The following is a 57,671-nucleotide window of genomic DNA, read 5'->3' as shown; positions in this document are numbered from 1 at the left end:
CGTTTGAAACAGAGTACGCGTGTACTCATGCTGTAACAATTCTTCATCCCATTCCTTAAATATTTCCACAATCTCCCCCTGAACCATGACGGCAACGCGGTCACAAAACTGACGAGTAGATGGGAGATCGTGAGTGATAAATAGGTAGGACAACTGACGTTCCACCTGCATTTTCTTGAGCATGTCCAGTACAGAAGACTGCGTTGTCGTATCCAGATTGGCGATCGATTCATCGAACAAGATAATATTTGGCTCCACCGCCAAAGCTCGGGCAATACATACCCGCTGCTTTTGTCCGCCACTCAGCTGAGCTGGGTACTTTTCCAGACTGTCAGCCTCTAATCCTACCGATTCCAATAGAGACAGACAAATATCCAGCGCCTGCGCTTTTCGCTCAGGGAAATAGTTGTGGATTGGCTCCATTAAAATATCTCGAATGGTCATACGGGGATGTAGCGAGGAGGACGAATCCTGTGCAACCAACTGGATTCGCTTGTACAGCTGAACATCCTTCATCTTTCCGGTGTGAATGGGCTGTTCATCCAGCCAAATCTCTCCTGAGGTCAACGACTCCAGCCCCAGAATACATTGTGCCAGCGTGCTTTTGCCACTTCCACTTTCTCCAACCAGTCCAAGACATTCTCCTTGTCGTATCTCCAGACTCACCTTCTTCACGGCCTGTTCGCTATCTTGCGTGCTGAACCAACCTTTTCTCCGTTTGCGGACAGGGTATGCTTTGGTCACATTCTTCAATTCCAGCATCACTGGTGCATCCTTCCTTCCGGGCTCATCTCCAACACTCGATCTGCTATGCGACTCATACCCTGGCGATCATGTGAGATCAACAATATGGTGAGATCAAAGTCTTCTCTCAACTGTTGCAGCAATGCCAAGACCTTGTCGCGGTTGATCACATCCAGCGCCGTAGTAGGCTCGTCGGCAATAAAGAGGCGAGGACCGGAGCTTAGCATGGCAGCCAGCAGCACCCTTTGACACATGCCTCCACTTAGTTCAAAAGGATATGACGACAAAGTATGCTCAGGATCTGCAAACCCTACCTTGCAGAGCAGAGAGCGCAAATAGGCCTCCCGCACTGGAGTAGCGCCTCCTCTGGCTATTTCAGAGGCACGGCTCAGCACCTGCCGCATCCGTGACAGCACGCTCAGTGGATGGACTTGCTGTGATGCAGTGTGGGATGGGGTAGCATCAGCGTGCCCCAGCTCCATCTGGTCTTGCGGCATCCAACGCCGCCCGTGCAGTCTAAGCGTGTCCATCAGCTGGGCGCGGACAGTCCGGATCGGATTCAACCCGCTCAGCGATTGTTGAATCAGCAGGGCAATATCCTCTCGGCGCAGCCTTTGCCAGCGCCGTTCCTGGAACGGGAGAATGTCTTCCCCGTTATAGTAGATACGCCCATGCGTAACACCGATACCTGGCTCCAGCATGCCTGCGATTGCGTGAGCGGTCAGGCTCTTGCCGCATCCGCTCGGTCCGGTCAGGGCCACAATCTCCCCTGAATATATGGAAAAGCTCACATCACGCAGCAGTGGTTTGCTCCCACTTCTGCTTGCTCCTGCGCCTGTGCGGCAGATTTCCAAATGTTCCACGTGTAACAACGGTTTTCGACCTGCCACTTGTTCTATCGTATCCTTGCCCCCAAGGGCTGTTTGATCCTCCACTATTTGGCCGCCTCCTTTTCCGAAAAGCGGTCGCCCAAAAGCTGGCAGGCAAGTACGAATAGCATAATCGCCAAGCCTGGGAAAATCATGACATGCGGAGCCACCTGAAAATATGAGGTGGCATCATGCAGCATCACGCCCCACTCTGGCTTGGGCGGCTGTACCCCCAGTCCAAGAAAGGACAGCCCAGCGATCATCAGCACCACGCGTCCGATATCCCATACCGCATAAACCAACAATTGCGGCAACGCTTGTGGCAATACATAACGGCTCAGTATACGTACGTGTGAATTGCCGGATAAACGGGCATACCGAACGTAGTCCTCCTGACAGGCTTTTTGAACCAGACTACGGATATATCGGACATAGCCCGCCCACCGTACCGCAATAATGGCAAGGGTCATGTTAACAAAACCCGGACCCAAAATACCGACAATCGCCACCGTTAAAATAATATCAGGAAAAGCCAGTACCCCGTCGATTCCTCGCATAACCAGCTGGTCCACGCGTCCGCGCACATAACCAATAAGCAACCCTATAGGCAGACTGAAGCACAACGTAGCTACAGTAATCGCACATGCGATTAGCACGCTCATCCGAATCCCGTAAATGAGCCGTGACAGCACATCCCGACCCAGATGATCCGTACCGAAAGGGTATTTCCGACTAGGTGGTGCCAGGCGGTTCAAAAGATCCACTTGAAGAGGATCATGAGGAGCGACCCATGGAGCCAATAACCCAAGCAGCACGATCAGACCAAACAGTACGCCTCCTGCCAGCAAGCTTCCTTTAAAGGGAAGCCGTATCTTTTTCATTTTCAGCTTCCTCCTTAACGCAAACGCAGCCTCGGATCTATCGCCGTCTGGACCACATCCACCAAACACTGAACTCCTACAATTAAAAATACGGCAAAAATAACATACCCCTGAATCACCGGATAATCTCGCTGTGTAATCGCATCTATAAAATACTTGCCCAACCCCGGCCATGAAAAAATGGTCTCTACAATCACATTACCTGCCAGCATAAATGATAGATTGGTACCTAGCAGTGTAATTATAGGCAGAACCGCATGCCTAAATATCTCAAAAAACAGGATATGCAAACGTGAAAAGCCTCGAGCCTTCGCTGCTTTCACAAAATTCCGGTCACCCAGCTCCAGCATTTGAGCGCGCAGTACGCGTGCTTGCACAGCTCCCAAACCTGCGCCAAGAGTCAGCGCTGGGAGCACTAGATGTGTCCAGCCCTCCCTTCCCATGGATGGGAGCCAGCCCAAGCGAACGGAGAATAGATAGATCAACAGAAAACCAAACCAAAAAGAGGGGATCGACGATCCCAGCAGGGCGAACAGCCTGCCCAGACGATCCAGTGGACCGCTGATTTTTAGCGAGGCAGCCAGCCCCAGCCCCAGCGTAAGCACCGTCATGACGGCGAAGCCCGCAGCAGCTAGCTCCACAGTAGCAGGAAGTCTGTTCCACAGTTCGGCTAGCACCGACTCCTTGGATACATACGAAGTGCCCCAATGCCCTGTGAACACATCCCGCAGCCAGTTCACATATTGAATATGAAGCGGTTCGTTTAAGCCCAGTTCCTTTCGTAGCGTCGTCAACGCCTCCTCAGAGGCAGGGATATTATGCGCGGTGAGCAAAATGGTAGCAGGGTCTCCAGGGGCCAGCCGCATCAGTACAAAAGTCAGCGTGGATACAACGAATACAATAATGAGTAGCTGCGCCACACGTTCCAGTATAAAACGAATCATAGGATACGCAGCTCGTTATTCCGCAATATCGGATTGCGCTGTAATGTAGTAATACTCGATCGGATGGGGTGTAAAACCCTCCACCCCTTTTTTCACACCAAACACATTATCAGGATGCACAATGAACGACTGTGGCAAATCCGTATTGATGATATCCAGCGCTTGTAGTGTCACAGCATTACGCTGCGCTGTATCCTTCGCCAGCTTCAAGCTGTTAAGAATACTCTCTAGCGGTTTGGAACTATAACGGCTTACATTGGCTTCGCTTTTCGAAGAATAAAACATGTCCATAAAATATTGCGGCTCTCCTGTATGAGCAGTAAGCATACTGTACATAGCAAAATCCCAATCGTTTTTGGTCAACGCCTCGTCAATATTTTCCACCTTGCGAATCTTGACCTGGATTCCCTCTTTCAGCAATTGGCTTTGGATGACCTCAGCCATCACAGAGAGCTCCGGACGCTGAGGGAAAGTCAGCAGCGTAACCTCGAACGGCTTGCCTTGCTTAGTCCATGTCCCTTGGGCGTCCTTCTGCCAGCCATCCTTCGTCAACAGTTGCTCTGCCGTTCCGTCCAGCGCTTTACGCTCAACTTTACCGAAGGGAAGAATGCTCGGGAACGGGCTGCTTGCCTCCGTACCGAAGCCCCTCATGACGGCGCTCACAATCGATACGCGTGGAATCAGGCTGTCCACCACCTTACGGTTCGCCGCATCCTTGAATACTGGCGATTCCATATTGTACACGATCATATGGGTGCGCAAGGACGGAGCCGACAGCACTTGTAGCCTGTCGTTCTTTTTCAGTACCTCTGCGTTATCAACCGGAATATCCGTCGCTACGTCCACCTCACCGGATTGCAGTGCCATCAGGCGCGAATTCCCGTCCGTAATGAACTTCATCGTCGCTTCAGCCAATCGTGCCTTCTCGCCCCAGTATCCGTCATAACGCTCTACGACCAACGATTGGTCCTTGTTGAATGCTTTGACTTTAAAGGCGCCTGTCATCGCTGGGTAACTCTGTTCATCTTTCATCGATGCCACATCCAGTACAATCGTCGATGGATCAGCTAGATTAGACACCAACGCCGCATTCGGCTGGTTTGTCGTGATCTTCAAGGCCAGCGGGCCGCTTACATCAATGGACTTCACATTCAGTAAATCCTTCGCCAGATGGCTTTTCTCAATAGAGCGTAACAAAGACGCTTTTACACTTGCTGCATCCATACTTTTTCCATTATGAAAAGTGACTTTATCCTGCAAGCTGAACGTCCAAACTGTAGGGCTATCCTGCTTCCACTCCTTTGCCAGCCAAGCCACAGGCTCCAGCTTTTCATTCAAACGTACCAGTGTCTCACCTGCACCGGATCGCATCACATCCCAGCTATTATCTCCATGCGGGTCAACGCCTGACGGTTTCCATGTATACGCCATTACCAGCTTTTTATCTGTCGCTGTTTGTTGTGCTGACGCGTTTTCACCCTTGCCGGAGCTATCCGACGTCCTATTGCTGGCACATCCCGAAAGAGCCATAACTGCCAGCAGCAGCATCACCCCTGTACATATCAACCATGAACGCCTGCTACGATTGCTTATCATTCGATGAATCCCCCTCTATCTTGTAAAATCGCATAAACCTAACGCAAAACGCGAAAAAAGCATTCCAGACCACTTAATTAGCAGTCAGAAATGCCTTCAATATAAAATGTCAGAACTCACCTCGAAGCCAACTCCAAAAACATAGAAGGGATCAGATCGGTTTCAGACATTCCGTATGCAGCACGCCTAACCACCTCCCCAGCATCCCGTGGGTCTGACAGTGATGTCAAAACAGGCAGGTCTCCTGACTCCAGGCGTATCTTTCAGGCCTTCCCGGTTCTTCACAATTCCAGTGGCTGTTCTGAAAGCTCCAGCAGTATCCTGCTGATGCCTGTATACAGTGGCGGGCCCGTGTCGGAATCAACCGAACTTCCCTTTTAAGTGAACATGCTCAACAACTATGTACATCGTCTCTACGAAACCCCATACATAGAGTTGTCCGGCTCACACCTGTTTTCTTCCTTTATTTCTTTTCATTACGATCTTATTTTGTTGTCACAGGCTTGTCAATAAAGGCTGCACAATAATTTAAATTTGAACGATAAGGTAGAAACAAGACATAACCTCCAATTGCGTGCACGCAATTGAAGTGTTAAAATTAGGTATAGAGTAAACCACCGTGTCCGTATACTAAAAAGAGTCTTCGCCGCGCCAACGGCAAAGACTCTTAGGACTTGAAAGGCTGTGGATCACCACCACGGTGCGCTGCATAACTAAATGTCAATGCAAACGAAACCCACCGTTAGGGGCCAACCTAATTACGCGGTGGGTTTTCGCTTGTTCCGAAATTTTCGACGTAGCCAGCGATAAAGTTTACGAATACTAAACGCCAGGCTTAGTAACGTAACCATCCAACGCAACACATCGTAGCACGACACAAGGTTGACCATCGGCTTCACCCCCTTTCGGGAAGCTGCACCGTGGTCCGAAAACATCCACCACTATTCAAAATCCATAAGGTAAATTATACCATGATATCGCCCGCTACTCTAGCAAATTCTTCTAGTAAGTAAACTGGGAAACGCACCAAATTAGAGCTACCCATTTCATTCCGCAGTTTATCTATATATCCCCAGACAGCAAGGGGATCTACTATCTGGATAACCCCATGCCAAACAGCCGGAAAAGAGGCATACGTCCTCTCTCCGGCTATCTTTATTTATTTCTAATCATCAAACCTTCTGTGGAACCTCCTGAACCGTCACGCTTTTGACCGATTCCCCTTGTTTTCTCGTCAAAACGATGTTCAAGACAATCGCTGTAATCGAGCCCGAAACAATACCATTTTGCAACAACATTTTGGCAAAGCTCGGCAGCTGGTCGAACATTTGTGGCAGAACGGCAGAACCTAGGCCCACAGCAATACTGCATGCTGCGATCAGCAGATTGCTTTCCTTTCGCAGATCCACTTCTGACAAAATAGACATGCCTGATGCAGCGACCGAGCCAAACATGACGATCATCGCCCCGCCCAGCACAGCGTTAGGAATCACTGTCGTTAAAGCAGCCAGCTTAGGCAGCAAACCGAGAACAACCATGATACCGCCCGCAGCAAAAATAACGTTCCGCGATTTGACGCGTGTGAGCGAGATCAGACCCACATTTTGCGAGAAGGCTGTATAAGGAAACGCGTTAAAAATACCCCCAAGCATAATCGCAAGTCCTTCCGAACGAAGTCCATTGACGATCTGCTTTTGCTCTACCTTTTGATCAATCGCCTTGCCTACTGCCAGATAAACACCCGTAGACTCGACCATGCTGACAATATTGACGATAATCATCGTACAAACTGCCATCATGCTAAACTCTGGCTTACCAAAATAAAACGGCTGCGCGACACTCACCCATGAGGCCTCCGCCACGGGGGCAAAATGCACCATTCCCATTCCATAAGCAACCACCGTACCCGCGAACAGACCAATAAGCACGGAAATCGAGCGCAAAAAGCCTTTTGCCAACCGATTCACAAGCAGGATAACCAGTAGTGTAACTAACGCCAGCAGCAAATTGCGTGGCTGTCCAAAGTCCGAACTGCCCTGGCCCCCTGCTACATTGTTCATCGCCACCGGAATAAGGGATAGACCGATAATTGTAACGACCGAACCCGTAACGACCGTCGGGAAAAAGCGTAGCAGCTTGCCATACAGCGGTGCCGCAAGCACCACGAATATACCAGACAAAATAATGGCACCGTACGCTGTCGCCAAATTTGAGGTCGAAGCAATCGCGATGATAGGCCCTACTGCCGTGAACGTACAGCCTAAAATGACAGGCAGTCTACTACCGAAAAAGCGTGTGCCCATAATTTGTAATAACGTAGCAATCCCGCAAGTGAACAGATCGGCAGCCACCAAATAAGCCATCTGGGCTGGAGTTAGGTGCAATGCTCCCCCTACAATTAGAGGTACAGCAATGGCTCCAGCGTACATCGCCATGACATGCTGGAAGCCCAGTGCGAATAACTTTTGTTTACTTAACATCCCACATTCTCCTTAACAGGAGCAATTACTGCGCCAGCTTCCTCTATAAAATGGACCTCGCCTGGTGCCATGGAAGCGATACGCGCAAGAGAACGTACGGCGATGCCTCTTTGCTCCAACAGTCCACGGCCTTCCTGGAAGCTCTTCTCAATCACACAGCCAACCCCGGCCAGCTCCGCTCCTGCTTCCTTTACAATATCCGTAAGTCCGACCAATGCTGCACCAGTTGCCAAAAAATCATCTACGATCAGCACATGGTCGCTGGCATCGAGATATTTTTGGGAGATACTCACCTGATAGGTTTCCTGCCGAGTGAACGAATGAACCTCTGCGAAGTATACCTGCTCATTCAGCGTGATGGCCTTCTTTTTCTTCGCATAAATGAACGGGACCCCCAAGGCAATAGCAGTAGCCATTGCAAATTGAATACCACTAGCTTCAATGGTAAGCACCTTGGTGATCGGAGCACTGCCGAACAGGCGTGCAAACTCCTTACCAATCTCTAATGCTAATGCTGTATCTACCTGATGATTCAAAAATGAATCTACCTTTAATACGGTGTCAGATAAAATCTGTCCTTCTTGACGAATACGTTCCTCCAAAACTTTCATTATGCGAGTATCGCTCCTTCTGTACTTTAAAATAGTGAGGATTTTGCAAAATCCTGAACAGTAAAACCTGCCAAAACCAAAAAAGGACAGGCTCCCTTGAGTTGTTTCTCAAGTGAAGCCTGTCCTTGGGGTTATAATCCCTGACGGATTGGCGCACAAATAAATGCCCGCATTCATCCGAAGCCGATGCGCTATCACTCATAGTCGGACGATTACAGTGGTCATCCGGTAGAAACTTTTGGGCCATATCCCCAATATTATACGAGTCATATGAAATTGATATCTTGTATACTACACCCTCTGGCGGACGGTTTCAAGATTATTTTTCATACAGACAGCGGCTTTTGGAGAACCTTCCACAATTGGAATATCGTAAAATCACATCGACCTTTGTTGAAGGTATATATATAGTAGAAAACAGATGTTAAAAAACAAAAATACATACAAAACAACACTTAATTTTAATTATTATTTCAAATACAAAAATAAAACCACAAAATAGACTTCCGTTTCTGTTGACTACAAAGAAAAACGGAAGTAGTATGGAGTTAGTTAAGAAAACAAAAGGCAGACTTTCAGGCTGCCCGTATTTTATCCATGCAAGGAGATTGGATATGAATAATTACCTTGCTGTTGATATTGGAGCTTCAAGCGGTAGGCTCGTAGGGACAACTCTGCAAGGTGACCAGCTACACTTACAAGAGCTTCACCGTTTCAACAACTCCTTTACCGAAAAGGACGGGCACGATTACTGGAATATCGAGGAACTATTGAATGAGATTATTCAAGGCTTGCAAAAAGCTAAGCAGAAGGGGATTCATTCCTGTACGCTCGGCATTGATACATGGGCTGTAGATTACGTGCTGCTTGATCAGAAAGGTAACCGCATTCATGAGGTATACGCTTACCGGGATGCACGTACCCTCCACGCACCCGACAGGCTGCACCAGCTCATCAGTCGAGAGGCTGTGTATGAGAAAACAGGCATTCAGGAACTAAACTTTAATACCCTGTATCAACTGTTTGTCCATGATCGGGAACAGCTTGCCCAGGCGGATAAAATATTGATGGTCCCTGATTATCTGTACTATCGCCTGACAGGCATCATGACCAATGAAATCACGAATGCGTCCACGATGCAGCTTCTCAACGTGAACACCCGAGAGTTTGATGAAGACCTGCTGTCCCTGCTCCAACTGCGGCGCAATCAGTTTTCAGAGCTTGCCGAGCCTGGGCGGGTTCTGGGTTCTCTTTTGCCGGAGCTTGTTCAAAAATACGATCTTCCGGACTGTCAGATCATTCTTGCGCCTACTCACGATACTGCATCGGCCGTTGCAGGTGTTCCGTCACAGCGGGAAGAATCTTGGGCTTATATTAGCAGCGGCACGTGGTCACTACTGGGAATGGAACGATCCGAAGCCTTGAATACGAAGGCAGCCATGCAGGCGAACTACACGAATGAGTGGGGCGCTTACGGTACGTACCGTTTTCTGAAAAATATTATGGGATTGTGGATGATTCAGGAGGTCAGAAGAGAAGGGGGCTGTGCACATAGCTTTGCCGAATTGGCCCAACTGGCCTCAGCAGAAGCACCGTTTGTCAGTCTTGTCCTCTGTAACCATTCATCCTTCTTAAACCCGGATAGTATGACCCTTGAAATCCAGCGATTCTGTGAAGAAACAGGCCAGCCCATCCCCAGGACGCCGGGCTCACTCGCCCGCTGTATTTTTGACAGTCTGGCCTTAAGCTACCGCGATGCCTTACACGAACTGCAACGTTTAACAGACGAAACGATTACCAGATTGCACATTGTCGGCGGAGGCGCTAACAACGAATTACTATGTCAGCTAACAGCCGATCTCTTGGGAATTGAGGTTCAGGCAGGTCCTTCCGAATCTACGGCCATCGGCAATATTGTCGTGCAATTAATTAGCTCTGGTGTTCTTGAGAATCTCAAGGCTGCGGGCCGAACCATCGCCCGCTCCTTTCCGACTCGGCTATATGAGCCACAATCGGTGGAAGGCGTGCAAGAACTTTTGGATCGCTGGGAGCAGCTTAAGATACAAGCAACATCCTCTATTCACATATCTCAATAAAGGAGTAAAGCCATGAACGAAGCCATTGAAGCCAGTTATAACGAAGCGAAAAAGCTGTATGCCCGCCACGGTATTCAAGTGGACGACATTTTACGGAAGCTTTCACAAATCAAAATATCACTGCACTGCTGGCAGGGAGATGATGTTCAGGGATTCCTGTTCAAAGACAAACAGCTTAGCGGGGGGATTGCCGTAACGGGCAGCTACCCGGGCAGAGCCGGCACGCCGCATGAGTTGCGTCAGGATTTAGAAAAAGCCTTATCACTCATTCCGGGTAAACACAAGGTCAATCTGCACGCCATCTATGCGGACACCACAGAACAAGTGGATCTGGATCAACTGGAGCCACGCCATTTTCAGAACTGGGTAGACTGGGCCAAACAGCAAGGACTTGGGCTTGATTTTAATCCAACCCTGTTCTCCCATCCTAAAGCGGAAGACGGCTTCACAATGAGTCACAAGGATTCGGAAATCCGTGATTTCTGGATCACACACTGCAAAAAATCACGCAGGATTGCCGAGTATTTTGGCAAAGAACTCGGTCAGCCCTGTGTCACAAACCACTGGATGCCGGACGGCTATAAAGATACTCCGGTTGATCGGTTGGCTCCAAGAGAACGTCTGCGTGATGCGCTGGACGACATTTTCAGCGAGGAAATCAGCGAGGAATACAACATCGATGCGGTTGAAAGCAAGCTGTTTGGCATTGGCTCGGAAAGCTATGTCGTGGGCTCACATGAATTCTATATGGGTTACGCCCTGACACGCGGTAAATCTATCTGTCTCGATGCGGGTCACTTCCATCCAACCGAAGTCATTTCGAACAAACTGTCCTCTGTGCTGATGTTCACCGATCAATTATTGCTCCATGTCAGCAGACCCGTTCGCTGGGACAGTGATCATGTCGTGACAATGGACGACGAATTGCTGGACATTGCCCGTGAGCTGGTTCGCGGTGAATTGCTTTCCCGAACCCATATCGGTCTCGACTTCTTTGATGGCAGTATCAACCATGTGGCAGCATGGGTCATCGGAACACGCAACACGATTAAAGCGCTGCTTCGCGCTATGCTCGAACCGATTGAAGCATTAAAGCAGGCGGAAGAGGAACGAGACTTCACCACTCGTCTTGCTCTAGTCGAAGAGTTCAAATCGTATCCGTTTGGTGCGATATGGGATTACTATTGCGCTCAAAACAGCGTTCCCGTTCGTGAGGAATGGCTGGCCGAAGTTAAAAACTATGAACAACAAGTACTGTTGAAACGATAACTGCTGAAACGGTAACTACTGCACTGATAATGCTTATATTCATATCATCCAAAGGGAGTGATCATCCATGACTACTGTGCTGGAGAATCAAAAAGAACGCAAATCGGGACTGGATATCCCATTTGTTCGCGAGATGGCGGAAATTACACAAAACATGTGGAAATTCGGCTGGGATGAACGCAATGGAGGTAATGTAAGCTATATTCTGGATGAAGCTGAGGTTGCAAAATATATAGATATTCATCAGGTCATTCGGACGATTAAACCTGCTTTCCCGGTGAATGAACTGGCTGGTAAGTATTTTATCGTCACCGGATCAGGAAAATATTTTAAAAACGTAATTGCAGATCCAGAAGCAAACTTAGGGGTCCTTCGTGTCTCCCAGGATGGCGAACAGTTGGAAGTCTTGTGGGGCCTCAAACATGGCGCAGTGCCTACCAGTGAGTTACCTTCCCATTTTATGAGCCACATTGAGCGCTTGAAGGTCGATCCTAACCATCGCGTGGTGATTCATAATCATGCCACCCATGTTATTGCCATGACCTTCATTCATAGTCTGGACGAAAACCAATTCACCAAAACGCTGTGGGAAATGTGTACCGAATGTATTGTCGTCTTTCCAGACGGTATCGGTGTAATCCCTTGGATGGTACCGGGTTCCAGCGAAATCGGCCGCGAAACTGCAAAAAAAATGAAGGATCATCACGCTGTATTATGGCCTCATCATGGCATTTTCGGAACGGGCAGCTCCATTGATGAAGCGTTTGGTCTCATTGAGACGATTGAAAAAGCGGCGCAAATTTACATGCTCATTGCTCACCATGATATCCAGCAACGGATTACAGATCAGGAATTGGCCGATCTAGCCAAAGCCTTCAACGTTACTCCAAAAGAAGGAATCTTGAACGTATAAATATAGGCTAATCCCCATCTCATAATACAGAACTTAAAAGGCTCCACGGGTCATCTCAAACCGGCCATGGAGCCTTTGGCATACGCAGTTTTAATTATATAACCCTCAATTCCAATGAATTAACTTGTAATTATGCTTTCCTTTATATACAATAAAATCAAAATTCCCTTATCTCCACCAAAGGAGAGGTGACAAGTTATGAAAAGAGCAAAAAATGAAGATCACTTCGACATCGTGGAAGACCATTATTTCACAGCTACCGAATTGGAAAAGTCCAGCGCCATTTGGCCTGTCAGACTGGGTATGGATATTTCGAAAACAAGCTGCCATGTCGGTCCCAAGGCTGTTCCTTATTTTTATTTGATTTTTGTGCTTGAAGGTCAGGCTGAGTTTATTTATAAGCAACAGAAGTACCGTGTCCAAAAGTCTGATTTATTCTGTTTTTTTCCGCATGTTGCCCATGAATATTACACCGATCACCAACACCCTTTGCAAAAGGTATGGATTGCCTTTGAGGGACCCAAATCCCTCGCGCTACTGGAGCGGATCGGAATTAATCCCTCCACGCCATTTATGGCTAACGCCGTGAGTGAGGAAATCCTCGAACTTATCTCTAACCTGTTTTCCATCGTACACGACAACAACAGACAGGGCAGCGATCTGGCCCGCTTGATTATACTGCACCAGATCTTCGAGGAGTTGTCCCGCAACACATCTGACGTACTGCGCAACTTTGTATGCTCTGATTATTGGCTCCAGCAGGGGAAAGACTACATTGAAATGCATTATTGTGACCGTGTTACGGTTGAGCAAATTGCCGAGCATGTAGGTGTGGATCGTGCCCACTTTTCACGTAAGTTCCATTCCACCTTCCTCATCTCTCCCGCCAAGTATTTGCAAAACCTTAAGATTAACGAAGCCAAAAGATTACTGGAGCAGACAACTTACAATTTGTCGATCATAGCCCAGTCCATCGGCTATACCGATATGTCCACCTTTTCCAAAGCATTTAAGAAAACAGCAGGGATTCCACCGCGTGAGTATCGCTTCCGACATCAGTCCCGGCAAGAGATTCGTACCGTCAATGCCTAGCTGGAATCCAGTAACGTTCAAGAGAGCCGCCGTATACGGTGGCTCTCTTTTTTTATGACCTGATCCTAATTAGTACTTGGTTCTGAGACCTTTCAACGTTATAATAAGCATCAAACCAACAGGAAAGGTACGTGAAATCCATGCTGCGATTCAATGCGATACGTACGGGCTATCTGCTGGGCATCTCACTGGTACTTGCCGCAATTATTTATTTTTTCGCCTCCAATTGGGGCGGACTGGATCGGACAGTCAAAATTGTACTGGCTGCTGCGCTTATTGTTCTGTTCTATGGCTTGTCTTTTGTATTTGCACGGATACGTGCTGTTCCCGGCCAACAAGCTTTTCTGTCTAATATGTTTTTGGTGGCTGGCTGTATAGCCTTTGGCGTTTCTGTGGCATTGCTCGGTCAAATTTACAATTCCCATGCGGACAGCTACGGATTGTTTTTCATTTGGTCGGTACCGGCTCTGCTACTTAGTTGGATCACTCGCTACAATCCTTTTTATATGCTGTCGTATGTACTGATTCATCTTGGTTTGTGGTTTTATTTTTACCCTACGATGCAAAGCCCGTCTTATAGCGAGCTGGAATCGTTGTCCATTGCCGGAATGTTCGCACTGGTCAATCTGGTGCTGTTTCTATTGACGTTCCTTCATCGTATACACTCTGCTCCACTACAATATATGAGCTTTACTGTTTTTCATATAGCCATGTTAGCGATGACTAATTCTTTTGCATTTGATGGCTATGGCCTGGTCATGAATATACCGTATATCGCTGTGATCGCTTTAGGATTTTATATATTTATCAAGGTACGGCTGAATAAAACACTACTGACCTTGAATGCATTGGCGCTCTCAGCGTTTGCTGTCTTTAAATTTATAGAGCTAGCAGAGGCTTACTACTCATCTCTGTTTTTTGTTTTTGGTTTGATTTTTGTGGCGCTGCTGCTGACCGGTAACGTGTGGTTTTTCCGTTATTTGAATCGTTTGGGGAAAACACCACCGGAAACAGGGGAGATATTCAATGGGGAAAACGGGGATATCGCGAAAACCGATGTGGAAACAACCGTTCCCGAGGAACGTGGCAGTGAATGGATCAGCAAAACCGTATCCCGTGTAATCAAAGTGGTTGGAGTGCTGATCGGAAGTATATCTCTCATCGGATTGATTATGATTAGCACGAATGTAAACCACACCGAATATGTACTGTTGGTTGTGTCATTGCTACTTATGATTTTGATGATTGTCATACCGGAATCCAAGCTGGATTCGGTCATACGTTATACCCTGCTGACCATCAGCTATATTACAGGCTTGGCGGCCATTCTATGGTCAGATCAGTCGCTGCTTTCGGTATTATTTCTGATCGTTTCCATCGCTGGATGGTTTCGCTCCAAGGGGAAAAGGCAGTTGTTTTTTGCCTACACCTTTGTAAACCTGAATCTGGCGACCATTTTATTTCAGCAGTATCAGGAGTGGGATGGTTGGAACTGGACCTATAAGTTCATCATCTTCTCTCTTTTCATCGTCAATGCCGTGTTATATGGGGTAAGTTACTTTATATCCAAGACGGAGTTAAAAGAACATCTGCGGAATAGCTCATTATTTTTCAGCTTGCTGTTCCTGTTTTGGGCGACGTTTTTCGAGGATGTCGTTCCACACTCTTATATGTTCATTAACATTTTTTATTTTGTTATCGTTACCGGGATGGTCTTTGCCTTTGCCCGTGTGAAACAAAAATCGGAGGCCATCATGAGTGTTGTCTTCTGGTTTATTTTTATCGGCTTCAAATACTATGATTTATTGTGGACGCTACTGTATAAATCTTTTACGCTGGCGTTACTGGGGATCATTGCGCTCGGAATTACCTGGTGGGCGGATCGGCGAATGGCCCATAGCGGCAAAGCAGCATTCGATGCCGATCACCGCAGCTTTAGCTTTATGCGCTTAAGCCCGTTACTCATTGCCATTGTCATCGTGCTACAGCTGGGGATCATCGGGTATCAGACGGTGAGAAGCGAAACCCTGCTCGCCACAGGGGCTTCCATTAAGCTCAAACTGGCTCCTATAGACCCGCGCTCCCTGCTACAAGGCGATTATGTGGCACTGAATTACGACATATCTACCCCTCCTTCCAAGACCCCTCTTCAGGAGGAAGAATGGAGCCGAGGCAAGGTCAAAGTCGTTCTCACACCAGATAACCAAGGAGTATACGTCGCAGACCGCCTCTATCAAGATGGCGAAAAACTTGCCAGTCATGAGGTCATTCTAAATGGACAGTGGTATGGTTCTCGTATTGTGTACGGTATTGAGAATTATTTCATCCCTGAGGGAACAGGACGTACTGTAGAACAGAACGCACATTTTGCCCATATTCGGGTGAGCCGCAATGGAGACGCACTGCTGGAACGTTTGGCAGAAAGCTGACCAGATCGACGCAGGTACTAAACAAAGCAGGCTGAACCAAGCCCCTCCATTACTGGAGCACAACTTGGTTCAGCCTGCTTGTTCTTTTTCGGGCCATCGAGTTACCTCTTATAGATAACCTTTATCCCTACGCTACGCTTATCCTCGTTTATACATCTCTCGTCCATGAAGCTATTTCCTCAATATCCTGCGGCTGAGTCCGGCAACAACCGCCAATCAGACGAGCTCCCGCTTCATACCATTGGCGGGCACTTTGTCCGAACGTCTCTGTACAAGTGCTGCCATGCCATGTCTTGGTGACCGGGTCATATTCCTCCCCCAGATTGGGATATACCACCACAGGCTTATCCGTGTGGCTGCGTATTTCGTGAATAAGCGATGGAACGAAATTCGGCAAAGTGCAATTGACCCCTACAGCTGCCACTTGCTCATGCCCATTCAGCCACTCAGCACATGCAGCGGCAGACTCACCATTGCTGATATGCTGCCCATCCTTTGCGCTAAAGCTGATCCAGGCATACGTACCAGGGAATTCCTTCAGCAATCGGGCGATGGCCTTGGCTTCAACCAGACAGGGTATCGTTTCACAAGCTAAAATATCTGCACCCGCCTCAATCAGAGCTTTCATACGCGGCCTGTGAAACTCCACAAGCTGTTCCTCGCTCAGCTTGTAATCGCCGCGATACTCTGATCCATCTGCCAAAAACGCCCCGTAAGGGCCGACGGAGGCCGCAACTAGCGGCTTGGGACGATGTCGCTGACTTGCAGTAGCCGTCACGTCAGCCCAAAACTCATCTCGTGCCTGCACAGCAATCCGCACCGATAATTGAATCAGTTCCAGCGCCTCAGCTTCGCTTAAGCCTCGTTTAACATAGCCTTCAACGGTAGCCTGATAGCTCGCAGTAATCGCACAGTCTGCCCCAGCCTCAAAATAATCCCTATGTACACGCTTGATCGACTCCGGATGCTCATGAAGGATTTTAGCTGACCATAAGCTATCGTTCAGATCATGTCCATGACGCTCCAGCTCGGTCGCCATTGCGCCATCCAGCACGATCAGCTGAAATTCGTTCAGTATATGTTGTATCGGATTCATGCGGCCCCTCCTGCTCGTCTTTTCTATTTAACCCACTAATCAAGTAGGGTTTAATGATTTACATTATAGCACGGATGTTGATGAGCATTCACAAAGCCAAGAAATAATCATTTTGTGAAGTGAAGACGCCCCCTCTCGTTTCATTTGCTATCTGATGTAACGTATAAATTTTTTAAATTAGTTTCATAAGTTAAATTAATTAGATATTGTTCTTTTTTTCACAAAGTCATTTTACTATAAAGGTGCAAACCAACACTTTGGCCAAAAGATCAGGGCATTGCATCGTCACATTCTGCATCGTCATATATGTGAAAAAAGGTACAAGAGAGGGTTTTATTTATGTCTTTACTAGAAATGATTACCGCGACCTTAACAGATAACAAAATTGTCAGCTCTATCGCTTCCACCGTTTTTATTATTCTTCTTGGTTTCTTTTGCCGCAAAAAGGGGATTTTTAACGCAGCAGTAGGAAAGATGTTATCCAAGGTTGTTCTAACCGTCGCTCTACCAGCACTAGCCTTTAATTCTTTCATGCAGGATATTAATCCTACAATGTTAAAACAAGGAATGAATGTTTTAATATGGGGAGTTCTAATTTATATTATTCTCATCTTTATTTCTAAACCGTTCTTCCTCAGCTACAACAAGGATAAACAGGATGTTTTGCGGGTGTTAACCATTTTCGGTTCTACTACTTTCTTCGGAATTCCAATTGTAGGAGCCATTTATGGTCCTACCGGAGTGATGTACAGTTCCATTTTTAATATAGGGTACCGCATTTTCTTATACTCCTACGGCTATATCAAAATGAGCGGCTTAAAAATGGAGCTTAAAAATCTCAAAACCATGTTTATGAATCCCATTGTTATCGCCACGTTTCTAGGCTTGTTTGTTTGGTTGTTTCAAGGTTATTTGCCACAGATGAGTGTAGCTACAGAGGATGGGGCCATTCAGCAGTTCGCCTTTCTAAGAATTGATCAAACGGCTGTCTGGCTGTTCAAGCCCATGACCTACCTTGCTGGGCTAGCTTCTCCATTAGCCTGGTTATCGATTGGCTCGACATTGGGGGAGATCAGCTTCAAGTCGGCAGCTACGGATAAGACCTCTTGGTATTACAGCATCGTTAAGGTTTGGCTTGTACCTATTGTTAACATCGTCTTGCTGGCCTTGTTGACTGTATCTCATATTCTGTCAGTTGATTCTGTCGCTTTAGCTACTATTGTCATCATGATGGCTACTCCTACAGCTACCGTAGCCGCAGCCTATGCCATCAGTTTTGATAAGGAAGCCATATTGACTTCCAATGCATCACTTCTATCAACTATCACTTCTGTCGTCATGATTCCAGTGTGGATCATTACGCTCAATGTCATTGATAAAATTGGAATTTTCTAAATCAGGGGGTAAACAACATGTTAAAAATCATTTGCTATGGTGTCCGTTCTTATGAGAAACCCTATTTCGAGGATCTCAATAAATATAACTTCCAACTAACGCTGGTAGAAGAGTTGTTAACCACCAGCAATGCAGAATTGGCGCAGCATCACGATGCCGTTTTGCTAAGAGGAAACTGTGCTGCCAATCGGGAAAATATCACAAAATTCAATGAATACGGCATTCAATATATTTTCACCAGAACAGTCGGAATCAACCACATTGATTTGGATGCCTGTAGCGAATTCGGAATGAAGGTGGCACGCGTGCCATCCTACTCTCCGAATGCCATCGCTGAGCTCTCCTTAACTTTGGCTATGATGCTGTTCCGCCACACCGCTTATATGACTACCAAAAGCTCTTTCAAAAATTTTATTGTGGATGAGCATACATTCAGCAAAGAGATCCATAACTGTAAAGTTGGGATTATCGGGGTTGGACGCATTGGTCTGACAGAGGCCAAATTGTTTAAAGGATTAGGAGCTTCTGTTATCGGCTATGATGTGTACCAATCCGACGCAGCCAAGGAAGTCATTCCATTCACAACCTTGGATGAGCTACTGGCAGAGAGCGATATTGTTAGTGTGCATGTTCCTTATCTGCCGGGACAGAACGACCAAATGATTAATGCTGGCTTTTTAGCAAAAATGAAAAAGGGATCTATCCTCATCAATACCTCACGTGGAGAATTACAAGATAATCAAGCCATTCTAGACGCTTTACTCAGTAATCATTTGGAGGGATTTGGGACAGATGTCTTCCCTAAAGAGGAAGAACTATTTTTCAAAGCGTTTGAACCATGGCAAATGCTCCCGGACCCAACGATCCAGAAACTTGTGGAGCTGTATCCAAGAGTTTTGGTAACGCCTCATGCTGGCTCGAATACCGTTACGGCGTTATCCAACATGATTGAAACTAGCTACGACAACTTCCATGATATCGTTACAACTCATTCTTCGGATAACCTGGTCCCACTTCCTGTCCTCTCTATGAAATAATTAGGAAGCTCGGTACTCTTGTTGAACAAAAAAAGAACCGCTATTTCCATATTACAATGGAAATGGCGGTTCTTTTATATCAGGATTCAACTGATAGAGCATTAGCGGTCTGCCAACCTTATGGTATTCTATCGATTCAACGAGAAAGCCATCGTCCACCAGGAACTGAATATATTTTTTGACCGTGATACGGGACAAGTCCACTTCTCTAGCTAACGTTTCAACTGAGAAGGGGCCGTCCAGCTCTTGAATACTCTTCAGTATTGTGGTCATGGTCAGTTTGGACAAATTTTTAGACAGGTTTTTCGATACATTATGCGGTGGATGTTCAACAGGTTTTTTCTTTTCCACACCCGTATGCTCTTCTTTATTAAAATAATGGTCAATAACAGCTTGATTAATTCCGTTCCCTTCCTCCATCACTGTGGCCAGACGCTGGATTTTCTCAACAGCCAGTCTAAAGCGTTCAAATGTAAAGGGTTTAATTAAATAGTCTGCAACACCATAAAAAACAGCTTCCTTCACCGTCTGAATATCTTTTGCAGCCGTAATTAAAATAACTGAAGCATGATATTGATGCTCCTGCATATGAGATAATAAAGTTAATCCGCTTTTTCCAGGTAAATAAACGTCCAGTAATACCAGATCCGGTGACCATTTTTGAAGACAGTCCTGTGCTTTCTTGACGGTATCTGCCTTACATACAACATCCAAATTGTCCATGCGCTCGATAAACTGTTGATTGAGCTCAGCAACCATCGGATCATCCTCAACGATTAGAACTTTCATTATTTGTCACCTCCAATGTACAGGGCAACTCTACATATATACTTGTTCCCAGACCCGGTTGGCTATCAAGCTCAATGATTCCTTGATGATTTTCCACCATGGTTTTAACCAGATTCAAGCCGTAGCCTCTGTCTTCTCCTTTGGTTGAAAAACCATGCTCGAATATTCTTTTTTGCATCTCAAAATCAATCCCCAACCCATTATCTTTCACTTCCAAAATGAATACATTTCCCTCACACTCATAGTTCAATTTCAGCTCAATTTTGCCGGGTTCTTTTTTTTGTAAGATGGAATCTATGGCGTTGTCAAAAAAATTGCCCAGGATGTGTATGACATCATGAACGATATCCTGCATCTCCACATTAGAGACATCCGAGCTTTCTGCAAGAAGAACCGAAATATTCTGTTCGCGTGCTTCGTTGATTTTACCCATAATAAAACCTGCTAATGCTGGTACTTTAATTCTCTCCGTCAAAAAGCCTACCTCATCTTGATACCGGTGATTTAACTGATGAATATATTGACTGACCTCCGCATATTTCCTCATTTCAATCAGCCCGGATATTACGTGCATTTTGTTCATAAATTCATGGGTCTGTCCGCGAAGGGAGTTAATATAATATTTTGTACCACTTAACTGGTTGCTGAGATGGATCATCTCGGATTGGTCGCGCAGCGTTGCAACTGCCCCAAAAAACTCATTTTCAATATATATAGGGGTTACTGTCGCAATGACCTCTATACCATTCACATAAAATGAGCGATCCTTGATTTTCCTTTTATCATCGAACACTCTCTTGAAAAGCACGTTATAAAAGTTGGTATCTAGCTGCTCGCCAATCGGGGCCTTCATTTCTTGGTTTGCCAGTTGATACTTGGCCTGAGCTTCTTTGTTCATAAGCATAATTTTCTTGTCAGCCGAAATGGCTATAATTCCTTCAGCGACCTCATTTTCAATAATTTCTTTTTCGCGCAATCGTGTTGCTATCTCTTGCGGCTCAAGCCCAAATAAAATGGTTTTGATTTTCTGAGCCAGAATGATCGCGCCCAGAACTCCACTAAAGAGCCCCAGCATCAGCCCCCCAAAAATGGTATACTGCGCCTGCATCAAATCATGATTTAGGGTTCTCATGGTCAGCCCTACACATACAATGCCAATGACCTCATGCTGTTGATTAAATATCGGCGTAAAATATCGGTAACCTTTGCCCAAAATACCTATATTCTCAGAAAAATGTCCCTGACCCGATAGCGCTCTTCTGGCATCATTCAAATCAGAGAACGGTTTGCCAACCATCGTTGCATTCGGATGAGATAGCCGAATTAAATCGTGGTTCAGAATGACAACAAAATCCACATTAACGTTATGCATGACTCCAAGCGAGTAGTCTTGAATCTGCTTCACAGGAATTCCCTGCTCGACATTACGAATAACATCGTTGTCACTGGCAACCATCTTGGCAACACCCGAAAGTTTTTCCTTCGTATTATCAAAATGCTTGTTAATCACAAAATTACGAATGAGAAGCAAGGATATAATTAAGGAAATAATGATAACTAAAACAACCAAAATAATAATCATGAATTGTAGCGAAACTTTGAATTGTCGTCTCGGTTTCGACTTACCTTTTGACCGCAACCCCATCACCCAATTTCTATATCAAGCTCTCCATTGGGAAGAAGAGCCTATCTATTCCCCTATAACCCCTTTTTATTCGACATTGTTTGACAATTTCCTTTTTATTTTGCAAGCTTTACGCGCCTCATGATCCTTTACCTGAAATAAAACTTTATGCTGAATAAGGAAAGATCAAATCTCCATAATAAGGACGTATACCTAACGAAAGGGAGGATCACGGATGATTGACAATCTCGAAAGCAATTACAACTGCGCTAATGCAGGACAAGACCTTCATCAGCTCAAGCAGGAACTCGCTGCGCTTCAGGAACAAGGTGCAAACGACCAGGCGTCCGAGGAAGCCATTCATCGGCTGGAAAATCAAATTTCGTTCATCTTGAACAAGTGCGATATTAACCACTAATGGCGTTTGCTGTTTGGTCAAATAAAAAACAAAACCGGCTTGTCTTTTAAAGACAAGCCGGTTTTATATGAATTAGTGTATGCAAAATGGTTCCAAATTTACAAAATTCCCCGTATCTCATCCAATGACTGCACCTTTTCCCGCTGCATCCATTGTTCAAGGCCATGTACCAGCTCGGCCCCTGCATGTAAATGGACAAAATTGTACGTTCCTACCTGAATGGCAGCGGCCCCTGCCATGGTGAATTCAATAATATCTTCCACTGAGCTAATCCCGCCCATCCCGATCACCGGAATCGACACCGCCTGTGCCACCTGGTGAACCATACGCAAAGCAATCGGCTTAATTGCCGGGCCGGAAAGACCCGCATACGTATTGGCAAAAACACTACGACGCCGACGTATATCAATTTTCATCGCAGAAAATGTATTGATCAACGAAACTCCGTCTGCGCCTTCTTCCTCGCACATAACCGCCATCTGCGTGATATTCTCTGCGTTGGGAGACAGCTTGACAACCAACGGAAGTGCCGTCACATTGCGCACCTGACGCACAACCTCCCGCGCTACCTCCGTCTGGATACCAAATTGCATTCCACCCTGCTTCACGTTGGGACATGAAATGTTCAATTCCAGCATATCAACGCCTCTGCGGTTCATCGTGCGACGCTTTTGTGCATTTTCCGTAATCATCGCTACGGCCTGAACATATTCCTCCAGATTGGAACCGCCCACGTTGGCAATAACAGCCGTGTTCCAGTGAGTCATGTCATCCAGTTCATCCTTCAAAAAGGCGGCAACACCCGGATTCTCCAGCCCCACACTATTGAGCATGCCGGATGCTGTCTCATGTATTCGTGATCCCGTATTACCAGCCTTCGGATGCAGGGTTAGTCCCTTGCCGACGATGCCGCCCAATAATTCAGGAGAATAAAATTCCGCATACTCCCGTCCGAATCCAAACGTACCGGAAGCCATGATGATCGGGTTCTTGAACGGTACACCCGCAATATTACACGCCATGGAGATCATCGAACTCCACCTCCTCCACCGGGAATACAGGCCCTTCTTTACATACCCTCCGATTGCCTCCACGGGTACGCATCGTACAGCCCAAACATGCGCCAATACCACAGGCCATGTGTCTTTCAGTTGAAATATATAAGCGGGACGACGTATCCACCGTTTTTATAGCGAGTGCTTGTAACATCGGAGTTGGCCCGCAGGAAAACATATTTGCATAGAGCGTCGGATCGATCTGTTCGACGATACTTCCCCCTACCTTGACCTGTACAGATGCCGCCACAGCTTCGAACGCTTCAACCCCGAAGGCTTGCTGTGCAAACCCTAGATAAACATGCGCATGCGGGTAATACTTTGCAGCCAACAGCAACGGAGCTGTACCCATGCCACCGCCGATTAAAGCCAAACTGCCCTCTACCTGCGGAAAACCGTTTCCGAAAGGTCCTTCTAACTGAATTTCCTGACCAGGCTGTAATTGGGAAAACAAATTTGTCCCCTCTCCAACAACCCGATACAAAAAGGAAATACTCTCTTCCCCGATATCATAAATGCTGATGGGTCTGGGCAGCAGTGGGTAACCTGTCCCGCTGCGCAGCATGTAAAACTGCCCCATGTTCCCTTTAAACTTTCCCTCTATTTTCATCACATAAATGCCCGGAACGAGCGCCACATTCGAAATTACGTTAGCCATATAACCCCTCCACTAACCACTCACTATAACGTAAAAGCAGCAACTATTACGTGACTATTTTCACATTTCTGGGTAACATTTCGCCCTACGGCTCGTGATATAAAAAAGCGTACTCCTGTTAGAGAGTACGCTTGTGTATTTAACTAATGGCTTCGCGCTCCGTATTGCGGCTACCCTTGGCATCCTTGCGGATTTGTTTGCTGCGTAGCTGTCCGCAGGCTGCGTCAATATCGACTCCATGCTCCAGCCGAACACTACAGCTAATACCTTGTTTCTTCAGCACATCATAGAAGCCCGTAATCGACTCCGACTCACTCCGCTGGTATTGGCTATGCTCATCCACTGGATTGTACGGAATGAGGTTGACATTGGCCAGATTACGACGATGGCCCACCAGCTCAGCCAGTTCGAGCGCATGCTCCTTACCGTCATTAACATCCTTCAGCAAGATGTACTCCAGCGTAATTCGACGATTTGTTTTGTCCAAATAATAATCAATGGCCTGCATGAGTTTCTCAATCGGAATCGCCCGGTTGATCTTCATAATGCGAGTACGAATCTCATTATTCGGGGCGTGGAGGGAGATCGCCAGATTGACATGGAGGTCTGAATCTGCAAATTCAATGATTTTATCAGCCAATCCGCTTGTGGAAACGGTAATATGCCGCGGCCCAATCGCTAGCCCTTTGTGATCCTTAATCACCCGAATGAAATCGGACAGGTTCACGAAGTTATCAAACGGTTCGCCAATTCCCATCACAACAACATGACTGACCTGGTCGCCCGGGCGTTCCTGATCCAGATACAGCTGGACCTTCATAATTTGCTCTACAATCTCACCACTGGATAGGTCGCGGCTCTTCTTCAACAATCCGCTCGCACAGAAGCTACATCCAATATTACATCCTACCTGTGTAGTCACACATACGGATAAGCCAAACTTATGCCGCATCAATACCGTCTCAATCAAATTACCATCCTGAAGCCGGAACAAGAACTTGACCGTCCCGTCTGCTGACTGTTGCTTCACGTGTTCTTCAAGTGTTTCAATGGAAAAGTGCTCTGCCAACAGGCGTGTACAATCCTCATGAACCTCTGCCATCGCTGCAAAATCAGTAACCCGCTTCCGGTACAATGCGTCCCATACCTGCAATGCCCGGGATTTCTTATGCCCATGCTCGATGAGCCATGCTGTCAATTGATCTAGCGTTAATCCATAAATGGATTCTTTTTTCATGTTCGATCCTCTTTTCAAAACAATCAAATTCGTATTTCTATATATAAACCCTAGCCATCACGACTCGTCTCAACGATCATTGCATCATAGCATGTTTAAGCAATCTGCGCTATTTAAACGCCTCTTTCATTGTCCCAAATTTTAATTATGAACACAAGGGGGCAGGCACATTGTTTTTCCTGTTCAACAAGAGCACGCAAAGACAGGATTACAGATACTCCTAATGATATGATTACAACCAAGGAGGTGATGCGGTTGGAATGGTTGCTTCGGATCAAGAACGCACTGGATCTGATGGAAGAGAGAATGCAGCAGCCACTCGATATCGATGAAATTGCAAAGGCAGCCTATTCGTCTCCTTTTCATTTTCAGCGAATGTTTCATATGCTAACTGGCTTCACGGTAGCAGAATATGTGCGCAAACGTCGATTGACCTTGGCTGCTCAGGAATTGAGTCTTTCTTCCGCCAAGGTGCTGGATGTAGCGTTCAAATACGGATATGATTCCCCCGAATCTTTCTCTAAAGCGTTCCGAAAGATACACGGTATTTCTCCCTCTGAGGCCAGAAGCCCTGGGGTGAACCTGAAAGCCTTTCCACGCATCACCTTCCATCTATCGTTGAAGGGAGATCAGGAAATGGATTACAAAATTGTAGAGAAAGCGGCCTTTACGGTCATTGGCAAGTCCATTCAAGTCACCACTAAGAACGGCGATAATCTTCGAGAAATCCCAAAATTCTGGAACGAACTGAATGCGGATGGTACATCAGATCGGATTCATGCCTCGGGAACAGGCGACGATATACTCGGTATTTGTTTGGATTTCAAGCATGGGGAAGAAAAATTCACGTACCTAATTGCCGCAGAAGGCAGCGAGGATGTAGCGACCGCAAATGGGCTGGAATCCAGAACCATTCCGGCTTCAACCTGGGCAGTGTTTACATCCATCGGCCCTATGCCTCAGTCGATCCAAAAGGTATGGCAAAGAATTTTCCAAGAATGGTTCCCTGCCAGTAATTATGAGCATTCAGGCGGGCCGGAACTGGAAGTGTATACTATGGGAGATTCACATGCTGAAGACTACCGAAGTGAAGTTTGGATTCCGATTAAGAAAAAGTAAACAAACCGAACCGACTGCGTATTGCAGTCGGTTTTATACCGTACTGCATTTACATCGTACGGTGACAGATAACACACTTCCCTGCATACTCGTTACCCTAGCTCAATGCACCGAGAACCATTCCCAAGCTCCTCTTTCAACACAGAATATAGCCTTGAACCTGCCGGCTTTAGCGGATAGTCTGTTGCTTTGCAAGAAAGGCCGAAGGTCATATCGATCATGCTACCGCTTAATTCCCTCACCGCTGTTCCTGCCGGGACAGAACTGACCAGAAGTTGTGGCACAAGTGCAATCCCTAAATCGCTTTCCACATAAAATTTCAGAGCCGTCATGCTGCCAATTTCCATCGTATTTAACGTGGTTATTCCATATTCCTTCATGACCATTTCAAGTTTGCGACGATAGGGACAAGTAGCCGACGTAATAAGCAACCGCTGCCCCTGTAAATCCTCCGGCCCAATGTTTTCTTTTTCCGCAAGCGGGTGATTTTCAGGCATTAAAACTACAAATTTCTCCCTAAATAAAGGCTCAAAATATAGCTCTGTGCCCAAATCTGGTGTGGAACACAGCGCTAAGTCAATATCCCCCTTGAGAATACGCTCGCTTAAGGTAGGGGTATTTCCAAACTCAACAGAAACCCGAATGTTCGGATAATGGGTTAAGAAACGTTTTAAAATTCCTGGTAGTCGATAACTGGCAGTCGGTTCGGTCACTCCTATACGAATGTCGCCTGCGGTCCCTCTTTGCAGATTGTCCATATTTTCCTGCAATTGCTCCATATCCTTTACAATATGTAGACTTTGCTCGTAAAACATCCTGCCCGCTTCAGTTAACTTTATTTTCTTGCCCCGTTCGATCAGTTGAATTCCCATATCGGACTCCAGCTTCTGTATTTGCATCGTCACGGTAGATTGTGCATAATTCAACTCTTCCGCTGCACGCATAAAACTTCCGTAATTCACAATCATTTGAAATGTTTTGAGTGTTTTAATGTCCATTATCAGACTCCTGTATAAACAATTGATTCAATTTTATTGAATTATAAATTCATTTAATTCAATTATACAGAATACAATACCTCCTCTACAATGATACATATCAGATCGTATTATTTTTCAGACGCAAATGAACTGGATGGAGAAGGAGCGAATTTACATGGATTTACATCAAAAAGTAGCATTGGTTACAGGTGGAGGTACAGGAATTGGGAGAGCCGTGTGTATGGCCTTGGCAGATCGAAAAGCTACAGTAGTCGTAAACTATTCCCGCTCTAAAAACGATGCAGAGGAAACTGTACGTATGATCCTTGAAAAGGGCGGACGTGCTATCGCATTACAGGCAGATGTTTCCCGAGATCAGGAAGTTCGAACTATGGTTGACCAGATTGTCCAGCAATTCGGTACGATTAATATACTCGTGAATAACGCTAGCATTACACATCACATTCCGATGGATGATCTGGAGGCAGCCACGGAAGAGGTATGGGATGATCTATTTGATGTAAATGTAAAAGGCATGTTTTACTGTGCCAGAGCCGTAGCTCCTTTTATGAAGCGTAGTAAACAAGGAGCTATCGTCAATCTGGGAAGTATAGCAGGGCAAACAGGGCTAGGTTCTTCGCTTCCCTATGCGGTATCCAAAGCGGCCGTCCACGGGCTGACCAAATCTTTAGCACGGGCACTTGCGCCGGATATTCGCGTCAATTGCATCGTGCCGGGAGCTGTAGCGACAAGATGGTGGTCAGGCAGGGAAGAGCAAATGAAAACATTGGCTCCTCATTTACTCCTACAGCGCATTTCCACGCCCGAAGATATCGCCAGCATGATCTGCTCTGCTTTGGAACAGGAAGCCATGACAGGCCAGATTATTACGGTAGACAGCGGACAAACACTGTAAAGATATTGGGACTTCTGAGTAAAAACAAGCCGCCTTCTCAGACAGAAGGCGGCTTTTGAGCTATCGTATACCGTCGTTAAACTACGTTTTAGCTTAAAGATACCGCAATTCGTGTACCTTTCACGAATTTAGCAAATAAGTACCGAACAAGCGGCCCTACAATTAAGAGCTGCAGAGGGAAAGCAAAAATAAAATTCTTAAAAACTAAAGATAAGTAATTTTTAAATAATGAATCTCCCGAAAGACCATTAAAAAAGTAAGCTGTCCCCAATCCATAAAGTGACATACAGAGAACCATTCCAATGACCATACAGCATGAAAGGGACAGAATCACAAATACCTTTTTGGATTTATCGTATGGTAATGAGAAGGCTATTTTCTTTGCTAATGGACCGACAATAAATAGTTCCAATACGAAAGCAATGATAAAACATAAAATAAATTGAAAAACCATTACTTTTAGAGAGATTGTGCCAATCAAGTCATTTGTATATAGATTATAAAATGTCATGAATACGACCATCCCCAAGCACATCATGAAACCAAAGTAAAAATCTTCTTTCTTCGTCGTTGGCAATTCCATCATCCCTTCTGTGTACCTTGGTAATTATATAAATAGTCGAAACCTCCACATAAGTGAACTTTCTGTGAACTTTTTGGCAAACGTTTTCTTTTTTAGAATATAAGAAATAGGCATCGTTCAGCTCAACGATACCTTGGAATGTTGCAGTTCATATCCCTCAATGATCTGCTTTTAAATCTAAGCCAAATCTCTTCAGCTCAATAAAAACACCTTCAAGTCGCTTCCCTTTTTCCGTTAACGAATATTCAACACGCGGGGGAACCTCGGCATATACCTTTCTCTCTAACAGACCGTTATCTTCAAGCTCTTTCAGGCGTAGGGAAAGCGTTTTGGGACTAATCCCCTTCATGGACTTCTGAAGTTGGCTGAATCTCAGTGTTCCTTCGATAAGCAGGTCACGGATGATTAAAAAAGTCCATTTCGTTCCGATCAAATCAAGTGTTTGGGCAATAGGGCACGGCTTGCCGGGTATTCCTTTGGTCAATTCAATAGGTTCTTGGTCGTGCATAGGAACTCCCCCAAAAATTATCTGTTAAATCCAATGATATCACAATAGTTCCTTTAGGGAAACTATATGAATTAAATATCACTACTTCCCTAAATAAACTTACTACATATACAATATCGCTGTAGCAACTAACGTTTTCTCTAATACAAGGAGGTGAAGAGATGAAAAATATACTAATCATTAACGGTCATCAAAAATATGATTCGTCTGAAGGGAAATTGAACCAAACATTGATAGACAATATGGTGCGTCTCTTAAGTGAAGAGAACAAAATCAAAATAACGTCTGTTCAAGACGGCTATACCCTCAGCGAAGAACAAGAAAAATTTTTATGGGCGGATGTAGTCATTTACCAAACCCCCATCTACTGGTTCAGCGTTCCTGGATTATTAAAGACTTATATGGATGAAGTCTATGCTTACGGTATATTCTTCACGGGTGCTCATGAATATGGGAGCGGAGGTTTATTAACCGACAAGAAATATATGTTCTCCACAACTTGGAATGCTCCGGAAAAAGCCTTTAATGATCCAACTCAATTTTTTAATGGGGCTAGTCTAGAAGCTGCACTCCGTCATTTGCATTCTGCGCATACATTTCTCGGTATGAAGCCCTTGAAAAGCTTTGCATGCTACGATGTTATTAAAAATCCAAATATACCCAAATTTATTGCTGATCTTGATACACATCTACAAGCCGTATTACATGATTAACAAATCCAGATGAATACTAGGAGGGAATCCATTTGCAAAACCAAAAGATTGTCATTATTGGTGGAAGCTCAGGTATTGGTTTAGAAACAGCTAAGCAAGTCATTTCGCTTGGAGCGGAAGTGGTAATCGCCAGCCGCTCGGAGGATAAATTGCACAAGGCCAAGGAAATGCTGGGCCCTCGTGCTGTAATACATGTGCTGGACACGTCAGATGAGCAGCAGGTAAAATCTTTCTTCGAAAAAGTCGGCCCCTATGATCATCTTATCGTTAGCGCGGCAGAAACATCAGGTGGGTCATTCCTTCAGTCGGAGACAGATCAAGCCCGCAAGCTATTCGAAAACAAATTTTGGGGACAGTATTATGCAGCTAAATACGGGGCTTCCCAACTCTCAGCCGAGGGTTCCATTACCTTATTTTCAGGAGTGGTGGCTTACAAGCCGATGATCGGCTCCTCTGCGCTCGGTGCTGTGAATGCAGCCGTTTCGAATCTTGGTCAAACCTTGGCGTTAGAGCTTGCTCCCATCCGCGTGAATGTCGTCTCACCCGGCATTATTGACACACCTTCCCGTAGCAAAATGCCTGAAAATACACGCAATCAATTCTATGATACGGTGGCACATAAGCTTCCTGTGAAGCGAGTTGGACTTGCGGAGGATGTTGCACGAGGCGTACTTTATTTGATTCAGAATCAGTTTGTGACCGGAACAGTTCTTCATGTGGATGGCGGACACATTTTAACATAAAAGCATGGTCTTAGATTTGTCAGTCATTTAACAAAAAAAACGGAGAACGCTCCCGCACCTTGCTTGGGCGTTCTCCTCCTTTTCTTATCCATGAATGATTTCACAAACTTTATCCTAATGATGTATACGACGTTTGTTTCTCAAGATGTTGCGAATCATCTTGTGATTGGGGAGCTGCCTGAACAACATATGTCCGGGATGCGGATTGGCCTCGATAATCCAAATTTGGCCGCTCTTCTCAATAGCAAGATCAATGCCCAGCTCGCGAACCGGATGATTTTTATCTATCGTGTCGGCAATGATTCTAGAAAGCTCGGTGACCTGGTCCAGAATCTCTTTCATTTTTGTTCTGTCATTTTTAAAGACCCTTAAAAGCACTTTGGACAACGGCGCCGCATGTCCTCCCTTCCGATAGTTGGTAACGACTTTTCGAGGTGCAGCGACACGGCCAGTTATTCCTGAAATGACCCATTCCGATTCCGGCTTCTGCATATACACTCTGGCATCAAAAATGGAACCTTTGTACTTGGCTAACTTAAGTCCTTGCTGAACCAAATAACGACGATGAGGTCGCCGATAGGTTCTAACTGCTCTTCTTACAGCGTGGGATCTAACGACTCTGCGACTGGAGCCACAACGAACTTCATATTTCCTCCCCAGCTTTTTCGCACGTATGATGCCAGTCCCTCCACTCCCATAATTAGGCTTGATGAAGACTGTGCGATAGGTATCCAGCATCCTTAAAGTCCTTGCATTACTGATCCAGCGGGTTTCGGGCAAGTGAGCACGTAAAATGGGATGTTGTCGCATTTCCTTGTATTGAATCATCTTTCCAATGGGCACGAATATCCCTCGATTCTGTTGGGTTTTTGCACACACTACATGAATATGCATCTATATTCTATCTTGGTAACGGCGAATGCCACAGTTTGCTATGAAGAGGCAAATCTCCTACTTTCTCAAGTCGAGTCTTCTTTGGTTTCAAGAGAGAGATGGACAATGTGTCTTTACATGACAAGATTATTGCAAATACCTATAAGGTTGATTCCAATAATATATTAGACCAATAACAATTCTGGATATATGATGTATTAAAAAATAATATGAGGAGGAACGTTAACATGTCTATTTATGATTTTCAAGCAACCTCAATTAACGGGGAACCGATTGAACTCTCAGACTATAGAGGTAAGATTCTCCTTATTGTAAACACTGCCAGCATGTGTAGCTTCTCCAGTCAATTCACTGACCTGCAAAAGCTCTACGAAAAACGGAGGGAACAAGGTTTTGAAATCCTTGCATTTCCTTGTAACCAATTCAATAAAAAAGAGCCGGGTAGCAATTCGGAGGTTCAGGGAATTTGCCAAATTAACCATGGAGTAACCTTCCCACTATTTGAGAAGACGGATGTAAGAGGCTTATCTCTTCATCCTTTATTTCAATATCTGACCCAACAGGCACCGTTTCAAGGCTTCGATATCCAGACCAAAGACGGTCAATGGATGGAGGATTTCCTGCGGGATAAGTATCCGGATATATACGCTGGCGACGGTATCAAGTGGAATTTTTCTAAATTCTTGGTCGATCGCGATGGCCATGTGCAAGGGAGATTTGAAGTAACAACGGAGCCCTGGGCCATTGATCCCGTCATCGAATCGTTATTGTAGTATTTCTGTTCACTTCTTTGGATTCTTTAAAAAAAGGGTATCAAATGACAAAAACGAATATTTGTCATTTGATACTCTTTGTGTTATCCTGACTTCAAGGAGGTGACTCACACGGCATTTGACCGTGTCCCTATGGAAAAATCCTCAGATGTGCTAACCAAGGAACAGATTCTTATCGCTACAGAAGACACACTTAGACGTTTTGGTATAGCCAAAACCTCCGTGACCGATGTTGCCAAAGTATTGGGAGTAAGTCATGGCACCATTTACCGACACTTTAAAAGTAAAGCCGAGCTTCTTGAAGGCGTGACCGAAAAATGGCTGAATGAAAAGATTATTGGCCCGTTAACGGAGGTCTGTCAGAATTCATCTATACTGGGAACGCCACATTTAAAACGATATATACGGACCTTGGTCGAACTTAAGCAGTATTATGCCCGCGACGACGAGGAAATGTTTGAGATGTATACGAGGGTCACCGAGCAAGCCGCTGATTTAATCGACCAGCATATCGCCCACATTGTGGATCAGCTCGCTGACATCATTGCACGCGGGGACATCATATCAGATCAGCCAGCCCAACTGGCGCGTACCCTTTTCTATGCCACATCCCGTTTTCATCATCCCGCTCATGCTTACGAATGGAAGAATCCCGTGATTAATCGGGAGTTTTCGGATGTGTGGATGCTTTTAGAAAAAGGAATCACTTAAAATAGATATGGAAGGAAGGTCCAAACACATATGAAGCATTTGGACGGAAAAACAGCAATTATCACCGGGTCCTCTAGAGGAATTGGACGTGCCATTGCCGAGCAACTGGCTGATCTGGGCGCTAATGTAGTCATCAATTATGCCAGCAGTCCGGACAAAGCTCAAAAAGTCGTGGAGAGGATTATTCAAAAAGGCGGCAAAGCCATAGCACTTCACGCTGATCTGGGCAAAATGAGTGATATTGAAGCATTATTTACAAATACGATTGCTGAATTCGGTAAAGTGGATATTCTGGTTAACAACGCTGGGCTGATGATCACCCAACCTCTGGCTGAGGTAACCGAAGCTGACTTTGACAAACAATTCGCACTGAATGTAAAGGGCACCTTCTTTGCCTGTCAGCAAGCCATGAAATATATGGAGAACTACGGAAGAATCGTGAACCTGTCTACATCCGTGATCGGACAAATGTTCCCGACCTATAGCGTATACGCAGGTACCAAGGGCGCAGTGGAGCAATTTACCCGTCAGCTAGCCAAGGAATTCGGAAGCAAACAAATTACGATCAACGCCGTGGCTCCCGGTCCTGTGAACACCGAGCTTTTCCAAGCTGGAAAAACCGAGCAGCAAATCGAAGGCATGAAAAAAATGAATGCTATGGGTCGGCTCGGCGAACCGGAAGATATCGCTGATGTGATTGAGTTTCTGGTCAGCGCCAAATCACAGTGGGTTACCGGGCAGACAATCCGCGTCAATGGCGGGTTCATCTAAAAAGCTGGAATACATGGAATGGAGGTTATTACGTTCATGATGTTACACAAAGGTGAGACCTTATTTCGACAAGGAGAATCTGGCCCTTTATATCACCTCAAGAGCGGCTTGTTAAAAATTGTCCGAGTCCATGAAGACGGCTCGCAAATTTTAGTTAATGTGATTGTGCCCGATGAAATCATCCCGCACCACTCCCTGATCAGCCCCAATCCTTATTATGGTACAGCAGTCGCGCTGGTAACCTCTGAGGTTGAGGTTCTGTCACAAAAAGAATGGTATCAGGCGCTGGAGCAAGACCCGACTCAATGTCGGGCTATCGCTTTACAGCTACAGGATAAGTTGCGCATGATGCAGCAACGAATTGACCAGCTCACCGAGGTGTCACCTGCCGAAAAGCTTCGGAAGCTTCAACGCTGGTTCCACTCCTACATCGCACCCGCCACGTTAACGGACGTGCTGACGCAGGAGGAAATCGGCCAGTTTATCGGGCTACGCCGGGAGACGATTAATCGGCTATTGCGTGCTTCAAGCGCTCCTTCTGCAAAAGATGATGACGATAATGCATCTCGATGAGCGAAAACCACTCTCCAGCATTCAACGCGCCGAATCTGGGATGAGAGACGGTAGAAAGCCCTGTTGATTTCCCAACGATCGGCTCAATCTCTCTCATTTTACGGATCACAGCATTTAAACCCTCCACAATTTCTTCTTTGCTCGTCGGTTGTGGGGGAGTATACTGCGGAGATGGTGGAACTTGGATACGTATGGGCGGAAACCCTCCTAGATTAAAAACGGCCGTACCCGCCTCCGTTTTAACCCCTGTCTCCCCATTAGGCTGTAGACAAACATCAATGTTCTTCAGGTGCATATACAGAGCAGAGTTCACCAAATGAAGATACATTTGTCCAAGCGACCATTGGTCCTCCTGCGGTGTGTACTGCAATTGCTCCAAGCTAAAGCTGTCCAATTCAAGAAGATAGTGTTGTGCCGTTTCTTCAAAACGCTGCAATGTTTCGGTAGTATTCATATATTAGTAACTGCCCCTCTCTATTAAAGTAGCTTTACTATACAAAAATGCTACTGACAGCATTATGTCAGTAGCATTTCAACATTTTTTCCACTTCCGCACGTATCCGCTCCCGGAGCGACTCAGGCTCCAGCACAACCATATCCGCGCCCCAGCCAAGTATCCATTGCAGTAATTCCTCCGGCTGTCTGACGCGGAAAAGTATATGCAATCCATCTGCACGCTCCTCTATAGCCTCCATATAAAAGTTGTTCGCTTCCTTCACCTTATCTGCGATATCGGAACGTGCTAGTATGCGAACAGTCACATGACGGTCATCGGTTTGCTTATAATCCTGCAAATGAAAATCGACAGGCAAATGAAACCTGTCCTCCAGTACCATGAGCTCGTCCATACGTGACAGACGGAAATGGCGAAGCTGCTGCCGCAATTCACATTGCCCGATTAATACCCACGAACCACGAAGCAATACCAGACCATAGGGAGCGACCACACGCACACTTTGACGATTCCCGTCAGCCTCTGGCATTCTTTTGGAGTAACCAAACCGTACCATTCGTTTTTCCAATACAGCAAGACGCAGCGTTTCCAAGTAGGTTTTCTCTCTATGGTTTGCCCCTTCACCCACAGCGAGCAATCTCATGGTTGTACGCACCCGGGAAACTTCCCTGCGGACGCTCTCTGGTAAAATGGCTTCAATTTTCCTGCGGGAGGTTTGCGCCTTGATACCGTAGTCTGTATCAAATTTTTGTTCGATAAAATCCGTCCCGATTAGCAACGCCACAGCCTCTTCTGCGGTAAAGCTCACTGGGGGCAGGAAATACCCCTCCATCAAGGAATATCCAATGCCCGGTGCTCCTACAATCGGTACGCCCGATTCGCTTAGAGCCTGAATATCCCGATAGATGGTTCTCACACTCGTTTCGAATATAGCTGCCAAATCCTCAGCTCGTAAAATATCCTTACGCTGCAACTCTAGCAAGATCGCTAGCAAACGATCTGTTTTGTTCATACCATGGCCCCTCTCTGGAAGGATCTAAAATGCAGAAATACAAAAAAGCAATAAGGGCAGTACAGTCACTGCGACTTATTGCTCTTTTTTTCATACGGAAGTTACTCCATTACTTAAAAAATACTTTTTCAACGTTATATTTAGCCTTTTGTGAATTGATAATGTAGGTTTCATAAATTTCTCGCTCTACCGCATCTTCTACAATACAAACCTCGATAATCACAACCTCATTCCGCTTGTCCTTGATCGGCGATACGTTATCTTCAAAATGCTTTTTGATTCTTGGTCTTAGCTTTCTTGCTTTACCAACGAACAGCAGTTCCTCCTGCGCATTGTAAAACATAAAGATACCCGCCTTATCTCTAGGGATCAGGTGAAAGTCGGTAAACCCGTAAATATGGCTGAGCTCAGGGTTAACCTGTTTGGTAATCGTGATATCCGGAGTTGGAATTGTTATATTAATCACTATGTCACTTCCTCATTCTATATAGGTGTAAATATTATCACAAATCCTGCGGTAACACCATTCAAGATAATCAGGGAGTGTCCCCTGGAACAGGCTTCGTCGTTTTCTCAACGATTCTTTCCAGTACCCAGACAAGTACCCCCACTGCAAGGCTGGCGATGACCGCCATAATCGCCGATCCGCCAGCATGTAGCAGCAACACGGGAACCCAAAGCAATCCGAGCAAACGATGTACGTTCCGCATCCACTTGTTACGAACTTTGTTAATGAAGAAGCCATACCCGGCGATCGCCAGCAGAATGACAAATCCCGCAATCCCGGTATAGGTTTTGTTATCTTGAAGCTTGGTTATCAAAAAATAAATACCATGAGCGGCAATCAGGATCAAGGTCGCCCAACCCAGAAGTTTATGGAGGGAATGTAACAACCGCCCGGCTCTTCTAACCAACATTGATGGCGATCTTAGCTTCTTCTTAAACCAGAACCAAGAGAAAGCGGCCGCACCAAGAAATACGGAAATCGTACCCAAAGTCTTGAATATTTCCCCGTTGCCCCCACGCCCTTCTCCACGAGGATGTACGCCCACAGGCCCTGTAGACCCACCTTCTGATAGCCGTGGGCCAGGTCCACCGCCGGAGAGCGATGACATGTAGTAATAGTAGATGACGAGTAGAACTGCTACCGTAACTGCAATCATAGCTGGAATCCAAACGGCCCTTTTCGTCTTCATTTGTTATACATCCTTCCTAGGAAAATTGCCTTGAGTGTACCTGGTCAAGCTTAAAACAAGATTAAAGCAAGCTGAAAGTATTCCTTTTACCTCAGTCAGTATCGAGGATGGTCGTAATAACGTTAATACAGGCACCGTAATAGATAGAAATCTATGAATTCCCTACTATGCGAGCACGCCGGTTTCCGTTACAATATGTCAGTGTGATTCTGGCATCGGCAGATTGACGCGTATTTGAACATTATTGGAGGCTTCTATTTTTTCATGCAAAATGAATCTCATGCTAACGTAAAAATCATAACGGCCGATCCGAGTGCGATCGGCCTGTTTGGCTTGGCTATTGTAACACTTGTAGCTTCATCCCAAAAGCTTGGTCTCACTGAAGGCTTGAGCTTTATTATCCCTTGGGCTATTTTCCTTGGTGCCTTTGCACAGCTGTTTGCCTGCATTCAGGATGCAAAGCATAACAATACCTTTGGCATGACGGCATTTGGTGCTTACGCCTTCTTCTGGTTAGCCGTAGCTAGTAGCTGGATGATTAAAATGGGCGTATTCGGCTCAGAGCTAGCATCTGCTGTAGATGGCAAACAGCTCGGCTTTGCCTTTGCCGGCTATCTCATCTTCACGCTCTTCATGACCATTGGAGCCATGGAGACGCACAAGGTCCTATTTTTTATTTTCGTGTTGATTGATTTTCTATTCCTCGGCCTTAGCTTCGATGCATTCGGCATCGCCCCAGAGGTGTTCCATACCATAGCCGCTTATGCTGAAATGGGCATTGGTCTACTCTCGCTGTACGGTACAGGAGCTGCCGTTCTGAATGCACATTTTGGCCGAACATTTCTGCCCGTAGGACGTCCTTTCGGCATTTTTAAACCACGTCCTTAGCTGCATATTTAAACCCACAAAGCCTCCTTTCGCGCCGATCCGCGTTAAGGACGGCTTTGTTTCCTTTCCATCACTCCCCCCTGTATCAAAAAAATACTAAAGAGAGTCGTTCAGTGAATATAAAACCCCACAATGATAACAATATACATAAATTGTATTCAAAGGGGTTTTTGTAAAAATGACACAAAGCAAATCTCGTATCGCATTTCCGCAATTTCCCGAATCGTATTGGTTAGCTTCCACTGACATCCCTAACTTCCCCAAACTTAATGAGGATATTCAGGTGGATGTTGCCATTGTAGGTGCGGGGATTACCGGTATTACCACTGCTTATTTACTTTCTAAAAAAGGACTAAACGTCGCCGTCGTCGACGCAGGGCGGATACTTCATGGGACAACCGGTCATACTACCGCCAAAATTACCGCACAGCATGATTTGATCTACAGCGAGTTTATTTCACATTTTGGCAAGGAAAAAACCCGGCTCTATTACGAAGCCAACCACAACGCTCTTCAATTTATCAAACAAACGGTAGAAGAATTTAATATCGATTGTCAATTTACAGAAGAAGATGCCTACGTTTATACATGTGAAGATACGTATGTGGAAAAAATTGCCGACGAATATAAAGCTTACGAGCAACTTGGCATCCCGGGAAGTTATGTCGAACAAACGCCTCTGCCGTTTTCAACTAAAGCAGCTATTAAGATGAAAAACCAGGCCCAGTTTAATCCTGTACCTTTCTTAAGATATTTGGCAAACCAAGTCATCCGTCAGGGCGGGGAAATTTATGAGCAAACCACCGTTGTAGATGTGGAAAAAGGAAACCCTGCCATCATTACAACCAGCGACGGAAAGAAAATTACCTGCAACCATGTCGTATCCTCCTCACATTTTCCATTCAATGATCCCAACGGTCTTTATTTTGCGCGATTGCATGCCGAGCGGTCTTATGTACTCGCGGTCAAAACCGATAAAATCTATCCAGGTGGTATGTATCTAAGTGCAGAAACCCCAAAACGTTCACTTCGCTCCGTAATGGTAAACGGAGAACCAATGGTTATCGTCGGTGGGGAAGGTCACAAAACGGGACAAGGAATCTGTACTTTCCAGTACTATGAAGCTTTACAAAAGTTCGCGGAGCAAACATTTGGATTAAAGGAGATCGTTTATCGCTGGTCGGCCCAAGACTTGTATACGCTAGACAAGCTCCCTTATATTGGGCAGGAACTATCCAACACCTCTAACATCCTCGTTGCTACGGGTTATAGAAAATGGGGGATGACCACAAGTGTAGCGGCAGCCTTATTAAATACGAATCTGATTACCAGAGAGGAAAGCCCCTACCAGGATCTTTTCTCCCCTTCAAGGTTTCATATGGACCCCGACATTAAAACATTTGTAACTCAAAATGCAAATGTGGCTAAACATTTGATTGCTGGAAAGTTAGACATCAGCTACAAAAAAGCCGAAGAACTGGAACACGACGAAGGGTCGGTCATCCGGGTAAACGGCAAAAGAGCAGGCGCATACCGAGACCCACAAGGAGCATTGCACCTAGTGGACACGACATGCACCCATATGGGTTGCGAAGTCGAGTGGAATGAAGCGGAAAGAACATGGGATTGCCCTTGTCATGGCTCTCGCTTTTCATATCAAGGCGAAGTCATTGAAGGACCGGCCAAAAAAGCACTTGGCAAGGTTGAAGCCGAATAGCACGATCCTTTCGAATAAACCTAGTTAGGCTGGATAACATACCTTTGAGAAACATAAAAGAAAGGTGATCCGATGATAAACCAACAGTCTACATTAGCGGCGCATGAGTCCTTAGAAATCCACGAAGCGCTTAATTTTAAAACGTTATGCTTAGCCAAGTCCAAATTAATGCAGGGCTTGGTATTCGATCAAGAGCTAAAGGATTTAATGGAAAAAGATGTTCAGCAATCTATACAAGCTATTGCCGATTTGCAAGCATTGTATGTTAAAGCACCGTTTCAGGCACCTGTTCCAGAATTCCGACCAACACCAATCTTAAATTGAGGTGAATGATGTGACATTAGATCAGACCCAGTCCGCTAAAATGGATTATGTGGATCCAAGAAACTCATTAAACATGCCAGAAATGGCAGACACGACCTTAGCGATGGATTTTCTGATTCGCGTCAAGGAAGGAGTTCGAAATACAGCCGTAGCCTTGACGGAAACCGTCTCTCCAGATGCCAGAACTCTGTTGCGCAATCAACTGCATCAAGGCATCGCTCTTCATCAGGAAATTACTGATCTTATGGTACGAAAAAAGTGGTTTCATCCCTATGATCTGCAAAAGCAGTATCAATTGGATCAACTATCAGCCAACAAGACGGTGGACATCAGTAAAATGAAACTGTTCCCAGACGATACCACCCGCAAGGGTATGTTTGATCGCACGCCGGACGAACATATGGGAGGAAACCAGGCATGAAAGCAGTGACCTACCAAGGTATCAAAAACGTTGTGGTTAAAGAGGTTCCGGACCCAAGTATTCAAAAAGCCGACGATGCGATTGTCAGACTGACGACAACCGCTATTTGTGGTTCAGATCTGCATCTCATTCATGGAATGATTCCGAATCTACAGGAAGATTATGTAATTGGTCATGAGCCGATGGGGGTTGTAGAGGAAGTTGGCAGCGGCGTAACCAACTTAAAAAAGGGAGACCGCGTGATCATTCCGTTCAACATAGCGTGCGGTGAATGCTTTTATTGTAAAAACCAATTGGAAAGTCAATGTGATCATTCTAATGAGCATGGAGAAATGGGCGGTTTTTTCGGCTATTCAGGAACAACTGGTGGATATCCGGGTGGACAAGCTGAATATTTACGTGTGCCTTTTGCCAACTTCACTCACTTCAAAATTCCGGAGAGTTGTGAACATCCTGACGAGAAGCTTTGCCTGATTGCTGATGCCATGACTACTGCATTTTGGAGCGTCGATAATGCCGGAGTAAAGAAGGGGGATACTGTCATTGTTATTGGCTGTGGACCGGTAGGTCTGCTAGCCCAGAAGTTCGCCTGGTTCAAAGGGGCAAAACGAGTCATTGCGGCAGACTATCTGGATTATCGTCTGCAACATGCGAAGCGTACAAATCATGTGGAAATTGTTAATGTGGAATCGCAAGAAAACATCGGCAACTACCTGAAGGAGATGACCAAAGGAGGTGCGGATGTAGTTATTGATTGTTCCGGCATGAGCGGTAAAATGTCTCCGCTAGAATCCTTGGCTTCTGGTCTCAAACTTCACGGTGGAGCTTTAGGAGGATTGGTCATAGCTACACAAGCTGTGCGCAAAGGTGGCACCATTCAAGTTACCGGAGTCTACGGCGGACGATATAACGGTTTTCCTTTGGGAGACATTTTTCAGCGAAATGTTAATTTACGTACGGGACAGGCTCCCGTTATTCACTATATGCCATATATGTATGAGCTGATTGATACGGGAAAGGTGGACCCAGGAGACGTTGTTACACACGTCATTCCGTTAAGCGACGCCAAACGTGGATATGAAATTTTTGATACCAGACAGGACAATTGCATCAAAGTTGTACTTAAACCTTAACTATATATTGGAGCATTGGAGGTAAACGTCATATGGTGTATGGCCTGCACGAAACACTTGAAGTCCATGAATTGTCAGCGTTCAAAACAGTGTGTCTTACCAAGTCTAAAACCATGCAAGCATTAATCTCTGATCCAACTCTCAAAGCTATATTACAGCAGGATGTTGACTTATCGACCCGCCAATTACAAGAACTCGGTACCCTCTTAGATCAAGCCATTTCACAGGAGGTTAAGCCATGAATACACTGTTGGAGCATTTGACCGGACTGCATACCTTAACGGACCAAGTCATTGCAGCCGATTTTCTGAACGCGGCCAAAAGCGGTGTGAGAAATTACGCTATGGCCGTAACAGAAGCGGGAACTCCAGAAATTAAGGCAATTCTTACGAAGCAACTGGATGAGGCTATTGATATGCATGAGCAGATTTCAACATACATGATCGAACGTGGCTGGTATCACCCATGGAACGTAAAAGAGCAGCTTACGATGGATCTACAAAATATCAATACTGCATTGCAAGCCCCTGTTTTATAAAGATAGGACGCTCACTTCGGTCGTACATTCCTGACCGTAAGACGTCCCTTGGGGATTTTAAAAGCACACCCTTAGCAGTATATGTAAACCCACAAAGCCGCCTTTCACGTCGATACGCGTTAAGGGCGGCTTTTGGGATTAACATGTTATCTTAATTATTCGGCTTGCCAATTCGGCATCCGTTCTGCAGGATAACGAAGACCCGCTGCCATTCCTTTTGGAATAATTGCGTTAATAGCTTCCATTTCCTGTGCGGATAAAACAACATCGACGGATCCTGCATTTTCCTCTAAATACGTAACCCGCTTGGTTCCTGGAATCGGTACAATTCCCTCTTTCGCAAGCAGCCATGCCAACGCCAGTTGAGAAGGTTTGACCCCTTTTTGGGCGGCAAGGTCCTTAACATGCTGCACGAGATCCAGATTTTTCTGGAAATTCTCAGGTTGAAAACGTGGCACAGAGCGACGGAAATCATCTTCTGCAAAATCATCAAACTTCTGAATTTGTCCGCTCAAAAAGCCGCGTCCAAGTGGACTGTAGGCCACAAACTCGATGCCTAGTTCCTTACACGCCGGTATAACTTCATCTTCTGCTTCTCGGCTCCATAAGGAGTATTCCGTTTGCAGCGCTGTAATCGGATGTACCTTGTGAGCGCGTCGAATGAGCCCAGGAGAAGCTTCGGACAGCCCCAAATAGCGGACTTTTCCCGCTTGAACCAAGTCACTCATCGCACCAACTGTTTCCTCGATAGGCACATTCGGATCAACACGATGCTGGTAGTACAGATCAATCACATCTACACCCAGTCTTTGCAGGCTGCGATCACATGCCTCTTTTACGTATTTGGGACGGCCACTTACACCCATAAATGCGCCATCTTCCCCACGCATAATGGAAAATTTAGTGGCTAATACGACTTCGTCGCGGCGGCTCCGCAGGACTTGGCTAATCAGTTTTTCATTTTCCCCCACACCGTAGACATCGGCAGTATCCCAAAAGTTTATCCCTAGCTCCAGCGCACGATGAAGTGTTTTGATCGACTCCTGCTCATTCAACTCACCGTAATATTCGGACATTCCCATGCAGCCCAGACCCAGTGCAGATACTTGAAGGTCACTGTTACCCAGTTGTTTCTTTTTCAATTTCTATCACTCCTAAATTGTCAGAATAGTCATCGTATTTCCTAAGCACCACGTCACATTCCGTATGTTACTACTTAAAGTTAACTTGAAGTCAAGCATTGTCTCGTTTTGAAACGAGAATTATTATGTATGAACAGAAGCGCTTCGGTAGCTTCTGGACGGTAGGGAGATTCACTTACAAAGCTAAGGCTTCTTCCGTAATCTTCTTGATATCAATGGATAAAGGCGTTTCTTCCTTGACCATATCGGGCAGGATATTCTCCAAAAAATACTCAACGCAGTGTAATTGAATATTCTTGATTTTTACAAGTGCATTACGGTACATGACTATAAATTCTTTTTCCGTATTTCCCCGCTGAAGTTCTGCAAATGCTTCGTATACCTGATCCATCTTGTCCGCAACTTCAAGGATTAAACCTTCTACAGAATCATCTTTACCTTCCCTTAGCTGTTTGCGAAAAATAGCCTTAAAATCCTCGGGAATATTCTCTTCAATAAAATACTCAATCATACCCTCTTCGACCTGTTGGATTAATAATCGTAGTTCCTTAGAGGAGTGCTTAACTGGCGTTTTGATGTCTCCAATAAAAATCTCCCCGTAATCGTGACTGCTCGTAATCTCGTATAGCTTTTTCCAGTCAATACGGACACCATTTCTCTCTTCAATATCAGCCAGCGTTTTGGCGTATTGTACGACTTTCCAAGAATGTGCCGATACGCTGTGTTCCTCGAATTTAAACTTACCCGGACAACGGATGATTCTTTCCAGCTCATTTAGCGACCGAAAATACGTGTGAATCCCCATCATTGCATCCATCCTTTAATATATATATATGAGATAGTCAATCTAAATCCCACTATAAACCTCAACTATTAACAGCAGATTATCGCAATATCAAGTGGAATTCACACATGTAGCATATACACAATTTTTGCTATACACTTTATAAAAGAGGAATTTGCAAAATCCTGAAAAAAATATAAAGTGGTGAATTCGTTGTTCAAAATCTTATTAATTGAAGATGATGAAACTTTGTTCCATGAAATGAAGGATCGGTTAACTCAATGGAACTATGATGTGTATGGCATCCAGGACTTTAATAAAGTCATTCAGGAATTCACAACGATAAAGCCTGATCTGGTCGTGATAGATATTCAATTGCCGAAATTTGATGGGTTTCATTGGTGTCGAATGATTCGATCCCACTCTAACGTCCCCATCCTCTTCTTATCTTCACGGGATCATCCTACGGATATGGTGATGTCGATGCAGCTTGGAGCGGATGATTTTATCCAAAAACCGTTTCATTTTGATGTACTCATTGCCAAATTACAGGCGACACTCCGCCGCGTATATAATTACAATACAGAACCTGTCTCCCTTAAAACATGGTGTGGCGCAACGGTCGACTATGAAAAAAATGTAGTAGCCAATGAGACTGGCTCCATCGAATTAACCAAGAACGAGATTTTTATTTTGAAGCTGCTGATCGAACAAAAAAATAAAATTGTTGCACGTGAGGAATTAATTAAAAGCCTCTGGGATGATGAACGTTTTGTCAGCGACAATACCCTGACCGTCAACTTGAACCGCCTGCGCAAAAAATTGGACGAGCTGGATTTGGGCCGTTTCATTGAAACGAAAGTCGGGCAAGGCTACATGGCTACAGAAGAGGCACCTGCCTATGATTAAAAAATACCTTATAGAGAGGCGGAGCTGGATTCTACTGTTTGTGTGTCAGCAATTCCTGATCCTGTTCATTGCTTATGTGGATGCAGCAATTCCGTTAATGCCGATTCTTTATATCGTCTTCTTATCTATGATGATTTTCTTGGTTTTTTTAATCATTCGTTATCCCAAGGAAACCAAGTTCTATACCACACTAGAAAAATGGGAGAGTTCTCTTGAACTAACGGGTATAGGCGAACCGGAGAGTCCGTTTGAGCAAATCATTGAACAAAAAATCACGGGCCAGAACGAACGGTTACAACAGATCATCTCGCAAAATCAATTGACACTTGAACATGAAAAAGATGAACTATTATCCTGGATTCATGAGGTAAAAACACCTTTGACCACCATGCATTTGATGATTGAGCGGTTGGACGACAAGTCCCTAAAAGCTCAGTTAACCTATGAATGGCTACGAATTCACTTACTGCTGGATCAGCAGCTCCATCACAAACGAATATCTTTTATTGAAAATGATCTGTATGTCGAGCAAGTGGATTTAAAATCTCTGGTTTTTAAAGAGATCAAAGCATTACAGTCATGGTGCATCCAAAAGGGGATCGGTTTTGACATCCAACTTGAGCACATGGAAGTGCTGAGTGATGCCAAATGGCTGGCTTTTATCATCAGACAGCTCTTAACCAATGCCATCAAATATAGCGATGCCAGTGATATTATCATTCACAGCTATGAACAAAGGGATCGAATACAGCTTGAGGTTCAAGACTTTGGACGCGGTATTGATCCGAAGGATATACCGCGTATCTTCGAGAAAGGTTTTACCTCCACAACCCAACATTCTGATCACACTTCAACGGGTATGGGGTTATATTTAACGAAAAAGGCAGCACAAACCTTGCTCATACATATAGATGTGCACTCCAAACCGAACGTAGGTACAACCTTCACTTTAATTTTTCCCAAACGAAATGATTTCGTGAGTGTGGTAAGCATGTGACAGAGATGTCACATGCTTTTATGTATTGTTCGCCCAATCAAAGGAAAAACATCGGCTCTATTTTTATAATAAGGCTACAAGAACAATAAGGAGTGCATCGAAGTGAACATTTTAGAAGCTCATAAAATCCGTAAAAGCTACGGTAATAAGTTCAATATGCAGGAGGTTTTGAAGGGAATAGATATCCTTATTGAAGAAGGGGAATTTGTCAGTATTATGGGAGCCTCCGGTTCAGGTAAAACCACATTGCTGAATGTTCTTTCCTCTATTGATAAAGTGAGCCAAGGTTCCATTAGAATCAATGATATCGAAATGACGAAAATGAAGGAAAAGCAACTGGCTGAATTTCGAAAAGAGCATTTAGGCTTTATTTTTCAGGAGTATAATCTGCTGGATACGCTAACGGTGAAGGAGAACATCCTCTTACCGTTATCCATCACCAAAACGCCTAAGAAAGAAGCCAACCGAAGATTTCAGGAAGTGGCTACAGAATTGGGGATTTATGAGTTGAAAGATAAGTATCCCAATGAAATTTCGGGTGGACAGAAACAGCGTACATCAGCGGCCAGAGCGTTTATTCATGAGCCCAGTATTATTTTTGCCGATGAACCTACGGGTGCACTGGATTCCAAGTCGGCTTCCGATTTATTAAACAAGCTGGGCCAGTTGAACCAAAAACGCAAAGCAACCATTATTATGGTCACGCATGATCCTGTCGCTGCCAGCCATTGCAGTCGGGTTATTTTTATTAAGGATGGGCAAATGTATACGCAGCTTCACAAAGGCGAGCAGGAAAGACAAAGCTTCTTCCAGGATATCATGAAAACCCAAGGGGTCTTAGGCGGGGTCCAATATGAACATTAATCTGCTCATTCTAAAAAATTTGAAAAAAAACCTGAAAAATTATTACCTTTATGTTTTTGCCCTCATTTTCAGTGTTGCACTCTATTTCGCTTTTGTCACACTACAGTACGATCCCTCCATGGACGAAGTGAAGGGGTCTGTTAAAGGTGCAGCTTCCATACGGGCAGCTTCCATTTTACTGGTCGCTATTGTCTGCATTTTTCTTATGTATGCCAATAATATTTTTATAAAAAGACGAAGCAAAGAAATTGGCCTATTTCAATTGATCGGAATGACTAAAAGTAAAATTTTTCGCATCCTGAGTGCTGAAAACCTAATTTTATACTTTAGTTCCCTCTTCATTGGGATTGGGGTTGGATTCTCCTTTTCCAAATTAGTGATTATGATTTTATTTAAGACGACGGGCGTCGAAGCCATTGCCACTCTATATTTCTCTAACCAAGCACTGACTCAAACACTCATCGTTTTTGTTGTCATCTACCTGCTGATCATGCTCATGAATTATTCTTTTATCAAAAGACAAAGTATTTTGTCCTTGTTCAGAGTGACCTCAACCACCGAAGGGAAAATCAAGAAAATATCGATCTTTGAGATGATCATCGGGATCATTGGCATCTCTCTCATCGCTTTAGGTTACTATGTTTCCTCCAAATTATTTGGTGGAGACTTTACATCCATAAATGAATTGTTTATGGCTATGGTGTTTATTTTGGGCACTGTCATCATCGGAACACTCCTTTTTTATAAAGGATCTATCCGCTTTATTTCCAATATCATCAGAAAGAGTAAAGGCGGATATTTAAACATCCATGAGGTGCTGTCCCTCTCGTCCATTATGTTCCGCATGAAGTCCAATGCTTTGTTGTTGACCATTATTACGACAGTATCGGCACTTGCCATCGGTTTACTATCCTTAAGCTATATCGCCTATTATTCTGCGGATCAAGCAGCTGAGGACAATGTACCTTCCCATTTTGCCATGACGAATGTACCGGATGCGGAGAAATTCAAAGCGTTACTTCATGAGCATGATATAAAGTATCGTGAAAAGAAAATTGAAGTGATTCAAGTCAGTGTGAAGACAGCGCAAATTATGGAGACTCCTATGGAACAATTAAATGATGGTACGGATTCCATGACACTGCCTGTCGTAAGCGACCAATCTGTGGAGGGTACGGATGTAACTCCAGGCCAAGCGGTTTTAACGGGCTATAATGATATGTTACAGAAATTCATGTCCTTGAAAGACTTTGGCCCCTTGGATTTGGAGGGGAAAACAGAAGTCATACCTCAACAATATGTGGGTCTAAAAAAGGATTATGTCATTCCCTACTATTTTGCAGCCGGGGGAGTACCTACTGTCATTGTAGACGAAACCATCTTTGAGCGGTTAAAGAAAGATGTAAATCCAGAGATCCAAAAGAAGTCATCCTTATATATTGGAATTGATATGATAAATGCAGCACAGATTGAAGAAGCCGATCGCCTCTTTGCAGCTGCGAATTTTAATGATCAACAAACATCCCGCCTTGAAATGAGCAGCAATCAGAAGCGGAACATGGGAGTGATCATGTTTGTAGTTGGCTTTTTGGGACTCACCTTTCTCATTACATCAGGCTGTATCCTTTACTTTAAGCAAATGGATGAGAGCGAAGATGAAAAAGCCAATTATACGGTGTTAAGAAAGTTAGGGTTCATCCAAAGTGACCTGCTTCGAGGTATTAAAATAAAACAACTCTTTAACTTTGGCATTCCATTAGTGATTGGCCTATCACACAGCTATTTCGCCGTTCAATCCGGCTGGTTCTTGTTTGGAACCGAAATTTGGATGCCTATGATTATCGTTATGGTGCTGTACACCGCCTTATATTCCATTTTCGGGATACTATCCATCCTGTATTATAAAAAGGTCATTAAATCAGCATTATAATCGGCAAAAAGTCAAAAAAGCCCCAGGCGAAAGCGCGGGGGCTTTTCCAAATATTTGAGCATTTTCGTTCCTACATGTACAATAAAATAACTATCATCGTAACCCCAAAGGGGGAGAGCTTATTTTATTATTAATCATCAATGGCATCGGCATCGTGGCCAATATCATACTCGGTTCCTTTATAGGCGCAGCTATTTTTATGGGAATCGTTTTTTTCCTGATTGGCTTGCCTGAGTTTAAAAAATCGCCGAAACTTACGAAAAAGGCTAAAAAAGATATCGCCTATATTATGTCCACATTGTTAACCCTTGTTGTATTCATGGTTATCGTTTTCTGGAATATCCGTGCCTCAGGTGATTTGATGCTAGCAGGTCCGCTAACACCGCAAATGAAGTTTCACTGGGGACAAAAGGTGTTGATGCTAGGGTTACTGGAGGGCTTATGGTCTGTCATCACCCTAAAATGGCTATTACCCATCTTTTTTGATCCGCTGGATCTCAGTAAGAAGCAAATCCTCGTTCTAGTGAGCGGGGTTGTATTTAGTGTGGGTTCAGGTATTTATGCCATACTTGGAACTAGTTAATGGTTCGCCTCTACAGAGGCTCGTGTGAATGCTTAACGCAAAGGTTCAAAACCCTCTGCTTGCTTCAGAATCCGCTCAATTTCCGCGCATGTCTCCGGTTGCAGCGTCACTTCGACTGCTTTTACATTTTCCTCAATTTGTGCCGGTTTAGTAGCCCCAATAAGTGCAGCGCTGATACCCGGTTCTCTCAGAATCCAAGCAAGCGCGAGCTGTGACAGGGTAACACCCAAATTCTTCGCCAGCTTATCCAGCTCCTGGACACAGTTCAGAACGGTATCGTTCATGTAACTACTAATGACATTATTGACAGAGGCATCAGCCCCGCGGCTACCCGTCGGTAAAGGTTGTCCAGGCTTGTATTTCCCCGTGAGGACCCCTTGGGCCAGAGGCGAAAATACAATTTGGCCGATGCCTACCTGCCCGGATACCGGAAGTACCTCATGCTCGATGTAACGTTCGAACATATTATAGATCGGCTGATTGGCAATCAGCGGGCGCAGATTCAGCCTTTTTCCAATCCCATAAGCATCCATGAGCTGGGCAGCACTCCATTCGCTGACAGCAGCGTACAGAATCTTACCCTGAGCCTGAAGGTCATCGAGCGCTCGCAGCGTCTCTTCTAAAGGAGTGTCTGGATCATAACGATGACAAAAGTACATGTCGATATAATCCGTACCCAGACGCTTCAGACTCGCTTCACATTGCTCCATAATGTGCTTGCGTGACAGTCCCCTGTCATTGGGACCGGTATCCATAGGGAAGTACACCTTGGTAGATAATACATAGCTATCTCTTCGATAGGACTTCAAAGCAGCTCCCATAGCCTTTTCGCCTTCTCCCCGGTTATACGCGTTCGCGGTATCAAAGAAATTAATCCCGAGTTCAAAGGCTTTGGCAATACAGGTATGAGCTGCTTCCTGCTCGGCGGCTGTACCGTACGTCAACCAGCTCCCCAAGCCGATTTCACTAATTTTAAGACCACTGTTGCCTACATTTCTATATTTCATATCTACTCCTTCTTTCATAAGAGAATTATATTTTTATATTTTAACATGTAAACCCTTTCATAAAATCATTGATAAAGGATTCATGGAGTTACATGAAGGATATCTACCACCCTGACTGTTAGGGTGGTAGATGCTTTAGTTTCACAATTTCAAATCATGTCTACTTGCTTCCTACAGGAAAAAGCGCATCATATGCAGGACAAGGCAGTTTGTCGAGAAACTCCTGAAGCTGCTTCGGTTTATTTTTGTAAATATCCTTTAAGGATGTTCCATCATAAATATTGCCGATGACCACAGGATGGCATAGCTCACAGATCAGAATGTCCCCGTTCCCATGCAGATGGAGCTGTTTTTTACCATCAACACAATTGGAAAAATACACACCCGGCTGCTCCTGAAAGCCCAGCGCTTCTGCAAAACGATCCATGCAGGTAAAATACAATACAGTATCATCTTTTTTATGTGCAATCAGGTCATGAACGGAACGGACGAGCGCTTCCTTGGTGGAAATAGCGTTCCAGTTGGTATGATCCATCACAATGCTGTTTTGGATTTCATGGATGCGCACACCGAGATCATATACCATTTCGCTAATAGCTGGCATGTTGTTTTGTGTCTCCGCAAACAGCAACGTCTCCAACACCGTTTCCAGCTTGGCCTCGGTGCATAACCGGATATTTTGAACAATTTTCTCATACATGCGAGGATGAACATGATAATAGGCTGCATATTTATCAGCATCCGTGAAGTTGAAGGAGATATGAATGTTGGAAAGACCTGCATCACGCAGTTTCTCAATTCGTTCAGGGCTGAGCAAGCTGGCATTGGTGTTGAGCTGGGTAGCGATTCCTTTGCTCGAACAGTGAGCCACAATGTCCAGACAATCCTCATACTTCAGGGTCACTTCTCCCCCGGACAGTCGCACACGTTTTAACGTTGGAATGTCATCAATAATATCAATGACCTCTTTGCTGCTAATGCATTGCCCATCGTTCCGCTGATATGCGCAGCAGTAATCACACTTGAAGTTGCAATTAGAGGTGACCCCGACTTCCAGTCCCTCCAGCTCGTAGATGCCCGGCTTTTCCAGTTCAAGTGCTTTATATTTGTTCTCTATACTCACTTTCTCATGATCCTCCCGATCTCAGGCTTGTGTCTTGAATTCCCCTTGAGATTATACAGAATGGGACGGTTTGTAGATATGACATTGGTAACGGCGAACCGTTGCATAAGTAGCGTCATGTTTTGGGTAGGGAACTGCAGAAAAAGCGCAGAAAAGGATTGGCAGCATATTGTTAAATAGTAAAAAACTCAATGTTAGAGGGTTACAACCGCCTAGCTTATGAAACAGTAACTTATACTATTCCCCGTTTTTTTTCTTCCCTCAATACATATACTATATCTCAAAATTGTATTCTTAGGGGGAGAGATGCGAAGATGAAAAGGTTAGTTTATGCATGCATGCTTTCTTTACTTCTTATGACTCCGATACAAATCGTGGGAGCAGCTATAAATACAGCGGAAGCTAGACTAGTTAAACCAGAGTTACTAAGTTCTCTTCGTCAGGGTGGATACATTCTGTTCGTTAGGCACGGTGAAGCAACGCTAGGAGAAGATCAACCTAATCTCGTCTTCGGCGATTGCTCACTCCAAAGGAATCTTTCCGAGGAAGGTAAAAGACAAGCCTTACTTTTTGGGGAAAGGATAAAGAGCTTACAAATCCCCATTCAAACCCCAGTTATAGCAAGTCCCTTTTGTCGAACAAGGGAAACGGCAGAATTAGCTTTTGGAGCAGAAAATGTTCATGTAGATCCCTTCTGGGTTAGAATTTACAATCTAAGTGGTGATGTAACCGCAGCAGAGAAGGAAAGTACATTAGCCGAACTGACTTCTGTGTTAGAGAAAGTTCCACCTTCTGGGACCAACAAAGTTATCATTGCTCACAGTTTCCCTCAAGGCATTGGTTTGGGCGAGATTCCGAACTTGGGTACTGTAGTTGTGAAGCCAAGAGGACAGGGAAACGGTTTTGATATTGTAGACAGGATATCTTTTGCTGAGTTGTCGAGTGTGCCGTGAGAAAAATTTGCGGCTTCAGACAACACAGTGAACCATGCATAGTTTTCATTTCCAAATCCATACTGAATATATCTGTTGGTAATGGAGGCGGGAATTGTGGATAAAAGGATGAATCTGCTTATGTTCAGCGGCGATTATGATAAGGCAATGGCTGGACTGATTCTGGCAAATACAGCGCGGGAATTGGATGTGGATGTGACGATGTTTTTTGCGTTCTGGGGATTATCACTGGTTCGTGATCCCGAGAAGATGACGCTTGAGGATAAGACGATTTACGAGAAACTCATGGACTTGATGACGCCCAAAGGGCCTGAATCCTTACCGCTGTCCCATATGAATTTTAGTGGTCTGGGCAAACTGATGCTAACGGAAATGTTGGAAGACAATGAAGCCCCAAAGCTGATCCACTTCCTAAAAGGTGCCCGGAAGAAAAACGTCAAATTTTATGCCTGTAAGCTATCGGTGGATATTATGGGTTTTAAACCGGAAGAATTTATACCTGAACTGGAAATTATCGAGGCCAAAACGTATCTAAAAGATGCGCTCGAATCCGATATGCAGTTGTTTATATAGCATAGACTTGCGCCTTATCCGGCTGTTGGATGAGGCTTTTATTGTGACTAAATGATGACACTCGCCTATTTTTTTTAACCCATTCGGACCTACTTACGTACCCTAAGAAGACAGAACGACTTGGGAGGCGCCGTATGCTCATGGCTCGAATTGGAAGCAGTAATTGTAGGTATCAGCCTTCTAACGAGGCTTATTTCCAAAGGTATCGTGAAAGTACAATCGGATATCACCAGACCTTTGAATCTCCATATGGACAAAAAAAGCTGATTTATGCGGATTGGGCAGCCAGTGGCCGTCTGTATGGACCCATCGAGTCGAAAATAGCTCATGAATTAGGCCCTTTTGTGGCGAATACGCATACGGAGTCTAATTTGACAGGAACTCTGATGACCCAAGCCTATGAAGAAGCGAAACAAATCATTAAGGGCCACGTTCATGCCAATGAACATGATATCATCCTGTTCGCCGGGTCAGGTATGACAGGTGCAGTGAATAAGCTTCAGCGGCTATTAGGATTGAAAATACATGAAAAATTAAAGCCCCTCTACCCCATCGCCAAAAAAGAGCGCCCCGTTATTTTCGTTACACATATGGAGCATCATTCCAATCATATTTCCTGGGCAGAAACCGTTGGAGACGTTGTATGTCTTCCTCCGGGTCCCGGCGGGATTGTCGATCCAACTCATCTCGAACGACTGCTGCTTCAATTCCGGCATCGCCCTATCAAAATCGGCGCCTTTACCGCCTGCTCTAATGTTACAGGGTTCGAAGTACCGATTTACCAGCTATCTCGCAAAATGCACGAACATGGCGGCGTTTGTTTCATTGATTTTTCAGCAAGCGCACCTTATGCCGAGATTAACATGCACCCCACAGATCCTCTCGAGAAACTGGACGGGATTGTATTTTCACCCCACAAATTTCTTGGGGGTCCCGGTACAAGCGGCGTTTTAATTATGGATTCGAGACTATGCCTTAGTTGTGCTCCGGATCAGCCCGGAGGGGGTACAGTTAGCTGGACCAATCCTTGGGGTGGATACGAGTATAAAGATAATACTGAAGCCCGTGAGGATGGAGGAACCCCTGCCTTTCTACAGGCCGTTCGAACGGCGCTCTGCATTCGGCTGAAAGAACAAATGGGATACAACCGCATGTTGGAGCGAAAAAAGGAACTGACATCATTATTACTAAAAAGCTTGAGTACCATACCAGGACTACACATTTTAGGAGGAAGCAGCCAAGAACGAATGGGAATCGTTTCTTTCGTTGTCGGTCCTATTCACTATAACCTGATCGTAAAACTATTGAATGATCGGTTTGGTATTCAGGTCCGGGGCGGCTGCTCTTGTGCAGGCCCCTACGGACATTATTTGCTGGGCATCGACCCCCAAACGTCTAAACAAATGACAGACCTGATCGATGCAGGAGACTTATCTCGAAAACCGGGCTGGGTGCGTCTGTCGCTCCATCCCATGATGACGAATCAGGAAGTCTCCTATATCGCCTCTTCCATACGGGCAATCGTAGAAAACATCGTGACCTGGCAAAAAGATTATACCTATCAACCAGAATCAAACGAATGGAGATCTATAAATGAACATAACAAAATAGACATCAGCAAATGGTTCAATTTTAGCGATTAAGAGACTCGTGTCCGTTCCCTTCTTTCAAAACTCTCATAGAATACTCTGTAGGATTACTATATGAGGAAAGAAGTGACGACAAATGGGTCTCAATTTTCGCAACAGTACCAATGCGGCTATCTTTGTGGTCTTTGCCTATCCGGACTTCAGCTGTACTCCTGTTAACTATTCTAAAGCAGGCTGGTACCGTGTTAACCCTGGACAGACTATTCAGGTTTGGAGCGGCTTCGCAGGAGGGAATACGTTCTTTTATTACGCTGAAGATGATTTTGGACGCGAATGGCGGGGTTCATATTTCACTCAAGTTCCTGAGAATGCCTTCAATTGGTGCTGGGATACAGGCTGTACCACTTGTAGAAGCGTGGGACTGCGGAGAATCGCAGTTAGTCCGTTCGTCTTGGACTACACCATCAACTTTGTAACGAGCAGCAGTCAAAGAAAACCTGCATCATCCACACTCCGCATGACATTGCCTTCCAAGGCAATCCAAGAGAAACCTATCCTGCGCAGAGTCCCTGCTAAACCTAAGAGACTAAAACAAGGTAAAACCCTGTTGCAAAAGCGCATCACGCATAAAAAACGGACAAAATAAAAAATGATCTGATCAGCTCATATATAGATTATTTTAGAGTTAAGAAAGGAGCGGCCATATCGCTCATGGTCTGCCCCTTTCTCCTTTGTCTACTGAGATCAATCCACCTATTTACTCTCGGATTCCCACTTGGATATCTCTTCACGAACCCGTGGTGCTACCTCTGTTCCCAATAGCTCAATAGCTCTCATGACATCGTCATGCGGCATCGTACCGACGGGCACGTGCAACAGAAAACGTGTAATGCCTACCTGTTTACGGAGATGAATGATTTTCTTGGCAACCGTGTCTGAATCACCTACATATAACGCTCCTTCAAAGCTGCGTGCGGCATCGAAGCTGGAGCGAGTGTAAGGGCCCCAACCGCGTTCACGCCCAAGCACATTCATGCTCTGCTGAGTGGAAGGGAAGAACTTATCCGCTGCCAGCTCAGTAGTCTCTGCGATAAAACCATGTGAGTGTGATGCAACCGGAAGCAGCGATGCATCATGACCGGCATGCCTCGCGGCTTTTTTATATAGTTCCACCAACGGGGCAAACTGTACAGGGCTACCCCCGATAATCGCCAGAACCAATGGCAAACCGAGCAATCCTGCACGAACCACAGATTCCTGATTCCCCCCACTCCCAATCCATACGGGCAACGGATTTTGAACTGGACGCGGATACACGCCCAAATTGTGAATTGCAGGCCGATGTCCGCCCTTCCAGGTGACTTTCTCGGATTCTCGGATTTTCAATAACAGCTCCAGTTTTTCATCAAATAACTCATCGTAGTTATCCAAATCATACCCAAATAACGGGAACGATTCGATAAAAGAGCCCCGGCCTGCCATAATCTCAGCTCGTCCATTCGAAATGCCGTCCAGTGTAGCAAAATCCTGAAACACACGTACGGGATCATCCGATGAAAGTACCGTAACTGCACTGGTTAATCGAATCCGTTGGGTCTGTGCAGCAGCAGCAGCGAGGATAACAGCAGGTGCAGATGCCGCATAATCTTTACGATGATGCTCCCCGACGCCGTACACATCCAGCCCTACCTGATCTGCAAGCACAATCTCCTCGACCACTTCACGTATTCGTTGTGCGTGACTGATAACCTCCCCCGTTTGGGGATCCGGCGTTGTTTCTACAAACGTGCTTATCCCTATCTCCACTTGCTCTACCCCCTATTTTCATGTTTCATTCTCATTCGGCTGCTTTCGAAGCCAATCATTTTAAAAACCGATATCTTTATATTGAACCTTTTTCGCATCTTTTTCAAGCTCTCCTTTTCTGAGTCTGAAAATCAGCCAAGGGAAGTGTCAAGATTCGCCGCAGGAAAAGAAGTCTCTTTGTCGAATATTGTATGGAACAAAGAAGTTTCCCATCCCCACACCATGAATACAACAAGGAGGCACTTACATTTATGGCTTTTGTTATTAATAATTTAAAGGATAACAGCAATGTTGCTATCACTGACCAATTAGGCGGATTTACGGTACTGGAATACATAACAGATTTGAGCTGCACCTCGGTTGCGGCTGCGCAAGACAATTACTATATGAGCAAAAGTAACATGCGCCGCAAGCAACTCATGATCGAAATCAACAATAGTGAGATTATGATGAAGGCGGGAGCCATGCAATATACTGTGGGTAGCATGGAAATGACTACCGGTGTAAAAGGCGTGGGAGGCTTAATGCGAAACTTGGTGTCCGGCGCTGTAACAGGGACAGGGGCCATTAAACCGCACTATAAAGGCACGGGTACCATTATGCTGGAGCCTACCTACCAATATATTTGGCTTATTGATGTCGACAATGATGATATTGCCATCGAAGACGGCTTGTTTTTGGCTTGTGACACGACGCTGGACATATCCGTCGTTGCACGTAGTAATCTTTCCTCTGCCGCACTGGGTGGAGAAGGGTTATTTAATTTAAGCGCCCGCGGAAAAGGAGTTCTGGCACTTCAAGCGCCAATCCCTTCCGAGGAAGCGGTCGTTATAGAATTGCAAAATGATGTGCTGAAGGTGGATGGTAACTTTGCCCTCATGTGGTCCAATACCTTACAGTTCACCGTCGAAAAATCTGGAAAAACCAAAATGGGCTCGGCTGCTTCCGGCGAAGGGCTGGTAAATGTGTACAGGGGAACAGGAACCGTATGGTTAGCGCCCTTATAAACAAAAAAAGGAGAAGCCCTCGGCTTCTCCTCAGATTGTCGAGAAACCCCGTCATTTTGAGACGTGGGTTTCTTTTTTACATCATAATGCTCTGGTCTCTGGAGAAGCAGGGGGGTTACCCCTGTTTCTCCAGGCGATCTAGGTGGATCGCCATCTTCTTCATGTTCTGCACGGCTGCCGTCATAAGGGCTTGTTCCCTGACGT

General features: G+C 45.2%; 59 protein-coding genes and 2 riboswitches (1 of these 61 running past the window's edge). Of the genes, 33 read left to right on the top strand and 26 right to left on the bottom strand.

Annotated features, from left to right (window positions below; all coding sequences use genetic code 11):
- From JOD82_RS03285 to JOD82_RS03255, 7 genes are all read right to left on the bottom strand, one after another.
- Nucleotides 1–765, bottom strand: partial view of an ABC transporter ATP-binding protein gene (locus JOD82_RS03285; RefSeq protein ID WP_209947575.1) — the 5' portion only. The gene continues 12 nt to the left of window position 1, outside the view; only the first 765 of its 777 coding nucleotides appear in the window; it begins with the start codon at nt 763–765; its stop codon lies off the left edge, out of view.
- A complete protein-coding gene (locus tag JOD82_RS03280) occupies nt 762–1,679 on the bottom strand; it encodes an ATP-binding cassette domain-containing protein (RefSeq protein WP_209947572.1) in 918 nt (305 codons plus the stop codon). The genes JOD82_RS03285 and JOD82_RS03280 overlap by 4 nt, the downstream gene beginning before the upstream one ends.
- A complete protein-coding gene (locus JOD82_RS03275) occupies nt 1,679–2,494 on the bottom strand; it encodes an ABC transporter permease (protein WP_209947569.1) in 816 nt (271 codons plus the stop codon). Before JOD82_RS03275 ends, JOD82_RS03280 begins: the two co-directional genes overlap by 1 nt.
- Before the next feature lie 14 nt (nt 2,495–2,508).
- The gene (nikB, locus tag JOD82_RS03270; RefSeq protein WP_209947567.1) at nt 2,509–3,438 is read right to left on the bottom strand and encodes a nickel ABC transporter permease; all 930 of its coding nucleotides are present in this window, start codon (nt 3,436–3,438) and stop codon (nt 2,509–2,511) included.
- A 15-nt stretch (nt 3,439–3,453) separates the two neighbouring features.
- Entirely contained in the window at nt 3,454–5,034 is a 1,581-nt protein-coding gene (locus JOD82_RS03265; RefSeq protein WP_209947565.1) for an ABC transporter substrate-binding protein, read from the bottom strand.
- 217 nt (nt 5,035–5,251) lie between these two features.
- Nucleotides 5,252–5,449, bottom strand: a riboswitch (cobalamin riboswitch).
- Nucleotides 5,450–6,206: 757 nt separating this feature from the next.
- Nucleotides 6,207–7,514 (bottom strand): nucleobase:cation symporter-2 family protein, encoded by a 1,308-nt coding sequence (locus JOD82_RS03260; RefSeq protein ID WP_209947563.1) that lies wholly within the window; start codon nt 7,512–7,514, stop codon nt 6,207–6,209.
- Complete coding sequence (locus JOD82_RS03255) at nt 7,508–8,125, bottom strand: xanthine phosphoribosyltransferase (protein WP_209947562.1); 618 nt, start codon at nt 8,123–8,125, stop codon at nt 7,508–7,510. The genes JOD82_RS03260 and JOD82_RS03255 overlap by 7 nt, the downstream gene beginning before the upstream one ends.
- A gap of 181 nt (nt 8,126–8,306) precedes the next feature.
- A riboswitch (purine riboswitch) is annotated at nt 8,307–8,410 on the bottom strand.
- Nucleotides 8,411–8,739: 329 nt separating this feature from the next.
- Between JOD82_RS03255 and rhaB the strand changes: the two genes are divergently transcribed.
- From rhaB to JOD82_RS03230, 5 genes are all read left to right on the top strand, one after another.
- Nucleotides 8,740–10,221 carry a rhamnulokinase gene (gene rhaB / locus JOD82_RS03250; RefSeq protein ID WP_209947560.1) on the top strand — a complete coding sequence of 494 codons (1,482 nt, stop codon included), beginning with the start codon at nt 8,740–8,742 and terminating at the stop codon, nt 10,219–10,221.
- Between the two features lie 12 nt (nt 10,222–10,233).
- Nucleotides 10,234–11,490: an L-rhamnose isomerase gene (gene rhaA / locus JOD82_RS03245; protein WP_209947558.1), complete on the top strand. Its 1,257-nt coding sequence runs from the start codon at nt 10,234–10,236 to the stop codon at nt 11,488–11,490.
- A 67-nt stretch (nt 11,491–11,557) separates the two neighbouring features.
- Nucleotides 11,558–12,403, top strand: a complete 846-nt coding sequence (gene rhaD, locus JOD82_RS03240; RefSeq protein ID WP_029518813.1) for a rhamnulose-1-phosphate aldolase — start codon at nt 11,558–11,560, stop codon at nt 12,401–12,403.
- 198 nt (nt 12,404–12,601) lie between these two features.
- Complete coding sequence (locus JOD82_RS03235) at nt 12,602–13,495, top strand: AraC family transcriptional regulator (RefSeq protein ID WP_209947556.1); 894 nt, start codon at nt 12,602–12,604, stop codon at nt 13,493–13,495.
- A gap of 140 nt (nt 13,496–13,635) precedes the next feature.
- Nucleotides 13,636–15,924, top strand: a complete 2,289-nt coding sequence (locus JOD82_RS03230; protein WP_209947913.1) for a GDYXXLXY domain-containing protein — start codon at nt 13,636–13,638, stop codon at nt 15,922–15,924.
- A gap of 148 nt (nt 15,925–16,072) precedes the next feature.
- Here JOD82_RS03230 and mmuM read toward each other — a convergent pair whose 3' ends face one another.
- Nucleotides 16,073–17,020, bottom strand: a complete 948-nt coding sequence (gene mmuM, locus JOD82_RS03225) for a homocysteine S-methyltransferase (RefSeq protein ID WP_069012281.1) — start codon at nt 17,018–17,020, stop codon at nt 16,073–16,075.
- Between the two features lie 339 nt (nt 17,021–17,359).
- Here mmuM and JOD82_RS03220 point away from each other — a divergent pair, with 339 nt between their 5' ends.
- Both JOD82_RS03220 and JOD82_RS03215 read left to right on the top strand, forming a co-directional pair.
- Complete coding sequence (locus JOD82_RS03220) at nt 17,360–18,415, top strand: AEC family transporter (RefSeq protein ID WP_103047164.1); 1,056 nt, start codon at nt 17,360–17,362, stop codon at nt 18,413–18,415.
- A gap of 17 nt (nt 18,416–18,432) precedes the next feature.
- Nucleotides 18,433–19,452, top strand: coding sequence for a 2-hydroxyacid dehydrogenase (locus JOD82_RS03215; RefSeq protein WP_209947554.1), 1,020 nt, complete (start codon nt 18,433–18,435; stop codon nt 19,450–19,452).
- A gap of 51 nt (nt 19,453–19,503) precedes the next feature.
- On the opposite strand, the gene JOD82_RS03210 is transcribed toward JOD82_RS03215, so the two are convergent.
- Together JOD82_RS03210 and JOD82_RS03205 are read right to left on the bottom strand one after the other, a co-directional pair.
- The gene (locus JOD82_RS03210; protein ID WP_029518819.1) at nt 19,504–20,241 is read right to left on the bottom strand and encodes a response regulator; all 738 of its coding nucleotides are present in this window, start codon (nt 20,239–20,241) and stop codon (nt 19,504–19,506) included.
- Nucleotides 20,222–21,886 (bottom strand): ATP-binding protein, encoded by a 1,665-nt coding sequence (locus JOD82_RS03205; RefSeq protein WP_245248894.1) that lies wholly within the window; start codon nt 21,884–21,886, stop codon nt 20,222–20,224. The genes JOD82_RS03210 and JOD82_RS03205 overlap by 20 nt, the downstream gene beginning before the upstream one ends.
- A 214-nt stretch (nt 21,887–22,100) precedes the next feature.
- Between JOD82_RS03205 and JOD82_RS03200 the strand changes: the two genes are divergently transcribed.
- On the top strand, nt 22,101–22,283 hold the full coding sequence (locus JOD82_RS03200; RefSeq protein ID WP_013312637.1) for a hypothetical protein: 183 nt from the start codon (nt 22,101–22,103) through the stop codon (nt 22,281–22,283).
- Between the two features lie 98 nt (nt 22,284–22,381).
- Here JOD82_RS03200 and JOD82_RS03195 read toward each other — a convergent pair whose 3' ends face one another.
- The 3 genes from JOD82_RS03195 to rlmN form a co-directional block, all read right to left on the bottom strand.
- A complete protein-coding gene (locus JOD82_RS03195; protein WP_025719854.1) occupies nt 22,382–23,314 on the bottom strand; it encodes a dihydroorotate dehydrogenase in 933 nt (310 codons plus the stop codon).
- Complete coding sequence (locus JOD82_RS03190) at nt 23,295–23,996, bottom strand: dihydroorotate dehydrogenase electron transfer subunit (RefSeq protein ID WP_029518821.1); 702 nt, start codon at nt 23,994–23,996, stop codon at nt 23,295–23,297. Before JOD82_RS03190 ends, JOD82_RS03195 begins: the two co-directional genes overlap by 20 nt.
- Before the next feature lie 139 nt (nt 23,997–24,135).
- A complete protein-coding gene (gene rlmN / locus JOD82_RS03185; RefSeq protein ID WP_029518822.1) occupies nt 24,136–25,233 on the bottom strand; it encodes a dual-specificity RNA methyltransferase RlmN in 1,098 nt (365 codons plus the stop codon).
- A gap of 249 nt (nt 25,234–25,482) precedes the next feature.
- Between rlmN and JOD82_RS03180 the strand changes: the two genes are divergently transcribed.
- Nucleotides 25,483–26,352: an AraC family transcriptional regulator gene (locus JOD82_RS03180; protein WP_049817051.1), complete on the top strand. Its 870-nt coding sequence runs from the start codon at nt 25,483–25,485 to the stop codon at nt 26,350–26,352.
- A 92-nt stretch (nt 26,353–26,444) separates the two neighbouring features.
- Here the strand turns inward: JOD82_RS03180 and JOD82_RS03175 are convergent, their stop codons facing one another.
- Nucleotides 26,445–27,350, bottom strand: coding sequence for a LysR family transcriptional regulator (locus JOD82_RS03175; protein ID WP_029518824.1), 906 nt, complete (start codon nt 27,348–27,350; stop codon nt 26,445–26,447).
- A 157-nt stretch (nt 27,351–27,507) separates the two neighbouring features.
- On the opposite strand from JOD82_RS03175, the gene JOD82_RS03170 reads away from it, so the two are divergent.
- The gene (locus JOD82_RS03170; protein ID WP_029518825.1) at nt 27,508–28,248 is read left to right on the top strand and encodes an SDR family NAD(P)-dependent oxidoreductase; all 741 of its coding nucleotides are present in this window, start codon (nt 27,508–27,510) and stop codon (nt 28,246–28,248) included.
- Between the two features lie 88 nt (nt 28,249–28,336).
- Here JOD82_RS03170 and JOD82_RS03165 read toward each other — a convergent pair whose 3' ends face one another.
- Both JOD82_RS03165 and JOD82_RS03160 read right to left on the bottom strand, forming a co-directional pair.
- Nucleotides 28,337–28,825: a DUF2798 domain-containing protein gene (locus JOD82_RS03165; RefSeq protein WP_069012370.1), complete on the bottom strand. Its 489-nt coding sequence runs from the start codon at nt 28,823–28,825 to the stop codon at nt 28,337–28,339.
- A gap of 163 nt (nt 28,826–28,988) precedes the next feature.
- Complete coding sequence (locus tag JOD82_RS03160; RefSeq protein WP_029518827.1) at nt 28,989–29,339, bottom strand: winged helix-turn-helix transcriptional regulator; 351 nt, start codon at nt 29,337–29,339, stop codon at nt 28,989–28,991.
- A 161-nt stretch (nt 29,340–29,500) separates the two neighbouring features.
- On the opposite strand from JOD82_RS03160, the gene JOD82_RS03155 reads away from it, so the two are divergent.
- Nucleotides 29,501–30,052, top strand: coding sequence for an NAD(P)H-dependent oxidoreductase (locus tag JOD82_RS03155; RefSeq protein ID WP_069012287.1), 552 nt, complete (start codon nt 29,501–29,503; stop codon nt 30,050–30,052).
- Nucleotides 30,053–30,084: 32 nt separating this feature from the next.
- A complete protein-coding gene (locus tag JOD82_RS03150; RefSeq protein WP_069012288.1) occupies nt 30,085–30,795 on the top strand; it encodes an SDR family oxidoreductase in 711 nt (236 codons plus the stop codon).
- Nucleotides 30,796–30,909: 114 nt separating this feature from the next.
- On the opposite strand, the gene JOD82_RS03145 is transcribed toward JOD82_RS03150, so the two are convergent.
- On the bottom strand, nt 30,910–31,638 hold the full coding sequence (locus tag JOD82_RS03145; RefSeq protein WP_312887661.1) for a YheC/YheD family protein: 729 nt from the start codon (nt 31,636–31,638) through the stop codon (nt 30,910–30,912).
- A gap of 278 nt (nt 31,639–31,916) precedes the next feature.
- Here JOD82_RS03145 and JOD82_RS03140 point away from each other — a divergent pair, with 278 nt between their 5' ends.
- From JOD82_RS03140 to JOD82_RS03125, 4 genes are all read left to right on the top strand, one after another.
- Complete coding sequence (locus tag JOD82_RS03140; protein ID WP_165145594.1) at nt 31,917–32,462, top strand: glutathione peroxidase; 546 nt, start codon at nt 31,917–31,919, stop codon at nt 32,460–32,462.
- A 132-nt stretch (nt 32,463–32,594) separates the two neighbouring features.
- Nucleotides 32,595–33,173 carry a TetR/AcrR family transcriptional regulator gene (locus JOD82_RS03135; RefSeq protein WP_209947548.1) on the top strand — a complete coding sequence of 193 codons (579 nt, stop codon included), beginning with the start codon at nt 32,595–32,597 and terminating at the stop codon, nt 33,171–33,173.
- A 30-nt stretch (nt 33,174–33,203) separates the two neighbouring features.
- Nucleotides 33,204–33,944 (top strand): SDR family oxidoreductase, encoded by a 741-nt coding sequence (locus tag JOD82_RS03130; protein ID WP_029518834.1) that lies wholly within the window; start codon nt 33,204–33,206, stop codon nt 33,942–33,944.
- Nucleotides 33,945–33,980: 36 nt separating this feature from the next.
- Nucleotides 33,981–34,517, top strand: coding sequence for a Crp/Fnr family transcriptional regulator (locus JOD82_RS03125; RefSeq protein WP_029518835.1), 537 nt, complete (start codon nt 33,981–33,983; stop codon nt 34,515–34,517).
- Here JOD82_RS03125 and JOD82_RS03120 read toward each other — a convergent pair.
- The 4 genes from JOD82_RS03120 to JOD82_RS03105 form a co-directional block, all read right to left on the bottom strand.
- Nucleotides 34,450–34,971 carry a DinB family protein gene (locus JOD82_RS03120; RefSeq protein ID WP_080658672.1) on the bottom strand — a complete coding sequence of 174 codons (522 nt, stop codon included), beginning with the start codon at nt 34,969–34,971 and terminating at the stop codon, nt 34,450–34,452. The genes JOD82_RS03125 and JOD82_RS03120 overlap by 68 nt on opposite strands.
- 67 nt (nt 34,972–35,038) lie before the next feature.
- The gene (locus tag JOD82_RS03115; RefSeq protein WP_029518836.1) at nt 35,039–35,983 is read right to left on the bottom strand and encodes a helix-turn-helix transcriptional regulator; all 945 of its coding nucleotides are present in this window, start codon (nt 35,981–35,983) and stop codon (nt 35,039–35,041) included.
- 109 nt (nt 35,984–36,092) lie between these two features.
- On the bottom strand, nt 36,093–36,449 hold the full coding sequence (locus JOD82_RS03110; RefSeq protein ID WP_209947546.1) for a nucleotide excision repair endonuclease: 357 nt from the start codon (nt 36,447–36,449) through the stop codon (nt 36,093–36,095).
- A 70-nt stretch (nt 36,450–36,519) separates the two neighbouring features.
- Nucleotides 36,520–37,179, bottom strand: a complete 660-nt coding sequence (locus JOD82_RS03105; RefSeq protein ID WP_209947544.1) for a hypothetical protein — start codon at nt 37,177–37,179, stop codon at nt 36,520–36,522.
- Nucleotides 37,180–37,443: 264 nt separating this feature from the next.
- On the opposite strand from JOD82_RS03105, the gene JOD82_RS03100 reads away from it, so the two are divergent.
- The 7 genes from JOD82_RS03100 (at nt 37,444) to JOD82_RS03070 (ending at nt 42,200) form a co-directional block, all read left to right on the top strand.
- Nucleotides 37,444–38,067 carry an acetate uptake transporter gene (locus JOD82_RS03100; protein WP_029518839.1) on the top strand — a complete coding sequence of 208 codons (624 nt, stop codon included), beginning with the start codon at nt 37,444–37,446 and terminating at the stop codon, nt 38,065–38,067.
- Nucleotides 38,068–38,245: 178 nt separating this feature from the next.
- Nucleotides 38,246–39,784 carry an FAD-dependent oxidoreductase gene (locus JOD82_RS03095; RefSeq protein ID WP_209947543.1) on the top strand — a complete coding sequence of 513 codons (1,539 nt, stop codon included), beginning with the start codon at nt 38,246–38,248 and terminating at the stop codon, nt 39,782–39,784.
- A gap of 72 nt (nt 39,785–39,856) precedes the next feature.
- Nucleotides 39,857–40,108 (top strand): hypothetical protein, encoded by a 252-nt coding sequence (locus tag JOD82_RS03090; protein WP_039271973.1) that lies wholly within the window; start codon nt 39,857–39,859, stop codon nt 40,106–40,108.
- A gap of 40 nt (nt 40,109–40,148) precedes the next feature.
- Nucleotides 40,149–40,529: a spore coat protein gene (locus JOD82_RS03085; protein WP_209947911.1), complete on the top strand. Its 381-nt coding sequence runs from the start codon at nt 40,149–40,151 to the stop codon at nt 40,527–40,529.
- Nucleotides 40,526–41,662, top strand: coding sequence for a zinc-dependent alcohol dehydrogenase (locus JOD82_RS03080; protein ID WP_165145582.1), 1,137 nt, complete (start codon nt 40,526–40,528; stop codon nt 41,660–41,662). The genes JOD82_RS03085 and JOD82_RS03080 overlap by 4 nt, the downstream gene beginning before the upstream one ends.
- Before the next feature lie 32 nt (nt 41,663–41,694).
- Nucleotides 41,695–41,904, top strand: a complete 210-nt coding sequence (locus JOD82_RS03075; protein ID WP_029518844.1) for a hypothetical protein — start codon at nt 41,695–41,697, stop codon at nt 41,902–41,904.
- Entirely contained in the window at nt 41,901–42,200 is a 300-nt protein-coding gene (locus tag JOD82_RS03070; protein ID WP_029518845.1) for a spore coat protein, read from the top strand. The genes JOD82_RS03075 and JOD82_RS03070 overlap by 4 nt, the downstream gene beginning before the upstream one ends.
- A 155-nt stretch (nt 42,201–42,355) precedes the next feature.
- Here the strand turns inward: JOD82_RS03070 and JOD82_RS03065 are convergent, their stop codons facing one another.
- Together JOD82_RS03065 and JOD82_RS03060 are read right to left on the bottom strand one after the other, a co-directional pair.
- The gene (locus tag JOD82_RS03065; protein WP_209947541.1) at nt 42,356–43,342 is read right to left on the bottom strand and encodes an aldo/keto reductase; all 987 of its coding nucleotides are present in this window, start codon (nt 43,340–43,342) and stop codon (nt 42,356–42,358) included.
- Nucleotides 43,343–43,517: 175 nt separating this feature from the next.
- Complete coding sequence (locus tag JOD82_RS03060) at nt 43,518–44,147, bottom strand: YfbR-like 5'-deoxynucleotidase (RefSeq protein ID WP_209947909.1); 630 nt, start codon at nt 44,145–44,147, stop codon at nt 43,518–43,520.
- A 192-nt stretch (nt 44,148–44,339) separates the two neighbouring features.
- Here JOD82_RS03060 and JOD82_RS03055 point away from each other — a divergent pair, with 192 nt between their 5' ends.
- The 5 genes from JOD82_RS03055 to JOD82_RS03035 all read left to right on the top strand — a co-directional run bounded on the left by JOD82_RS03055 (nt 44,340) and on the right by JOD82_RS03035 (nt 49,409).
- Complete coding sequence (locus tag JOD82_RS03055; RefSeq protein WP_029518848.1) at nt 44,340–45,035, top strand: response regulator transcription factor; 696 nt, start codon at nt 44,340–44,342, stop codon at nt 45,033–45,035.
- A complete protein-coding gene (locus JOD82_RS03050; protein WP_029518849.1) occupies nt 45,028–46,032 on the top strand; it encodes a sensor histidine kinase in 1,005 nt (334 codons plus the stop codon). Before JOD82_RS03055 ends, JOD82_RS03050 begins: the two co-directional genes overlap by 8 nt.
- A 102-nt stretch (nt 46,033–46,134) precedes the next feature.
- Complete coding sequence (locus tag JOD82_RS03045; protein ID WP_069012292.1) at nt 46,135–46,896, top strand: ABC transporter ATP-binding protein; 762 nt, start codon at nt 46,135–46,137, stop codon at nt 46,894–46,896.
- The gene (locus JOD82_RS03040; protein WP_209947539.1) at nt 46,886–48,826 is read left to right on the top strand and encodes an ABC transporter permease; all 1,941 of its coding nucleotides are present in this window, start codon (nt 46,886–46,888) and stop codon (nt 48,824–48,826) included. The genes JOD82_RS03045 and JOD82_RS03040 overlap by 11 nt, the downstream gene beginning before the upstream one ends.
- Nucleotides 48,827–49,025: 199 nt before the next feature.
- Complete coding sequence (locus tag JOD82_RS03035; RefSeq protein ID WP_209947537.1) at nt 49,026–49,409, top strand: hypothetical protein; 384 nt, start codon at nt 49,026–49,028, stop codon at nt 49,407–49,409.
- A 32-nt stretch (nt 49,410–49,441) separates the two neighbouring features.
- Here JOD82_RS03035 and JOD82_RS03030 read toward each other — a convergent pair whose 3' ends face one another.
- Both JOD82_RS03030 and JOD82_RS03025 read right to left on the bottom strand, forming a co-directional pair.
- Nucleotides 49,442–50,416, bottom strand: coding sequence for an aldo/keto reductase family protein (locus JOD82_RS03030; protein WP_069012295.1), 975 nt, complete (start codon nt 50,414–50,416; stop codon nt 49,442–49,444).
- A 160-nt stretch (nt 50,417–50,576) separates the two neighbouring features.
- On the bottom strand, nt 50,577–51,539 hold the full coding sequence (locus JOD82_RS03025) for a radical SAM protein (protein WP_069012296.1): 963 nt from the start codon (nt 51,537–51,539) through the stop codon (nt 50,577–50,579).
- 314 nt (nt 51,540–51,853) lie between these two features.
- Between JOD82_RS03025 and JOD82_RS03020 the strand changes: the two genes are divergently transcribed.
- The 4 genes from JOD82_RS03020 (at nt 51,854) to JOD82_RS03005 (ending at nt 55,300) form a co-directional block, all read left to right on the top strand.
- Nucleotides 51,854–52,492 (top strand): histidine phosphatase family protein, encoded by a 639-nt coding sequence (locus JOD82_RS03020; protein ID WP_069012297.1) that lies wholly within the window; start codon nt 51,854–51,856, stop codon nt 52,490–52,492.
- 96 nt (nt 52,493–52,588) lie between these two features.
- A complete protein-coding gene (locus tag JOD82_RS03015) occupies nt 52,589–53,065 on the top strand; it encodes a DsrE/DsrF/DrsH-like family protein (protein WP_029518856.1) in 477 nt (158 codons plus the stop codon).
- Nucleotides 53,066–53,199: 134 nt separating this feature from the next.
- On the top strand, nt 53,200–54,708 hold the full coding sequence (locus JOD82_RS03010; protein WP_069012298.1) for an aminotransferase class V-fold PLP-dependent enzyme: 1,509 nt from the start codon (nt 53,200–53,202) through the stop codon (nt 54,706–54,708).
- An 82-nt stretch (nt 54,709–54,790) separates the two neighbouring features.
- Nucleotides 54,791–55,300 carry a DUF1036 domain-containing protein gene (locus tag JOD82_RS03005; RefSeq protein ID WP_029518858.1) on the top strand — a complete coding sequence of 170 codons (510 nt, stop codon included), beginning with the start codon at nt 54,791–54,793 and terminating at the stop codon, nt 55,298–55,300.
- 107 nt (nt 55,301–55,407) lie between these two features.
- Here the strand turns inward: JOD82_RS03005 and JOD82_RS03000 are convergent, their stop codons facing one another.
- Complete coding sequence (locus tag JOD82_RS03000; protein ID WP_069012299.1) at nt 55,408–56,460, bottom strand: LLM class flavin-dependent oxidoreductase; 1,053 nt, start codon at nt 56,458–56,460, stop codon at nt 55,408–55,410.
- A 251-nt stretch (nt 56,461–56,711) separates the two neighbouring features.
- Here JOD82_RS03000 and JOD82_RS02995 point away from each other — a divergent pair, with 251 nt between their 5' ends.
- A complete protein-coding gene (locus JOD82_RS02995; RefSeq protein WP_029518860.1) occupies nt 56,712–57,467 on the top strand; it encodes an AIM24 family protein in 756 nt (251 codons plus the stop codon).
- Nucleotides 57,468–57,671 lie beyond the last annotated feature (204 nt).

Origin of the sequence: Paenibacillus sp. 1182, assembly GCF_017833915.1 — a bacterium.
Lineage (GTDB): Bacteria > Bacillota > Bacilli > Paenibacillales > Paenibacillaceae > Paenibacillus > Paenibacillus polymyxa_D.
The sequence above is the reverse complement of the archived record's forward strand: the minus strand, read 5'-3'. Positions and strand labels throughout refer to the sequence as shown.

Coding starts and splice junctions, on each gene's coding strand:
- JOD82_RS03230 (WP_209947913.1), top strand. CDS start 13,636: ATGCTGCGATTCAATGCGATACGTACGGGCTATCTGCTGGGCATCTCA.
- JOD82_RS03050 (WP_029518849.1), top strand. CDS start 45,028: ATGATTAAAAAATACCTTATAGAGAGGCGGAGCTGGATTCTACTGTTT.
- JOD82_RS03095 (WP_209947543.1), top strand. CDS start 38,246: ATGACACAAAGCAAATCTCGTATCGCATTTCCGCAATTTCCCGAATCG.
- JOD82_RS03130 (WP_029518834.1), top strand. CDS start 33,204: ATGAAGCATTTGGACGGAAAAACAGCAATTATCACCGGGTCCTCTAGA.
- JOD82_RS03105 (WP_209947544.1), bottom strand. CDS start 37,179: ATGAAGACGAAAAGGGCCGTTTGGATTCCAGCTATGATTGCAGTTACG.
- nikB (WP_209947567.1), bottom strand. CDS start 3,438: ATGATTCGTTTTATACTGGAACGTGTGGCGCAGCTACTCATTATTGTA.
- JOD82_RS03100 (WP_029518839.1), top strand. CDS start 37,444: ATGCAAAATGAATCTCATGCTAACGTAAAAATCATAACGGCCGATCCG.
- rhaD (WP_029518813.1), top strand. CDS start 11,558: ATGACTACTGTGCTGGAGAATCAAAAAGAACGCAAATCGGGACTGGAT.
- JOD82_RS03220 (WP_103047164.1), top strand. CDS start 17,360: ATGTCTTTACTAGAAATGATTACCGCGACCTTAACAGATAACAAAATT.
- JOD82_RS03260 (WP_209947563.1), bottom strand. CDS start 7,514: ATGTTAAGTAAACAAAAGTTATTCGCACTGGGCTTCCAGCATGTCATG.
- JOD82_RS03170 (WP_029518825.1), top strand. CDS start 27,508: ATGGATTTACATCAAAAAGTAGCATTGGTTACAGGTGGAGGTACAGGA.
- JOD82_RS03275 (WP_209947569.1), bottom strand. CDS start 2,494: ATGAAAAAGATACGGCTTCCCTTTAAAGGAAGCTTGCTGGCAGGAGGC.
- JOD82_RS03175 (WP_029518824.1), bottom strand. CDS start 27,350: ATGGACATTAAAACACTCAAAACATTTCAAATGATTGTGAATTACGGA.
- JOD82_RS03210 (WP_029518819.1), bottom strand. CDS start 20,241: ATGAAAGTTCTAATCGTTGAGGATGATCCGATGGTTGCTGAGCTCAAT.
- JOD82_RS03215 (WP_209947554.1), top strand. CDS start 18,433: ATGTTAAAAATCATTTGCTATGGTGTCCGTTCTTATGAGAAACCCTAT.
- JOD82_RS03080 (WP_165145582.1), top strand. CDS start 40,526: ATGAAAGCAGTGACCTACCAAGGTATCAAAAACGTTGTGGTTAAAGAG.
- rhaA (WP_209947558.1), top strand. CDS start 10,234: ATGAACGAAGCCATTGAAGCCAGTTATAACGAAGCGAAAAAGCTGTAT.
- JOD82_RS03235 (WP_209947556.1), top strand. CDS start 12,602: ATGAAAAGAGCAAAAAATGAAGATCACTTCGACATCGTGGAAGACCAT.
- rhaB (WP_209947560.1), top strand. CDS start 8,740: ATGAATAATTACCTTGCTGTTGATATTGGAGCTTCAAGCGGTAGGCTC.
- JOD82_RS03190 (WP_029518821.1), bottom strand. CDS start 23,996: ATGGCTAACGTAATTTCGAATGTGGCGCTCGTTCCGGGCATTTATGTG.
- JOD82_RS03265 (WP_209947565.1), bottom strand. CDS start 5,034: ATGATAAGCAATCGTAGCAGGCGTTCATGGTTGATATGTACAGGGGTG.
- JOD82_RS03125 (WP_029518835.1), top strand. CDS start 33,981: ATGATGTTACACAAAGGTGAGACCTTATTTCGACAAGGAGAATCTGGC.
- JOD82_RS03005 (WP_029518858.1), top strand. CDS start 54,791: ATGGGTCTCAATTTTCGCAACAGTACCAATGCGGCTATCTTTGTGGTC.
- JOD82_RS03070 (WP_029518845.1), top strand. CDS start 41,901: ATGAATACACTGTTGGAGCATTTGACCGGACTGCATACCTTAACGGAC.
- rlmN (WP_029518822.1), bottom strand. CDS start 25,233: ATGAAAAAAGAATCCATTTATGGATTAACGCTAGATCAATTGACAGCA.
- JOD82_RS03140 (WP_165145594.1), top strand. CDS start 31,917: ATGTCTATTTATGATTTTCAAGCAACCTCAATTAACGGGGAACCGATT.
- JOD82_RS03020 (WP_069012297.1), top strand. CDS start 51,854: ATGAAAAGGTTAGTTTATGCATGCATGCTTTCTTTACTTCTTATGACT.
- JOD82_RS03060 (WP_209947909.1), bottom strand. CDS start 44,147: ATGGGGATTCACACGTATTTTCGGTCGCTAAATGAGCTGGAAAGAATC.
- JOD82_RS03195 (WP_025719854.1), bottom strand. CDS start 23,314: ATGATCTCCATGGCGTGTAATATTGCGGGTGTACCGTTCAAGAACCCG.
- JOD82_RS03010 (WP_069012298.1), top strand. CDS start 53,200: ATGCTCATGGCTCGAATTGGAAGCAGTAATTGTAGGTATCAGCCTTCT.
- JOD82_RS03090 (WP_039271973.1), top strand. CDS start 39,857: ATGATAAACCAACAGTCTACATTAGCGGCGCATGAGTCCTTAGAAATC.
- JOD82_RS03030 (WP_069012295.1), bottom strand. CDS start 50,416: ATGAAATATAGAAATGTAGGCAACAGTGGTCTTAAAATTAGTGAAATC.
- JOD82_RS03180 (WP_049817051.1), top strand. CDS start 25,483: ATGCGGTTGGAATGGTTGCTTCGGATCAAGAACGCACTGGATCTGATG.
- JOD82_RS03160 (WP_029518827.1), bottom strand. CDS start 29,339: ATGCACGACCAAGAACCTATTGAATTGACCAAAGGAATACCCGGCAAG.
- JOD82_RS03035 (WP_209947537.1), top strand. CDS start 49,026: ATGGGAATCGTTTTTTTCCTGATTGGCTTGCCTGAGTTTAAAAAATCG.
- JOD82_RS03120 (WP_080658672.1), bottom strand. CDS start 34,971: ATGAATACTACCGAAACATTGCAGCGTTTTGAAGAAACGGCACAACAC.
- JOD82_RS03115 (WP_029518836.1), bottom strand. CDS start 35,983: ATGAACAAAACAGATCGTTTGCTAGCGATCTTGCTAGAGTTGCAGCGT.
- JOD82_RS02995 (WP_029518860.1), top strand. CDS start 56,712: ATGGCTTTTGTTATTAATAATTTAAAGGATAACAGCAATGTTGCTATC.
- JOD82_RS03040 (WP_209947539.1), top strand. CDS start 46,886: ATGAACATTAATCTGCTCATTCTAAAAAATTTGAAAAAAAACCTGAAA.
- JOD82_RS03155 (WP_069012287.1), top strand. CDS start 29,501: ATGAAAAATATACTAATCATTAACGGTCATCAAAAATATGATTCGTCT.
- JOD82_RS03205 (WP_245248894.1), bottom strand. CDS start 21,886: ATGGGGTTGCGGTCAAAAGGTAAGTCGAAACCGAGACGACAATTCAAA.
- mmuM (WP_069012281.1), bottom strand. CDS start 17,020: ATGAATCCGATACAACATATACTGAACGAATTTCAGCTGATCGTGCTG.
- JOD82_RS03075 (WP_029518844.1), top strand. CDS start 41,695: ATGGTGTATGGCCTGCACGAAACACTTGAAGTCCATGAATTGTCAGCG.
- JOD82_RS03200 (WP_013312637.1), top strand. CDS start 22,101: ATGATTGACAATCTCGAAAGCAATTACAACTGCGCTAATGCAGGACAA.
- JOD82_RS03135 (WP_209947548.1), top strand. CDS start 32,595: ATGGAAAAATCCTCAGATGTGCTAACCAAGGAACAGATTCTTATCGCT.
- JOD82_RS03085 (WP_209947911.1), top strand. CDS start 40,149: ATGGATTATGTGGATCCAAGAAACTCATTAAACATGCCAGAAATGGCA.
- JOD82_RS03255 (WP_209947562.1), bottom strand. CDS start 8,125: ATGAAAGTTTTGGAGGAACGTATTCGTCAAGAAGGACAGATTTTATCT.